Source organism: Arthrobacter sp. BPSS-3 (genome assembly GCF_044628475.1).
Taxonomy (GTDB): Bacteria; Actinomycetota; Actinomycetes; order Actinomycetales; family Micrococcaceae; genus Arthrobacter.
Window position 1 is genome coordinate 1 of the sequence record NZ_JBIMMV010000008.1, and the last position, 56,166, is coordinate 56,166.

The 56,166-nt window shown below is 70.0% G+C and carries 53 protein-coding genes and 1 tRNA gene (1 of these 54 only partly in view); 38 read left to right on the forward strand and 16 right to left on the reverse strand.

All coding sequences use genetic code 11. From position 1 onward, the window contains the following. Positions 1-159: 159 nt before the first annotated feature. Entirely contained in the window at positions 160-1,005 is an 846-nt protein-coding gene (locus tag ACFVY3_RS12780; protein ID WP_400160000.1) for an HAD family hydrolase, read from the forward strand. Here the strand turns inward: ACFVY3_RS12780 and ACFVY3_RS12785 are convergent. The 4 genes from ACFVY3_RS12785 to ACFVY3_RS12800 form a co-directional block, all read right to left on the reverse strand. After that, positions 1,002-1,601: a hypothetical protein gene (locus ACFVY3_RS12785; RefSeq protein WP_400160001.1), complete on the reverse strand. Its 600-nt coding sequence runs from the start codon at positions 1,599-1,601 to the stop codon at positions 1,002-1,004. The two genes, ACFVY3_RS12780 and ACFVY3_RS12785, sit on opposite strands and share 4 nt — an antisense overlap. Before the next feature lie 66 nt (positions 1,602-1,667). Continuing rightward, positions 1,668-2,426 carry a DUF429 domain-containing protein gene (locus ACFVY3_RS12790; protein WP_400160002.1) on the reverse strand — a complete coding sequence of 253 codons (759 nt, stop codon included), beginning with the start codon at positions 2,424-2,426 and terminating at the stop codon, positions 1,668-1,670. A 3-nt stretch (positions 2,427-2,429) separates the two neighbouring features. Next, positions 2,430-3,755: a carboxylesterase family protein gene (locus ACFVY3_RS12795; protein WP_400160003.1), complete on the reverse strand. Its 1,326-nt coding sequence runs from the start codon at positions 3,753-3,755 to the stop codon at positions 2,430-2,432. 162 nt (positions 3,756-3,917) lie between these two features. Next, the gene (locus ACFVY3_RS12800; RefSeq protein WP_290257022.1) at positions 3,918-4,406 is read right to left on the reverse strand and encodes an inorganic diphosphatase; all 489 of its coding nucleotides are present in this window, start codon (positions 4,404-4,406) and stop codon (positions 3,918-3,920) included. Between the two features lie 153 nt (positions 4,407-4,559). On the opposite strand from ACFVY3_RS12800, the gene dacB reads away from it, so the two are divergent. The 15 genes from dacB to ACFVY3_RS12875 all read left to right on the forward strand — a co-directional run bounded on the left by dacB (position 4,560) and on the right by ACFVY3_RS12875 (position 20,040). Continuing rightward, complete coding sequence (gene dacB, locus ACFVY3_RS12805; RefSeq protein ID WP_400160004.1) at positions 4,560-6,131, forward strand: D-alanyl-D-alanine carboxypeptidase/D-alanyl-D-alanine-endopeptidase; 1,572 nt, start codon at positions 4,560-4,562, stop codon at positions 6,129-6,131. A 74-nt stretch (positions 6,132-6,205) separates the two neighbouring features. Continuing rightward, complete coding sequence (locus ACFVY3_RS12810) at positions 6,206-7,345, forward strand: zinc-dependent metalloprotease (protein ID WP_400160005.1); 1,140 nt, start codon at positions 6,206-6,208, stop codon at positions 7,343-7,345. A 140-nt stretch (positions 7,346-7,485) separates the two neighbouring features. Beyond that, entirely contained in the window at positions 7,486-8,574 is a 1,089-nt protein-coding gene (gene tilS, locus ACFVY3_RS12815; RefSeq protein WP_400160148.1) for a tRNA lysidine(34) synthetase TilS, read from the forward strand. A gap of 29 nt (positions 8,575-8,603) precedes the next feature. After that, positions 8,604-9,155 (forward strand): hypoxanthine phosphoribosyltransferase, encoded by a 552-nt coding sequence (gene hpt / locus ACFVY3_RS12820; RefSeq protein WP_290257019.1) that lies wholly within the window; start codon positions 8,604-8,606, stop codon positions 9,153-9,155. Positions 9,156-9,356: 201 nt separating this feature from the next. Further along, positions 9,357-11,423, forward strand: a complete 2,067-nt coding sequence (gene ftsH, locus ACFVY3_RS12825) for an ATP-dependent zinc metalloprotease FtsH (RefSeq protein ID WP_400160006.1) — start codon at positions 9,357-9,359, stop codon at positions 11,421-11,423. A 9-nt stretch (positions 11,424-11,432) separates the two neighbouring features. Beyond that, positions 11,433-12,095, forward strand: coding sequence for a GTP cyclohydrolase I FolE (gene folE / locus ACFVY3_RS12830; RefSeq protein ID WP_400160007.1), 663 nt, complete (start codon positions 11,433-11,435; stop codon positions 12,093-12,095). Between the two features lie 12 nt (positions 12,096-12,107). Continuing rightward, positions 12,108-13,025: a dihydropteroate synthase gene (gene folP / locus ACFVY3_RS12835; RefSeq protein ID WP_400160008.1), complete on the forward strand. Its 918-nt coding sequence runs from the start codon at positions 12,108-12,110 to the stop codon at positions 13,023-13,025. Positions 13,026-13,037: 12 nt separating this feature from the next. Then, positions 13,038-13,397, forward strand: coding sequence for a dihydroneopterin aldolase (gene folB, locus ACFVY3_RS12840; RefSeq protein WP_290257016.1), 360 nt, complete (start codon positions 13,038-13,040; stop codon positions 13,395-13,397). Then, positions 13,394-13,966 (forward strand): 2-amino-4-hydroxy-6-hydroxymethyldihydropteridine diphosphokinase, encoded by a 573-nt coding sequence (gene folK, locus ACFVY3_RS12845; protein WP_400160009.1) that lies wholly within the window; start codon positions 13,394-13,396, stop codon positions 13,964-13,966. Before folB ends, folK begins: the two co-directional genes overlap by 4 nt. Further along, positions 13,963-14,487: a DUF3180 domain-containing protein gene (locus ACFVY3_RS12850; protein WP_364135908.1), complete on the forward strand. Its 525-nt coding sequence runs from the start codon at positions 13,963-13,965 to the stop codon at positions 14,485-14,487. The genes folK and ACFVY3_RS12850 overlap by 4 nt, the downstream gene beginning before the upstream one ends. Next, complete coding sequence (locus ACFVY3_RS12855; RefSeq protein ID WP_400160010.1) at positions 14,468-14,980, forward strand: PH domain-containing protein; 513 nt, start codon at positions 14,468-14,470, stop codon at positions 14,978-14,980. Before ACFVY3_RS12850 ends, ACFVY3_RS12855 begins: the two co-directional genes overlap by 20 nt. Beyond that, positions 14,977-16,584 carry a PH domain-containing protein gene (locus tag ACFVY3_RS12860; protein WP_400160011.1) on the forward strand — a complete coding sequence of 536 codons (1,608 nt, stop codon included), beginning with the start codon at positions 14,977-14,979 and terminating at the stop codon, positions 16,582-16,584. Before ACFVY3_RS12855 ends, ACFVY3_RS12860 begins: the two co-directional genes overlap by 4 nt. Continuing rightward, positions 16,577-17,473, forward strand: a complete 897-nt coding sequence (locus ACFVY3_RS12865) for a Rossmann-like and DUF2520 domain-containing protein (protein ID WP_290257011.1) — start codon at positions 16,577-16,579, stop codon at positions 17,471-17,473. Before ACFVY3_RS12860 ends, ACFVY3_RS12865 begins: the two co-directional genes overlap by 8 nt. A 25-nt stretch (positions 17,474-17,498) precedes the next feature. Beyond that, entirely contained in the window at positions 17,499-18,386 is an 888-nt protein-coding gene (gene panC, locus ACFVY3_RS12870) for a pantoate--beta-alanine ligase (RefSeq protein ID WP_400160012.1), read from the forward strand. Positions 18,387-18,492: 106 nt separating this feature from the next. Beyond that, positions 18,493-20,040: an MDR family MFS transporter gene (locus ACFVY3_RS12875; RefSeq protein WP_400160013.1), complete on the forward strand. Its 1,548-nt coding sequence runs from the start codon at positions 18,493-18,495 to the stop codon at positions 20,038-20,040. Positions 20,041-20,094: 54 nt separating this feature from the next. Here the strand turns inward: ACFVY3_RS12875 and ACFVY3_RS12880 are convergent, their stop codons facing one another. Beyond that, entirely contained in the window at positions 20,095-20,928 is an 834-nt protein-coding gene (locus ACFVY3_RS12880; RefSeq protein ID WP_290257008.1) for an alpha/beta fold hydrolase, read from the reverse strand. A 9-nt stretch (positions 20,929-20,937) separates the two neighbouring features. After that, the gene (locus tag ACFVY3_RS12885; RefSeq protein WP_290257006.1) at positions 20,938-21,561 is read right to left on the reverse strand and encodes a thymidine kinase; all 624 of its coding nucleotides are present in this window, start codon (positions 21,559-21,561) and stop codon (positions 20,938-20,940) included. A gap of 89 nt (positions 21,562-21,650) precedes the next feature. Here ACFVY3_RS12885 and lysS point away from each other — a divergent pair, with 89 nt between their 5' ends. From lysS to ACFVY3_RS12905, 4 genes are all read left to right on the forward strand, one after another. Continuing rightward, a complete protein-coding gene (lysS, locus tag ACFVY3_RS12890) occupies positions 21,651-23,180 on the forward strand; it encodes a lysine--tRNA ligase (protein WP_400160014.1) in 1,530 nt (509 codons plus the stop codon). 2 nt (positions 23,181-23,182) lie between these two features. Beyond that, entirely contained in the window at positions 23,183-23,377 is a 195-nt protein-coding gene (locus ACFVY3_RS12895) for a hypothetical protein (protein ID WP_290257004.1), read from the forward strand. A gap of 129 nt (positions 23,378-23,506) precedes the next feature. Continuing rightward, on the forward strand, positions 23,507-23,833 hold the full coding sequence (locus ACFVY3_RS12900) for an Lsr2 family protein (protein ID WP_290257003.1): 327 nt from the start codon (positions 23,507-23,509) through the stop codon (positions 23,831-23,833). A 348-nt stretch (positions 23,834-24,181) separates the two neighbouring features. Continuing rightward, the gene (locus ACFVY3_RS12905) at positions 24,182-26,674 is read left to right on the forward strand and encodes an ATP-dependent Clp protease ATP-binding subunit (RefSeq protein ID WP_290257002.1); all 2,493 of its coding nucleotides are present in this window, start codon (positions 24,182-24,184) and stop codon (positions 26,672-26,674) included. 127 nt (positions 26,675-26,801) lie between these two features. On the opposite strand, the gene ACFVY3_RS12910 is transcribed toward ACFVY3_RS12905, so the two are convergent. Further along, on the reverse strand, positions 26,802-27,248 hold the full coding sequence (locus tag ACFVY3_RS12910) for a Rieske (2Fe-2S) protein (RefSeq protein ID WP_377971161.1): 447 nt from the start codon (positions 27,246-27,248) through the stop codon (positions 26,802-26,804). A gap of 124 nt (positions 27,249-27,372) precedes the next feature. Here ACFVY3_RS12910 and ACFVY3_RS12915 point away from each other — a divergent pair, with 124 nt between their 5' ends. The 5 genes from ACFVY3_RS12915 to dhaM all read left to right on the forward strand — a co-directional run bounded on the left by ACFVY3_RS12915 (position 27,373) and on the right by dhaM (position 32,767). After that, positions 27,373-29,493 carry an alpha/beta fold hydrolase gene (locus ACFVY3_RS12915; protein ID WP_400160015.1) on the forward strand — a complete coding sequence of 707 codons (2,121 nt, stop codon included), beginning with the start codon at positions 27,373-27,375 and terminating at the stop codon, positions 29,491-29,493. Between the two features lie 58 nt (positions 29,494-29,551). After that, positions 29,552-30,061, forward strand: a complete 510-nt coding sequence (locus ACFVY3_RS12920; RefSeq protein WP_400160016.1) for an amino-acid N-acetyltransferase — start codon at positions 29,552-29,554, stop codon at positions 30,059-30,061. 392 nt (positions 30,062-30,453) lie between these two features. Then, entirely contained in the window at positions 30,454-31,455 is a 1,002-nt protein-coding gene (gene dhaK, locus ACFVY3_RS12925) for a dihydroxyacetone kinase subunit DhaK (RefSeq protein ID WP_400160017.1), read from the forward strand. A 2-nt stretch (positions 31,456-31,457) separates the two neighbouring features. Beyond that, entirely contained in the window at positions 31,458-32,099 is a 642-nt protein-coding gene (dhaL, locus tag ACFVY3_RS12930) for a dihydroxyacetone kinase subunit DhaL (protein ID WP_400160018.1), read from the forward strand. Next, complete coding sequence (dhaM, locus tag ACFVY3_RS12935) at positions 32,096-32,767, forward strand: dihydroxyacetone kinase phosphoryl donor subunit DhaM (RefSeq protein ID WP_400160019.1); 672 nt, start codon at positions 32,096-32,098, stop codon at positions 32,765-32,767. The genes dhaL and dhaM overlap by 4 nt, the downstream gene beginning before the upstream one ends. 24 nt (positions 32,768-32,791) lie before the next feature. On the opposite strand, the gene ACFVY3_RS12940 is transcribed toward dhaM, so the two are convergent. After that, entirely contained in the window at positions 32,792-33,814 is a 1,023-nt protein-coding gene (locus ACFVY3_RS12940) for an A/G-specific adenine glycosylase (RefSeq protein WP_290256995.1), read from the reverse strand. Between the two features lie 96 nt (positions 33,815-33,910). On the opposite strand from ACFVY3_RS12940, the gene ACFVY3_RS12945 reads away from it, so the two are divergent. Continuing rightward, positions 33,911-34,591: a hypothetical protein gene (locus ACFVY3_RS12945; RefSeq protein ID WP_290256994.1), complete on the forward strand. Its 681-nt coding sequence runs from the start codon at positions 33,911-33,913 to the stop codon at positions 34,589-34,591. 66 nt (positions 34,592-34,657) lie between these two features. On the opposite strand, the gene disA is transcribed toward ACFVY3_RS12945, so the two are convergent. Beyond that, positions 34,658-35,734 (reverse strand): DNA integrity scanning diadenylate cyclase DisA, encoded by a 1,077-nt coding sequence (disA, locus tag ACFVY3_RS12950; RefSeq protein ID WP_290256993.1) that lies wholly within the window; start codon positions 35,732-35,734, stop codon positions 34,658-34,660. A gap of 328 nt (positions 35,735-36,062) precedes the next feature. Between disA and ACFVY3_RS12955 the strand changes: the two genes are divergently transcribed. Both ACFVY3_RS12955 and ACFVY3_RS12960 read left to right on the forward strand, forming a co-directional pair. Continuing rightward, the gene (locus tag ACFVY3_RS12955; protein WP_290256992.1) at positions 36,063-37,676 is read left to right on the forward strand and encodes a peptide chain release factor 3; all 1,614 of its coding nucleotides are present in this window, start codon (positions 36,063-36,065) and stop codon (positions 37,674-37,676) included. Between the two features lie 186 nt (positions 37,677-37,862). After that, positions 37,863-39,230 (forward strand): GAF domain-containing serine/threonine-protein kinase, encoded by a 1,368-nt coding sequence (locus ACFVY3_RS12960; RefSeq protein WP_400160020.1) that lies wholly within the window; start codon positions 37,863-37,865, stop codon positions 39,228-39,230. 86 nt (positions 39,231-39,316) lie between these two features. On the opposite strand, the gene ACFVY3_RS12965 is transcribed toward ACFVY3_RS12960, so the two are convergent. Next, positions 39,317-40,519, reverse strand: a complete 1,203-nt coding sequence (locus tag ACFVY3_RS12965) for a PucR family transcriptional regulator (protein ID WP_400160021.1) — start codon at positions 40,517-40,519, stop codon at positions 39,317-39,319. A gap of 96 nt (positions 40,520-40,615) precedes the next feature. Here ACFVY3_RS12965 and ACFVY3_RS12970 point away from each other — a divergent pair, with 96 nt between their 5' ends. Together ACFVY3_RS12970 and ACFVY3_RS12975 are read left to right on the forward strand one after the other, a co-directional pair. After that, on the forward strand, positions 40,616-41,683 hold the full coding sequence (locus tag ACFVY3_RS12970; protein ID WP_400160022.1) for a ferredoxin reductase: 1,068 nt from the start codon (positions 40,616-40,618) through the stop codon (positions 41,681-41,683). 13 nt (positions 41,684-41,696) lie between these two features. After that, positions 41,697-42,881, forward strand: a complete 1,185-nt coding sequence (locus ACFVY3_RS12975; RefSeq protein WP_400160023.1) for a fatty acid desaturase family protein — start codon at positions 41,697-41,699, stop codon at positions 42,879-42,881. Positions 42,882-42,959: 78 nt separating this feature from the next. Here ACFVY3_RS12975 and ACFVY3_RS12980 read toward each other — a convergent pair whose 3' ends face one another. After that, positions 42,960-45,017 carry a copper-translocating P-type ATPase gene (locus tag ACFVY3_RS12980; protein ID WP_400160149.1) on the reverse strand — a complete coding sequence of 686 codons (2,058 nt, stop codon included), beginning with the start codon at positions 45,015-45,017 and terminating at the stop codon, positions 42,960-42,962. Here ACFVY3_RS12980 and ACFVY3_RS12985 point away from each other — a divergent pair. Continuing rightward, entirely contained in the window at positions 44,928-45,137 is a 210-nt protein-coding gene (locus ACFVY3_RS12985; protein ID WP_400160152.1) for a hypothetical protein, read from the forward strand. The genes ACFVY3_RS12980 and ACFVY3_RS12985 overlap by 90 nt on opposite strands. Positions 45,138-45,255: 118 nt before the next feature. Here ACFVY3_RS12985 and radA read toward each other — a convergent pair whose 3' ends face one another. Next, complete coding sequence (gene radA / locus ACFVY3_RS12990) at positions 45,256-46,629, reverse strand: DNA repair protein RadA (protein WP_290256987.1); 1,374 nt, start codon at positions 46,627-46,629, stop codon at positions 45,256-45,258. A gap of 30 nt (positions 46,630-46,659) precedes the next feature. Then, positions 46,660-47,787, reverse strand: a complete 1,128-nt coding sequence (locus ACFVY3_RS12995) for an aromatic acid exporter family protein (protein ID WP_377971181.1) — start codon at positions 47,785-47,787, stop codon at positions 46,660-46,662. Between the two features lie 271 nt (positions 47,788-48,058). Between ACFVY3_RS12995 and pstS the strand changes: the two genes are divergently transcribed. The 4 genes from pstS (at position 48,059) to pstB (ending at position 52,240) form a co-directional block, all read left to right on the forward strand. After that, a complete protein-coding gene (gene pstS, locus ACFVY3_RS13000) occupies positions 48,059-49,177 on the forward strand; it encodes a phosphate ABC transporter substrate-binding protein PstS (RefSeq protein WP_400160024.1) in 1,119 nt (372 codons plus the stop codon). A gap of 193 nt (positions 49,178-49,370) precedes the next feature. Continuing rightward, positions 49,371-50,303, forward strand: coding sequence for a phosphate ABC transporter permease subunit PstC (pstC, locus tag ACFVY3_RS13005; protein ID WP_290256984.1), 933 nt, complete (start codon positions 49,371-49,373; stop codon positions 50,301-50,303). Beyond that, positions 50,304-51,413 (forward strand): phosphate ABC transporter permease PstA, encoded by a 1,110-nt coding sequence (gene pstA / locus ACFVY3_RS13010; protein WP_400160025.1) that lies wholly within the window; start codon positions 50,304-50,306, stop codon positions 51,411-51,413. Positions 51,414-51,460: 47 nt separating this feature from the next. Then, entirely contained in the window at positions 51,461-52,240 is a 780-nt protein-coding gene (gene pstB, locus ACFVY3_RS13015; RefSeq protein ID WP_290256982.1) for a phosphate ABC transporter ATP-binding protein PstB, read from the forward strand. A 31-nt stretch (positions 52,241-52,271) separates the two neighbouring features. Here the strand turns inward: pstB and ACFVY3_RS13020 are convergent, their stop codons facing one another. The 3 genes from ACFVY3_RS13020 to ACFVY3_RS13030 all read right to left on the reverse strand — a co-directional run bounded on the left by ACFVY3_RS13020 (position 52,272) and on the right by ACFVY3_RS13030 (position 54,888). Further along, complete coding sequence (locus tag ACFVY3_RS13020) at positions 52,272-53,288, reverse strand: inorganic phosphate transporter (protein WP_290256981.1); 1,017 nt, start codon at positions 53,286-53,288, stop codon at positions 52,272-52,274. A gap of 1 nt (position 53,289) precedes the next feature. Continuing rightward, positions 53,290-53,907 carry a DUF47 domain-containing protein gene (locus ACFVY3_RS13025; protein WP_400160026.1) on the reverse strand — a complete coding sequence of 206 codons (618 nt, stop codon included), beginning with the start codon at positions 53,905-53,907 and terminating at the stop codon, positions 53,290-53,292. A gap of 324 nt (positions 53,908-54,231) precedes the next feature. After that, positions 54,232-54,888: a hypothetical protein gene (locus tag ACFVY3_RS13030; RefSeq protein ID WP_400160027.1), complete on the reverse strand. Its 657-nt coding sequence runs from the start codon at positions 54,886-54,888 to the stop codon at positions 54,232-54,234. A gap of 247 nt (positions 54,889-55,135) precedes the next feature. Between ACFVY3_RS13030 and ACFVY3_RS13035 the strand changes: the two genes are divergently transcribed. The 3 genes from ACFVY3_RS13035 to ACFVY3_RS13045 all read left to right on the forward strand — a co-directional run. Continuing rightward, a tRNA-Lys gene (locus ACFVY3_RS13035) sits at positions 55,136-55,208 on the forward strand. A 128-nt stretch (positions 55,209-55,336) separates the two neighbouring features. Then, entirely contained in the window at positions 55,337-55,840 is a 504-nt protein-coding gene (locus ACFVY3_RS13040; RefSeq protein ID WP_290256978.1) for a MarR family winged helix-turn-helix transcriptional regulator, read from the forward strand. Positions 55,841-55,903: 63 nt separating this feature from the next. Then, on the forward strand, positions 55,904-56,166 hold the 5' portion of the coding sequence (locus tag ACFVY3_RS13045; RefSeq protein WP_400160028.1) for a hypothetical protein. 64 nt of this gene lie beyond the right edge of the window; only the first 263 of its 327 coding nucleotides appear in the window; its start codon is at positions 55,904-55,906; its stop codon lies beyond the right edge, outside the window.

The window sequence follows — 56,166 nt, forward strand, 5'->3', positions numbered from 1 at the left end:
GGAGTCAGGCGGGCATTACGGTGGGACATGAGGACCTCTTAGTCGTTGGCTGTGTGTGGTAACCACCAACCTAAGAGGTCCTCACCTATTCACGATGTAACCAACGTCCTGACTCAGTACACCTAGCTGGTTGTCGGGGGTGTCTGCTCTACTTGTTGGATGACTACATTGACTGAAACCTCAGTCGCTGGCAACGACGACCAGCGCAACGCCAACGACAAAATGATGATCGCCCTCGACGTCGACGGAACCCTCGTCGACCACGACGGCCACATGTCCGTTCCCGTCCGGGAAGCCGCGCAGGCCGTGGTGGCCGCGGGGCATGAGGTGATGATCGCGACCGGCCGCTCCCTCGGCGCCACGCTGCCCATCATCGAGCACATCGGCATCGAGAACGGCTACGCCGTCTGCTCCAACGGCGGCGTCACCCTCCGCGTCGACTCCGGCCTCGCCGACGGCTACGAGGTGCTGCACAGGGCCACCTTCGATCCCGGACCCGCGCTGCGGGCGCTCCGGAAGCGGCTGCCCTCCGCCAAATACGCCCTCGAGGACGCCGACGGCAACTTCCTCTCCACCGAGCGCTTCCAGGACGCCAGCTTCGGCGTCGAGGCGATCGGCGTGGACTTCCAGACCATGCTCGAGGCCACCGCCGTGCGCGTCGTGGTGTTCAGCTCGGAGAACACCCCGGAGGAATTCAACGCCGCGATCCGGCACGTCGGGCTCGCCGGTGTCACCTACTCGGTGGGCTGGACCGCCTGGCTGGACATCGCCGCGGCCGGCGTCACCAAGGCCAGCGCGCTGGAGCAGCTCCGCGGCCGGCTTAGCATCGGGGCGCACCGCACCGTGGCGGTCGGCGACGGACGGAACGACATCGAGATGCTGACCTGGGCCCGGCGCGGGGTGGCCATGGGCCAGGCTCCCGCCGAGGTCATTGCCGCCGCGGACGAGGTCACCCACTCGGTGTTCGAGGACGGCGCGGCCCACGTGCTGCGCAGTCTGCTCTAGCGCACCTCGAGGATCAGGGACAGCAACCGGGCGGCCGCAGGCCGTGCGGCGTGCTCCTCGTTCCACTGGGCGCGCGCCACGGCCTTGCTCACCGCCTGCGTGGTGATGCCGAGCTCCTCGGCCACGACCTTCTGCTGGCCGCGGACGCCGGGCGTCAGCAGGTCCAGGACCCGCCATTCCGCCGCGCTCCGGTCGTGCACAATCTGGCCCAGCAGGCGCAGCACCGCTTCCGCCTCCGCGGCCAGCTCGGCCAGGGGGCCCTCGACGGCCACCGGGATCCGTTCCTTGCCGTTGCGCAGCCGGTCCACGGCCCGCCGGGCGTAGACCAGCCCATGGCCGGAAGCGTCCTTGATCTGGTTGGGCAGCGGTTCGTTGACCGGCCCGACGCCGATCCCGACGTACCAGGCGCCGGTGCGCAGGGCGATCAGCGCCGCGTCCACAGCCTGTCGCGGGCAATCCACGATGCCCTGGACCTCATCCTCGACGGACCGGTCGAAATCGAGGCGCGCCGGAATGTGCCGCAGGTCCTTGAGGAGCTGCGGCACGCGGTCGCCGTCGTGACGGCTGTCGGTCTGATTGATCGTCAGGGTGAACATTCTGGATGCCACACTACCCGGTGGCCGTGCCGCCGCAAACGGACGACGTCGGCCGTCATCCGGCGTCTATCCGGCGGCCACGAGGGCGTCCAGGCCGCCCGTTGGCACGTGGATCCAGCCCTCGGTCCGGGCCGCCGCGGCGTGCGTTTCATCCGGCCCGACGGTTGCCCCCACCGCCACGGCCCGGGCCGTGAGGGCGGCGATCACGGCGTCGAACAGGTCATCGGACCCGGCCAGCCGTTCTTCGTTCCCGGCGAGGTCAAGCCACGGCGCGGCGTCGCGCAGCGCGGCCAGCAGCCCGCCCAGCCGCTCCGCCTCGGGGCCGCCCCGGCCCTTGTACCCGCGGGCCAGGAGCCCCCAGGTCTTCAGCGACCCCGCCGGGTACACCTCGGCCAGTCGGCCGCTGCCATCCCGCGGCTGGAGCCCGTGCTCCCGGGCGATCTTGGCCTGGATCACCGCGCAGCGCATCGCCGGGTGCGCCAGCCGGTCTGCGGAGACACTCAGCGGGATCAGGCCGGTCAGCCCGGTGGTGAAGCGGTCCGTTTCCCGGTATGCGAGCAGCCGGCGGCCCTCGATGCCGTCATAGTCCAGCACCGGGTATGGCTCGCCGGCCAGGTGCGCGGCGATGAAGGGCAGGAACGCGTCGGGCCAGCCCACCGGGCAGTCGATGCCTGTCATGGCGCAGCCGCCGAAGAGCCGGACGATGTCGGCGTCGTCAACGTCGAGGGCCAGGTGCACCAGCCGGGCGGTCCCGCCCTCCCACTCGAGGACGGCGGCCGCGGTCTTCTTCGTCGCCGCGGCCAGGTCCACCCCGAGGGTCCGCACGGCTCAGACCGCCCGGTAGCGGAGGGCGCCGGGGATCCCGCCGTCGTCGTCGAGCCCCTCGCCGGAGGCGAAGCGGGCCCAGAGCGCCCGCATCGCCTTGCCCGGGACGTTGACGTCCTCCCAGCTGACGCCCGCGAGCAGGCCTACCCCGGCCCAGGTCTGCTCGTCGCCGAAGAGCAGCGGCAGGTCCACGGTGTGGGCGGCCCCGTAGATGTTCCCCGGGGCGTGCCAGGAGAGCAGGTAGCGGTGCGCGCGGCCGCCCGCGCGGACATGGCGGCGGGCGAACTTCCGCGTCGCCCGGCCGTAGACGGCCTCCGTGACGGCCCAGTTGACGGCCTTGACGACGGCGTTCCCCAGCACCGGGACCCGGCCGATCCGGCCCACGACGCGGTTGCGCGGCAGGAACATCCGCGCCTCCTCCGTGGTGTGTCCGATCAGGACCTCGATCCCGGGGGCTGCGGCGTCCCAGGCCTCTTCAATGGCGGCCTCTGGCGGCAGCGGGTCGTGGCCGTACTGGGTGCCGAAGGGCATGGCTGAGGCGAGTCCGAACTTCCGGGCCGTACGCGCCACACTGGCCTCGGCGGCCACGACATCCAGTGCCGGGGTGTCTTCCGTGATGTGTTGGGCCGCGGCACCCATGGCGGCGCTCATCTTGTCGCGTCCGCGGGTGATGCCTAGCGGGGCGCTCTGGATGATGGCGCGGCGGAACAGCGACGGCGCCTCCGGCACGGCCATCAGGTGGGCGACGGCATCCCCGCCCGCGGACTGGCCGAAGGCGGTCACGTTCTCCGGGTCGCCCCCGAACGCTGCGATGTTGCGGCGGACCCAGCGGAAGGCCTCCAGCTGGTCCAGCAGCCCCAGGTTCGCCGGGCGGCCGTCGCCGGCGGCGAGGTAGCCGAAGAGGCCAAGCCGGTAGGTGACCGAGACGACGATGACCCGGTTCTCCGCGACCAGGGCCTTGGGGTCGAAGATTGCCAGGTCGCCCGAGCCGGAGGTGTAGGAGCCGCCGTGCAGCCACACCATCACCGGGACCCGCTCGTCCGGGCCCAGGCCCGCCGGGATGGTGATGGAGAGGCGCTGGCAGTCCTCGCTGCCGGGCAGTTCGCCGTACCGGGTGCCCAGGATGTCATCCAGGAACGGCACGGGAGCCTGCGGGCAGGCGGGGGAGAGGGTGGTCGCTGCGAAGGGCGCGGTCCATCCCGGCGCCGGTGCCGGCGGCTGGAACCGGGCGGCCGAGGCATAGGGGATGCCGGTGGCGCGCAGCACCTCGCCGTCGTGCCAGCCGGTCACGGGGCCGCAGGGCGGGTTAAACGCGGGCTCTGTGGTCATGAACCAACGATTTCACATCTTCCTGATTCACGGCTGGCAGTGTCCGCCGCTGATCAAGACTCCCTCGTTAAACGCCGAAGGCCACCCGGCGCCGCCGCCCCAGATGGGCGGTCGGCGCGGGTGGCCCCGGCAGGGAAGAATCGGTCGGTTGCCGACGCGGCCTTAGTGAGCGTGCGGAACGAAGCGCTTGATCGAGGCTTCCAGCTCGGCTTCGGCGGCGGCGCGGTCGCCCCAGCCCTCGGCCTTGACCCACTTGCCCGGCTCCAGGTCCTTGTAACGGGTGAAGAAGTGCTCGATTTCCTTGATCAGGAACTCGCTTACGTCGCTGATCTCGTTGATGTGGTCGAAGCGGGCGTCGGCCGGCACGCAGAGGACCTTGGCGTCCCCGCCGCCGTCGTCGGTCATGTTGAACACGCCGATCGGGCGGGCCTCGACGATCACGCCGGGGTGCAGGTCGAAGTCCTGCAGCAGGACCAGGGCGTCCAACGGGTCGCCGTCCTCGCCCAGGGTGTTCTCGAAGAAACCGTAGTGCGTGGGGTACTGCATGGAGGTGAACAGGACGCGGTCCAGGCGGACGCGGCCGGTCTCGTGGTCGACTTCGTACTTGACGCGCGATCCCTTGGGGATCTCGATGGTCACGTCATGCTTCATGGAATGCTCCTCGACGGATGTAAGGGGATGCGCGGCACGGGCTGGCGCCCCAAAAAGGCCACCCGGTACCGCCGACTATTATTGAGGATATAGCGACAGGCCCTGGTTTCAGGAACTAGTGGGGACATTTCGGAACTAAGGACCATCAGCACCATGACACGCACAACGGGCCCGCGCGGGCAGGATTCCCCGGCCGCCGGGTGGCGCCGGACCGTCCCGGCCGTTCTGCTGGGGCTGCTGGTCATCGCGCTCTTAATCCCCGCCGGTTTCGCCCTCGGCCCCGGATTCGCCGGCCCGTCCCGTCCCCCGGCAGTGCCCGCGGCGGGCCCGTGGCAGCTCCCGCCGTCGGCCCTCACCGCCGTCCCCGGCGCGGTTAAACCGCTCGACGACGCCGCCCCCGTCGCCAACGCGGCCACCCTCGCGGAGCGGCTCAACGCCACCCTGAAGACCGACGGCGGCGGCACCTTCACCGGCATGGTGCAGGACGCCGCTACCGGCGAGGTCCTCTTCGACCGGGCGGCCGACGAGGGCCGGGCGCCGGCATCGAACATCAAACTGCTCACCGCGGCCGCGGCCTTCCGAACCCTCGGCCCGGACCGCCGCTTCACCACCCGGGTGATCGCCGGCGCCACCCCCGGCACCGTGGTCCTCACCGGCGGCGGGGATGTGCTGCTGGGCGCCGGGGATTCCGCCCCGGACGCAGTGCTGAGCCACGCCGGCCTTGCGACCCTGGCCAAGTCCACCGTAACGGCCCTCCGGCAGGCAGGCGTGACCGGTCCCGTTACCGTGCAGCTGGACGATTCACTCTTCTCCGGCCCGTCGCTCAGCCCCGCCTGGAGCCCGGATGACGTGGCCGCCGGCGAGGTGGCACCGCTGTTCCCGCTGGCACTGAACGGGGCCCGGTTCGCGCCCGGCAGCACCGCAGGGGCCCGGCCTCAGGACGCGGCCATGACCGCCGCCGAGGCCTTCGCCGCCCGGCTCGGCGAGGCCGGCATCACCGTGGCACCCGGCGTCGTGCGCGCCAAGGCGCCCATGCAGGAAGCGGGCGCCAAGGGCCAGGGGAGCAAGGATCCGGCAGAGAAGGGCGCTGGCGTCGCGTCCGACGGTTCGTCAGATGGTTCGTCCGAAGCGGCGGATGCCGGCCCTCGCGCCGGGGCGGTGCTGGCCGAGGCCGAATCCGCGACCGTCGGCGAACAGGTGGACCTGCTGCTGCGCACCTCGGACAACTACCTCGCCGAGGTCATGGGCCGGATGGTCGCACTGGCCAGTGGGCAGCCGGGCAGCGGCGAAGGCGCCATCGCCGCCGTCTTGAAGCAGCTGCAGGAACTCAAGATCCCCACCGACACCCTGCACGCCGCGGACCTGGCCGGGCTCACCCTGGAGAACCGGGTCACCGCCCGGCAGCTCACGGAACTGGTTCGGGCCATGACCAACGGCCCCGACACCCGGCTCCGCTCCGCCCTGGCCGGCTTCCCGGTGGCCGGTCTGACCGGCACGCTCGGCAGCCGGTACACGGATGCCACCACCGCCGCCGGCGCGGGCCTGGTCCGCGCCAAGACCGGAACGCTGAACTCCGTGATCGCCCTCAGCGGCTACGTGGTGGACGCCGACGGCCGGCTCCTGGTCTTCTCCTTCATCGGCAACGGCCTGACCCCCGGGGCTACCGGGAACAAGGAAGCCCTGGACCGGACCGCCTCCACCCTCGCGGCCTGCGGCTGCCGCTGAGGAATTGCCCGAACCGTCGAAACGGGCCCGGTCCGGGACGGATTCCTGTGCGGTGGCCCGGGCCCTGTGATCTGATGGGGACTATGGAGACCCCCTCGCGCGCCGGATCAGCAGAGACGTCAGCCCAGGCCCAGGCCCTGGTGAATTGGGAGCTCGCGGCGTCCACTGCCGCGCGGCTCACCCCGGCCGGTCCCACGCTCGGGGCCAAGGAAATCGGAACCGCGGTGGAGAACCTCCGCCTGATGGCCGACCTCTCCGTCCCGCACGTCCACGACATCACCGGCCTCGAGGCCGCCCGGGACCTGCGCGACTCCTCCGTCCTGGTGGTGGACCGCGCCTCCTGGGCCAAGGCCAACACCCAGAGCTTCGCCGTCATGCTGCAGCCCGCCATCGAGAAGATGCTGGAGGGCCGCCGCGGCAGCATCAGCCCCGGCAGCGCGAGCGTCGGCGGCGCCATCACCGGCAGCCAGCTCGGCGCCATCCTGGCCTTCCTCTCCAGCAAGGTCCTCGGCCAGTACGACCCGTTCTCCGCCCTGGCCCCCGGCTCCACGGCCCCGGCCGCCGGCCGCCTGCTGCTGGTGGCGCCGAACATCATCTCGGTGGAGCGGGAACTGAACGTCGCTCCCGAGGACTTCCGGCTCTGGGTCTGCCTGCACGAGCAGACCCACCGGGTCCAGTTCGCCGCCGCGCCCTGGCTGCGGCACCACATGCTGGACCAGATCGAGGGCCTCAGCGGGCACCTGCTGGGCAACGTCGACTCGATCATGGAACGCGCCGCCGCGGCGGCCAGGTCGCTCAAGGACCGGTCCGCTCCCGGCGCAGCCCCCGGCCGCGGCGCCATCCTGGACCTGCTGCAGGACCCCGAGGAGAAGGCCGCGATCTCGCACCTGACCGCCGTGATGAGCCTGCTCGAGGGCCACGCCAACGTGGTCATGGATGCGGTGGATGCCAGCATCGTGCCGTCGGTGAAGACCATCAGGCAGCGCTTCAACGCCCGCGGCAAGGACCGCGGCGCGGTGGAGAAGTTCATCCGCAGCCTGCTCGGCCTGGACGCCAAGATGCGTCAGTACAGCGATGGCTCCAAGTTCGTCCGCGAGGTGGTGGACGCCGTCGGCATGGCCGGTTTCAACCGGGTCTGGGAGTCCGCGGACCACCTGCCCACCGAACCCGAAATCCACGACCCCAAGCTCTGGGTCGAACGGATGGGCCTCTAAGCGGCATGAGCCCCACGAACGAACCCGCCACCGCGGACGCCCACGCCGACACCACCCAGCCCGCCAGCGAAAGCGCCGTACGTCCCGCCGGCCGGCGCCGGCCCGGCCGCCTCTCGCCCGTGCTCGGCAAGGCGCGGAAGCTGCTCGAGACGGCCCTCGCCGACGCCGGCTACCCCGAACGCGTACTGGTCGCCTGCAGCGGCGGCCCGGATTCCCTGGCCCTCGCGGCCGCCGCGGCGTACTTCGCCCGCCGCGGCCACGTGCACGGCCACCCGATCAGTGTCGGCGCCGTCGTCGTCGACCATCAGCTGCAGCCCGGCTCCGCGGAAGTCGCCCGGGCCGCCGCGGCGGCGCTGCGGGAGCTGGGACTGGCTCCCGTGGAGATCCGGACCGTCACCGTCGCCGCCACCGGGATGGGGCCGGAGGCCGCCGCCCGGGAGGCCCGGCATGCCGCCCTGGACGCGGCCGCGGATGACGCCGGAGCGCAGGCCATCCTGCTCGGCCACACCCTGGACGACCAGGCCGAGCAGGTCCTGCTGGGCCTGGCCCGGGGCTCCGGCACCCGCTCCCTGGCCGGCATGCGGCCGGCCCGCGGGCGGCTGCTCCGGCCGTTCCTGGGCCTGCGGCGGGCCGAGACGCTGGAAATCTGTGCGGCCGAAGACCTGGACCCCTGGCACGATCCGAGCAACGCAGACCCGGCCTTCGCCCGTTCCCGCACCCGGGTAGAGGTCCTGCCGATGCTGGAGGAGAAACTCGGCCCCGGCGTCGCCGAATCCCTCGCCCGCACCGCGGCCATCCTGCAGGCCGACGCCGACTACCTCGACGCCGTGGCGAACGACACGTACCTCACGCTGAAGACCTACGACGGCGGCGACCTGGGCCTGCCCGAGGACGAGCTCCGCGCCCTGCCGGCCGCGCTCAGGTTCCGGGTGATCGCGAAGGCCGCGGCCGAGGTCGGCGGCCAGCAACCCAGCCACCAGCGCCTGCTCGCCGCGGAGGACCTGCTGCGCCGCCGGGGATCGGCCGGACCCGTTCAGCTGCCCGGGGGCGTCAGCGTCTACCGGCTCTCGCTCGCCCAGCTCCAGGCGGCCGGTCAGGCGGCCGGTCAGCCGTCCGACCAGGCGCCCGGCCACCCCGCGGAGGGCGGCCCGGCCGCCGGCGGCGTTCCCCGCGAGGCGGCCCGCTGTGGGAAGCTAGTATTCCGGCCTCACAAACGGCCCCAAGATTAGTCGCACCCGCATCTACACAGGAGCCATTGGTGGATTCAAACGACGTCCAGGCGGACCTTAAGCACGTTCTCTACTCCAAGGAACAGATCCAGTCCCGCATCACCGAACTCGCCGCAGAGATCGACCGGGACTACGAGGGCCGCGAGCTGCTGATCGTCGGCGTGCTCAAGGGCGCCGTGATGGTCATGGCCGACCTCGCCCGCGCGCTGCACAGCCACGTCTCCATGGACTGGATGGCCGTTTCCTCCTACGGCTCCGGCACCCAGTCCTCCGGTGTCGTCCGGATCCTCAAGGACCTGGACACGGACCTGATGGGCAAGGACGTCCTGATTGTCGAGGACATCATCGACTCCGGCCTGACCCTGTCCTGGCTCAAGACCAACCTGGAATCCCGCGGCACCGCGTCGGTGGAAATCTGCACCGCCTTCCGCAAGCCCACCGCGGCCAAGGTCCAGATCGACGTCAAGTACGTCGGCTACGACATCCCGAACGAATTCGTCGTCGGCTACGGCCTGGACTACGCAGAGAAGTACCGCAACCTGGACTTCGTGGGCACCCTCGCCCCGCACGTCTACGAGTAAGTCCGCCGCGCCGCCGCCGGCGCCCACGGGACCCGGCGGCCGGGCCGGACCCCGCCCTCCGCTACGCCCATAGGGAACTTTTGATCCCGACCGTGCGTGAGGTACAGCGACGGTGTATAGCTAGACTGACGCAGCACCACACGCGCGCCCATGGGACGCCGTGCAGCACTACCAGGAGGGACGGGGCCAGCCCCCGATCAGATGAAAGCTAAGAGTTTCTTCAAGGGCCCCGGCATCTGGATTGTCGTCGTCATCGGCATGCTCCTGCTGGCCTTTGCCACCCTCGCCCCGGGCGGGTCGAGCCGCATCGACACGGACAAGGGCCTGGCGCTCCTGACCGACGGCGGCAAGGTTGAACAGGCCAAGATTTTCGACGCCGAGAACCGAGTGGACCTGGTCCTGAAGGACAACCTGCAGATCGACGGCCAGGACAAGGGCAAGAACGTCCAGTTCTACTTCGTCAACGCCCGCGCGGCCGACGTCGTCAAGGCAGTCACCGACTCCAAGCCGCCGAGCGGCTTCACCGACCAGCCGGTCGAGAGCAACTGGTTCTCCGGCCTGTTCTCCCTGCTGGTTCCGGTCCTGCTGCTGGGTGTGCTCTTCTGGTTCCTGCTCTCCCGGATGCAGGGCGGCGGCTCCAAGGTCATGCAGTTCGGCAAGTCCAAGGCCAAGATGGTCAACAAGGACATGCCGCAGGTGACCTTCAGCGACGTCGCCGGCGCGGACGAGGCCGTCGAGGAACTCCAGGAAATCAAGGAATTCCTCCAGGAACCGGCCAAGTTCCAGGCCGTCGGAGCCAAGATCCCCAAGGGCGTGCTGCTCTACGGCCCTCCCGGCACCGGTAAGACGCTGCTGGCCCGCGCCGTCGCCGGCGAGGCCGGCGTCCCCTTCTTCTCCATCTCCGGCTCGGACTTCGTTGAAATGTTCGTCGGCGTCGGTGCCTCCCGCGTCCGCGACCTCTTCGAACAGGCCAAGTCCAACTCCCCGGCAATCATCTTCGTCGACGAGATCGACGCCGTCGGCCGTCACCGCGGCGCCGGCATCGGCGGCGGCAACGACGAACGCGAGCAGACCCTCAACCAGCTCCTCGTGGAGATGGACGGCTTCGACGTCAAGACCAACGTCATCCTGATTGCCGCCACCAACCGGCCCGACGTGCTGGACCCGGCGCTGCTGCGCCCCGGCCGCTTCGACCGGCAGATCTCCGTCGAGGCCCCGGACCTGATCGGCCGTGACCAGATCCTCAAGGTTCACGCCAAGGGCAAGCCGATGGCTCCCGGCGTCGACCTCAAGGCCGTGGCCAAGAAGACCCCCGGCTACACCGGCGCCGACCTGGCCAACGTGCTCAACGAGGCCGCGCTGCTCACCGCGCGCTCCAACGCGAACCTGATCGACGACCGCGCGCTGGACGAGGCAATCGACCGCGTCATGGCCGGCCCGCAGAAGCGCAGCCGCGTCATGAAGGAACACGAGCGCAAGGTCACCGCCTACCACGAAGGCGGCCATGCCCTCGTCGCCGCGGCCCTGCGGAACTCCGCCCCGGTCACCAAGATCACCATCCTGCCCCGCGGCCGGGCCCTCGGCTACACCATGGTGGTGCCGGAGAACGACAAGTACTCCGTGACCCGCAACGAGCTCCTGGACCAGATGGCCTACGCCATGGGCGGCCGCGTCGCCGAGGAACTGGTCTTCCACGACCCCTCCACCGGCGCCTCCAACGACATCGAGAAGGCCACCGGCATCGCCCGGAAGATGGTCACCGAATATGGCATGAGTGAGCGCGTCGGCGCGGTCCGCCTCGGCCAGGGCGGCGGCGAGCCGTTCCTGGGCCGCGACGCCGGGCACGAGCGCAACTACTCGGACCAGATCGCCTACGTCGTTGACGAGGAGGTCCGCCGCCTGATCGAAAACGCCCACGACGAGGCGTACGAGATCCTGACCGCCAACCGCGACGTCCTGGACCAGCTGGCCCTCGAGCTGCTCGAGCGCGAGACCCTGAACCAGAACGAGATCGCCCAGGTCTTCGCGGATATCCGCAAGCGCGACTTCCGCGAGATCTGGCTCTCCAAGGAGACCCGGCCCATCCACGACGTCGGCCCGGTGGAGTCCCGCCAGGAAAAGGCCGAACGGGAGGCGCAGGAGGAAGCCACCCAGGCCCGCCTGGAGGAACCGCTGGACACCCGCCCGCCGCACGCCCAGGGCGTCCCCGGCCAGGAGCCCTTCCAGGGCGGGACCACGGATCTGGGGCCTGACGGCCTTCCCGGCTAGGCTTTTGCTGTGACTTCCTACTTCGACGACGACGACGTTTCGGCCGCCGCCGCTCCCTTCCGCCCGGAGAATTCCGAGCCGGCAGGGGCCGACGGCGGCACCGCCACCCTGGTGGACCGGCCCCGGATCGAGGCGGCGGTGCGCGAAATCCTGCTCGCCATCGGCGAAGACCCGGACCGCAGCGGCCTGCTGGACACCCCGAAACGGGTGGCCAAGGCCTACGCGGAAATGTTCGCCGGCCTGCACCACGACCCGGCCGAAATCCTCGCCACCACCTTCGACCTGGACCACGAGGAACTGGTCCTGGTCAAGGACATCCCGTTCTACTCCACCTGTGAACACCACCTGGTGCCGTTCCACGGCGTCGCTCACGTCGGGTACATCCCCTCGCACGACGGCAAGGTCACCGGCCTGAGCAAGCTGGCCCGGCTGGTGGACCTGTTCGCCCGCCGCCCGCAAGTGCAGGAACGGCTCACCACCCAGATCGTCGAGGCGCTCACCACCCACCTCAAGCCCCGCGGCGCGATCGTCGTCGTCGAATGCGAGCATCTGTGCATGTCGATGCGCGGCATCCGCAAACCCGGTGCGAAGACCGTCACCAGCGCGGTCCGTGGGCAACTGCATGACCCGGCCACCCGCGCCGAAGCCATGAGCCTCATCCTCGGAAGGTAAGAAAGACACACTATGGACTCCCTCGCCGCAGCCCCCGGAACCGGGCCTGCCACCTCGCCGCTGCCCGTGCTGCGGAAGCCGAGGCCGGCCGCCGCCTTCAAGGACCTGCCCACGAACCGCACCCTGGTCATGGGAATCCTCAACGTCACCCCCGACTCCTTCAGCGACGGCGGCCGCCACGCCACCCCGGAACAGGCCATCTCCGCCGGGCTGCGGATGTACTACGCCGGCGCGGACATCATCGACGTCGGCGGCGAGTCCACCCGCCCCGGCGCCGCCGAGGTCACCCCGGACGAGGAACAGCGCCGCGTGCTGCCCGTGATCGAGGCGCTGGTGAAGGCCGGCGCTTTGGTCAGCATCGACACCACCCACGCCGCCACGGCCGAGGCGGCTCTGGCCGCTGGCGCCGCCATCATCAACGACGTCTCCGGCCTGACCATCGAACCGGAGATGGTGGAACTCGTGGCCCGCAGCAAGGTGCCCTACGTCCTCACCCACCGCCGCGGGGACGCCCGCACCATGGACTCCCTGACCGACTACCGGGACGTCGCCGCCGACGTGGCGGCCGAGCTGGCCGGCGTCCGCGACAAGCTGGTCGCCGCCGGCGCCGCGCCGGAGCAGATCATCGTGGACCCGGGACTGGGCTTCGCCAAGAACGAAGCCCAGAACTGGGAGCTCCTGCAGCACTTGGACGTGCTGCAGGCGATGGGCCACAAGGTGCTGGTGGCCGCATCCCGGAAGCGTTTTCTGGGCAGCCTCCTCACGGTCGCCGGCAAGGCCGCCGCCCCCGGGGACCGCGACGCCGCCACCGCCGCCATCACCGCGATCAGCGCCTTCCGCGGCGCCTGGGCCGTCCGGGTCCACGACGTCGGGCCGAACCTCGACGCGGTCAAGGCCGCCGCCCGGATGACCCCGTCCGGCAACAGCTAGGCCGGCGGAACCATGGACCGGATCACGCTCAGCGGCGTCACCGCCGTCGGGCACCACGGCGTGTTCGACTTCGAACGGCGCGAGGGGCAGCCCTTCGTCGTCGACGCCGTCCTGCACCTGGACTTCACCGCCGCCGCCGCGAGCGACGACGTGCTGGACACGGCGCATTACGGTGAGGTGGCCGAATGCATCCGTGGCTGGATCACCGGTGCGCCGGTGAACCTGATCGAGGCCCTGGCCGTCCGGATCGCCGAGGACCTGCTGGAACGCTTCCCGGTCACCGCCGTGGACATCACCGTGCACAAGCCCAAGGCCCCGATTCAGGTCCACTTCGGCGACGTTGCCGTCAGCGTGCACCGGGAACGCCCATGAGCTCCGCCGCCCACGCCCCGGCTACGCCGGAACCCGCCACGTACACCCGCGCCGTCCTGGCGCTCGGCAGCAACCTCGGCGCCCGGAACGACACCCTCTCCGCCGCCGTCGCCGACCTCGTTGACCCGCCGGAGGTGCGGCTGCTGGCCATCTCGCCGATCGTGCAGACCAAGGCCGTCGGCGGCCCGCCCAACCAACCGGACTTCCTGAACATGGTCATCGCCGTCGAGACCTCCCTGTCCCCGCGCCAGCTCCTGGACCACTGCCACGCCGTGGAACGGAAGCACCACCGGGTCCGGGAGGTCCACTGGGGCCCCCGCACCCTGGACGTGGACATCGTCACCTACGGCGAGCTGGTCAGCGACGACCCGGTCCTGACGCTGCCGCACCCGCGCGCGGCCGAGCGGGCCTTCGTGCTGTACCCGTGGTCCCTGATCGACCCCGCGGCGGAACTGGGCGGCGAACGCGTCGCCGATCTCGCCGTCCGGGCCGCCGATTTCCGGGACCTGGCCCCCTTCGACGGCTTCGAGGAACTCAACGGCGCCAACGGCCCGGCGGTGTCGCCATGAAGCTGACCAACCCGCTGGTGCTACTGGTGATCGGCGTCGGCCTGGCCGCCGCCGGCTGGGCCGCGACCCTGCTGGCGGCCCGCTACAGCCTGGCCACCCCGGTGCTGCCGCTGACCGGCCTGATCACCATGGGCGTGATCGTGGTCCTTACCCTGGTGCTGGGCATCCGGGTGCTGCGCTGGCGCAACGGCAAGAAGAAACAGCTGCTGAACCCCATCCTGGCCGCCTGGACCCTGGTTCTCGCCCAGGCCTGCGCCTACACCGGCGCCATGCTGCTCGGCTGGCATGCCGGGATCTTCATGGACCAGCTCCGGCTCTGGAATGTCCGCAGCGGCCAGGCCATCACCTGGCAGATTGCGGCCATGGCTGGCGGCGGCCTGGTGATGATCGTGGTGGGGCTGATGGTGGAGCGGTTCTGCCGCATCCCGCCGGAGGACGGCGACGCAGGCAAGCCCCCGGGGGTGGCCGGGAAGCGCGGAAAACCGGAAGCCGAAGGCGAATATGCCTACCGAGGCGATTGATCCGCCGGGCATCTCCTGGCTGCGGGTCTCGCCGCGCTACCTGACGGCCCGCCTGCTGGGCTGGGGCGCCGAAACCGTGCTCGTCACCGCCGCCCTGGCCTTGCCGCTGGCTCTGGTGCTCGCCGGAGCGTGGCGGTGGCCGCCGCTGTGGTTCGCCGTCGCGCTGCCGTCCGCCTACCTGCTGCTGGCCCTCTGGCGGCTGGTGCTGATTCCGCGCCAGGTCCGCGCCGTCGGCTACGCCGAACGCCTCGATGATTTGCTGATCCGCCGCGGCATCCTCTTCCAGCGCACCTTGGTGGTTCCCTACGGCCGGATGCAGTACGTGGACATCGCGGCCGGACCCGTGGAGCGGGCGCTGGGGCTCTGCACGCTGAAACTCCACACCGCCTCCGCCGGGACCAGTGCCGTGATCCCGGGCCTGCCCGCCGCGGAGGGCGCCCGGCTCCGGGAGCAGCTGACCGCCCGCGGCGAGGCCCGGCTGGCCGGACTGTGAACGGCGGCACCGACAACTGGCAGCGGGTGCACCCCGCCTCGCCGTTTGTCCGCGGCTGGCTGGCACTCGCGGCGTTGTTCTTCTTCTTCGGCCGCGACGCCGCCGAACGACTGCTGCGCGGCGGCCCGGTCTTCGACGAGCGCTTCGCGGGCCGCGCGCCCTGGCTGCTGCTGGGCGGCGGCACCATGCTGCTGCTGGTGGTGGCCGGCTTCGTCCTGAGCTGGTACTTCACCCGCTATCAGGTGGCAGGCGGCTTCGTCCGGGTCACCACCGGCGTTCTGGTCAAGCAGCACAGGCAGGCGCGGCTGGACCGGGTCCAGGCGATCGACGTCGTCCAGCCGCTGCTGGCCCGCATCTTCGGCCTCGCAGAGTTGCGCTTCGAGGTGGCCGACGCCGGGCAGTCGGCGGTGCACCTGGCCTACCTGCGCGTCGCGGAGGCCCGCCGGCTGCGCGCCGCCATCCTCGACGCCGCCGTTCGCGAGGCCGCCCTGCGGGGCGCTGCGGGACAGGCCGCCGCCGTACCCGTCGCCCAGGGACATGATGCACAGCCCGATGCACAGCTCGCTGCGCGACCTGCGGCGCCGCCCGGACCGGCCGCGCCCGCGGACCCGCCCGAACGGCCGGTGCTGGCCGTCCCGCCCCGACGCCTGGCCGGTTCACTGCTGCTCAGCGAGCAGGCCGTGGCCCTGCTGCTGGGTGCCGCTGCGTCAGTGCTGTTCTCCGCTTTCACGGAGAACCGGAGCTTCTCCTTCTACCTGGTCCCCGCCGGGCTCGGCATCCTGGCCGGCTTCTGGACCTCCTTCAGCAAGGGCTACAACTTCACCGCGGCTGCCTCCCAGGCCGGAATCCGGCTCCAGTACGGGCTGCTGGACACCCTCGCCCAGACGCTCCCGCCGGGCAGGATCCAGGCCCTGCGGATCAGCCAGCCGCCGCTCTGGCGGCCGCTGGGCTGGTACCGCATCCAGGTCAACGTCGCCGGCTACGGGACGCCCGGCCAAGACGGCCAACGATCCGCCCGGACCACCCTGCTGCCGGTCGGCACCCTGCAGGACGTGACCGCGCTGCTGGACCTGGTGCTGCCCGATGGGGCCGCGCGGCCGGGCTCCGATCAATCCTTCGCCGCGGAAGCCGAGGGCCCTGACGCCCACGCCGTCCTCGCCGCCGGGCTGAGCGGGCTGGCGCCCGCAGCCCGCATCCAGGCCCGGCGGGACCCCGCCCACACCATCGGAGATACCGACGGCGGCTTCACCACCACCCCGCGCCGCGCCCGGCTGCTCGCGCCGCTGGGATGGCGTCGCAATGGCTTCGCCGTGACCGGCAGTGCGCTGCTGATCCGCACCGGCCGCTGGTGGCGGCACCTGACCGTGGTGCCGCACGGACGCACCCAGTCCATCGCCCTGCACCAGGGACCCGTGGCTCGGCGCTTCGGCGTCGTGGACCTGGTCCTGCACACCACCTCCGGACCGGTGGCCCCCCGGGTGATCCAGGCGGGTCTGGCCGAAGGCCGCGCCCTGCTCCTGGCCCAAGCTGCACGCCTGAGCCCCAAACCCCAGCCGGCGGGGAACCCCGCCGAAGATCCACAGGAAGGCCCACAGCATGGCTAAGCCAGGACGCCTCGGCGTCGGAATCATCGGCGCCGGAAAGGTCGGAGCCGTCCTCGGGGCGGCCCTGCGCGCCGCCGAACACGCCGTCGTCGGCGTCTCCGCCGTCTCCGAGGCCAGCCGTGAACGGGCGGACACGCTCCTGCCCGGCGTGCCGGTCCTGGAGATCCAGGACATCGTCGAACGCGCCGAACTGGTGCTGCTGGCCGTCCCGGACGACGCCCTCGGCCCGCTGGTGGACGGGCTCGCGAAACTCGGCGCCTGGCAGCCGGGGCAGCTGGTGGCCCACACCTCCGGGCGCTTCGGCGTCGGCATCCTGCATCCGGTCCGTGCCGCCGGCGCCGTGCCGCTGGCCCTGCACCCGGCCATGACCTTCACCGGGATGAGCCTTGACCTGACCCGCCTGCTGGACTGCACCTTCGGCGTGACCGCGGACCCGGCCATGCTGCCCATCGCCCAGGCCCTGGTGGTGGAGATGGGGGCCGAGCCCGTCGCAATCGCCGAGGGGGACCGGCCGCTGTACCACGCCGCCCTGGCCCACGGCTCGAACCACCTGGTCACCCTGGTGGCGCAGGCCGCGGAAATGCTGCGCGAGGTGGGCGTCGAGGAACCCGGCCGCATGCTGGGCCCGCTGCTGCGCGCCAGCCTCGAGAATGCCCTCGCCTCCGGTGAGTCGGCGCTGACCGGCCCGGTGGCCCGCGGGGACGCCGGCACCGTCGCCGCGCACGCGGAGGCGCTGCGCGACCTCGACGGCGGCTCTGGCGGGGATATTCTGGAGGCCTACCTGGCCATGGCGCGGGCGACGGCCCGCCGCGCGGGCAGCCGCGGGCTGCTCAGGCCGGACCAAGTCGACGGCATCCGCCAGGCGCTCGACGGCGCCGCACCGGACTGACCGTTTCCTGAGGAAGGACCCCGATATGCCCATCCAGCTGGTGACCACCGCCGCGCAGCTGCGTGCCGAGAGTGCCCGCCTGCTCACCGAAAAGGGCGGCAGCTCCCAGGGCATCGTCCCCACCATGGGCGCCCTGCACGAGGGCCACGCCGCGCTGGCGCGCACCGCCGTCGCGCAGAACGACGTGGTGGTGGCCACCATCTTCGTTAACCCGCTGCAGTTCGGCGAGGCCGTGGACCTTGAACGCTACCCGCGCACGCTGGAGGCGGACCTGGCGCTGCTGGAGGCGGAGGGCGTGGACCTGGTCTTCGCGCCGTCCGTCGACGAGGTTTACCCCGGCGGGGAGCCGATGGTCCGGATCACCTCGGGCGCGCTGGCCGAGAAGTGGGAGGGCGCCTCCCGCCCCGGGCACTTCGACGGCGCGCTGACCGTGGTGGCGAAGTTGCTGCACTACGGGCTGCCTGGTGCCGGCCGGGCCGACTACCGGGCGTACTTCGGCCAGAAGGACGCCCAGCAGCTGACCCTGGTGCGCCGGATGGTGGCGGACCTGAACTTCCCGGTGGAGATCGTGGCCGTCCCGATCGTGCGGTCGGCGGACGGGCTGGCGCTCTCCAGCCGGAACCGCTTCCTTTCCGACGCCGAACGCGAGGCCGCGCTGGTCCTCTCGCGGGCGCTGCGGCTGGTGGAGGACCGGGCGAACGCGCACGAACCCCTCGACCTGGACTCCGCCCGCGCGCTGGTGGAATCCCAGCCGCTCGTGGAAATGGACTACTTCGACGTCGTCGATCCGCTCACCCTTGAGCCGCTCGCGGAGAACTGCCGCGAGACGCCGTTCCGGGGCGAAGCCCTGGTGCTCATCGCTGCCAAGGTGGGCCCGGTCCGGCTGATCGACAACGTGCCCCTGGACTCCTAGGGAACAAATAGTCCGCCGGGAGGGAATGACCTTTCCGGCCGGAGGGTTGAGAATCGTAGTGGCGGCCATGTCCGCCAATCCGCCATCGCATCCCCGAGGGAACCCCATGCCTGAAGAATCCCGTTCCACCGTCCAGGAGGGCCTGGCCCCGCCCCGGATCGACGCCAAAAGCACCGACGCAGAGAGCACCGGAACCGGAAACCGCGCGGAAATCCCCGCCGGCTCCCCGGCCGCGAACGCCCGCGCGGCCAAACCCGCGCCGGAGAAGCTGTCCCGCGAGTCCGTGACGGTCATCGCCACCCTGCTGGTGGCCACCTTTGTGGTGATCCTGAACGAGACCATCATGAACGTGGCGCTGCAGCGGCTCATGGTGGACCTGCGCGTGGATGCGCCCACGGTCCAGTGGCTGGCCACCGGCTTCATGCTGACCATGGCCGTGGTCATCCCCACCACCGGGTTCATCCTGCAGCGGCTGACCACCCGGGCCGTCTTCATGCTGGCCATGGGACTGTTCTCCGGCGGCACCCTGCTGGCCGCCCTCGCCCCGGGCTTCCCGGTGCTCCTGCTGGCCCGGATCGTCCAGGCCGCCGGCACCGCCATCATGCTGCCGCTGCTGATGACCACCATCCTGACCCTGGTGCCGATCTCCCGGCGCGGCGCGGTCATGGGCAACGTCAGCATCGCGATCTCGGTGGCCCCGGCCATGGGTCCCACCGTCTCCGGCCTGATCCTGCAGAACTTTTCCTGGCGCTTCATGTTCGTCTTCGTCCTGCCGATCGCCCTGCTGGCCCTCGCGATCGGCGCCAAGTACCTGCGCAACATCGGCGAGAACGAGAAGACCCGCCTGGACGCCCTCTCCGTGGTCCTGACCATCCCGGCCTTCGGCGGCGTGGTCTACGGGCTGAGCCAGATCGGCGGCGGCACCTCCGGGCCGCCCGCCCCCGCCGTCGCCGCGCTCGCCGTCGGCGTCGTGGCCCTGGCCGCGTTCGTGTTCCGGCAGCTGCGGCTGCAGAAGCGGGACGAGCCGCTGCTGGACCTGCGGGCCTTCAACTTCCGGATGTTCACCGTCTCCGTGCTGCTGCTGGTGGTGGCAATGGTCGCGCTCTTCGGCGCAGTCATCCTGCTGCCGCTCTACCTGCAGGAAATCCGCGGCCTCAAGTCGCTGGAGACCGGCCTGGTGCTGCTCCCGGGCGGCCTCGCGATGGGGCTGCTGGGCCCGGTGATCGGCCGGCTGTTCGACAAGGTGGGCCCGCTGCCGCTGACCGTGACCGGTTCCGTGCTGATGGTGCTCTCGCTCTGGCAGCTGGCCGGACTGGACGCACAGTCCCCGGTGGGTTGGATCATCGGCCTGCACGTGACCCTCAGCCTCGGCCTGGCGCTGCTGTTCACCCCCGCCTTCACCACCGGGCTGAACCCGCTGCCGCCGCACCTGTACTCCCACGGCTCGGCCATCCTGAGCACGCTGCAGCAGGTGGCCGGCGCGGCCGGCACCGCGCTGCTGGTCTCGATCTTCGCGGTGGTCTCCGTCTCGTCCGGTCCGGCAGCGGGCATGCACGCGGCATTCCTGACCGCAGCGGCGATCGCCGTCGCCGCGCTCGTGCTCTCACTGCTGATGCGCAAGACCGAAGGGGCGGCAGGGCCCGCGGGCCACTGAGAGAACCGGCCACTGAGAACCGGGCCACTGGCTGTCGCCGCTGGGGGAGCGGCGTCAGCCGGCGAAGAAGGCGCTCAGCTCGGTGATGAGCTTCTCCGGGGCCTTATTCACGCCGTCGTGGCCCATGCCCGGCAGGATTGTGTAGCTCGAACCGGAGAGCACGTCGTGGATCTGGGCGCAGGCCACGCCGAAGTACGCCGGGCTCTTCTCGCCCACCACGATCAGGGTCTCCAGCGGCAGGGCCAGGAACGGTTCGGCGGGCATGTCGGCGGCGATGATCGCCTTGATCTCGCGGACGCCGGTCTTCATCAGCTCCCGCAGCTGCTTGCCCACGGGGGTCCCGGCGGTCAGCTTGTTGGCCAGGGTCAGCATGGACAGCGGCATCCGGGAAACGGCGCTTCCGGTCTCCAGCCCGCGGACCAGCACGGCCAGAGCCCGGTCGTCGTCGCCGGCGGCGGTGAGGCGCTCATACTCGGGGATCCAGTCGGCGGTGACGCTGTGGTTGACCGAGACGGCCGGGTCGTAGACCGCCAGCCGCTCCACCGGCAGGGTGCGGGCGGCGTGCAGGGCGACGGCACCGCCGAAGCTGTGCCCGAACACGTCCGTGCTGTTGGTGTGTTTCATCACGGCGTCGAGGTCGTGGATGTCCACGTCCAGCGTGTAGTCCTCCGGCTGCGGGGAGGAGCCACCGCGGCCGCGGCGGTTGAAGGTGTGGACCGGCCGGCCGAGGGAGGCGCTGAGCTTCTGCGCAAACTTGGTGTAGTCGGCGGCGGTCACCATCGAGGCGGACACGACGACGACGCCGGAGCCGGCCGCGGACAGTTCCGCCCCCGTGCTGAACAACTCGAGGGTTCCGCCGTCGGGGGTGTGGATGTTCTCGCGCGTCATGGCTTGAGCCTAGCCCAGCCGGCCGCCGGATACCTCGAGATAGCAGGAGCCGCAGAGGGATTCGTACCAGGCGTCCTGGCCGTCGATGGCGACCTGTTCGCCGTCGAACACCACCCGGTCGCCGATCCGGCGGGTGTTGAAGATCGCCTTGCGACCGCAGCGGCAGATCGTCTTCAGCTCCTCCAGGGTGTGCGCGATCTCCAGCAGACGGAGCGACCCCGGGAAGGCGCGCGTCCGGAAGTCCGTGCGGATGCCGTAGGCCAGCACCGGGACGTTGTCCAGGACGGCGATCCGGAACAGGTCATCCACCTGCTCCGGCGTCAGGAACTGCGCCTCATCCACCAGCAGGCAGGCCACCGGCGGGGTGTCCACGTGCTGCAGCAGCGCGTCCGGATCATCCCCGTGCGCCAGGGCGGAGAACAGTTCCCGCGCGGATGCGCCCGCCGGGATCAGGAAATCGACGTCGCGGGTCATGCCCAGGCGGGAGACGACGGCGGTGTCGCCCTTGGTGTCGATGTCCGGCTTGGCCAGCAGCACCCGCTGGCCGCGTTCCTCGTAGTTGAAGGCCGCCTGCAGCAGGCCCGTGGACTTGCCGGAGTTCATCGCGCCGTAGCGGAAGTAGAGCTTGGCCAAGGGGGTCCTTTCAGGAGCGGTCGCCCCCGATTCTAGTGCCACCGCCCCCGATCCCGGGCGCTCAGGAATCCCCGGTAAACTTAGGGATTGTGACTTCCCATAACACCCCTGCCCCGAACACGCCCGAGCACTCCGAGGCCAGCGAACAGACCCTGGTCCGGATGGAAAAGCGCGCGAAGCTGATCGAGCGCGGGATCGAGGCCTACCCCGTGGGCGTCGAGCGGACCCACTCGCTGACGGATATCCGGGAGAAGTACGCCCACCTCGTCGCCGACGAGACCACCGGCGACGTCGTCGGTGTCACCGGCCGCATCGTCTTCATCCGCAACACCGGCAAGCTCTGCTTCGCCACCTTGCAGGAGGGCGGCCTCGACGGCAAGGCGGTCCGCCTCCAGGTCATGCTCAGCCTGGCCAACGTCGGTGAGGAGGCGCTCGCCGACTGGAAGTCCCTCGTGGACCTCGGCGATCACGTCTTCATCAAGGGTGAGGTCATCTCCTCCCGCCGCGGCGAGCTCTCCGTCATGGCCGAGTCCTGGTCCATGGCGTCCAAGGCCCTGCGCCCGCTGCCCGTGCTGCACGCTGAACTGAACGAGGAAACCCGCGTCCGCCAGCGCTACGTGGACCTGATCGTCCGCGACGAGGCCCGCGAGATGGTCTACACCCGCGCCGCAATCACCCGCTCCATCCGCGAGACCCTGCACCGCCAGGGCTACGTGGAGGTGGAGACCCCCATGCTGCAGCTAGTCCACGGCGGCGCCACCGCCCGCCCGTTCGAGACGCACATGAACGCGTTCGACCAGAAGATGACCCTGCGCATCGCCACCGAGCTCTACCTCAAGCGCACGGTCGTCGGCGGCATCGACCGGGTCTACGACATGGGCCGCGTCTTCCGGAACGAGGGCGTCGACTCCACGCACAGCCCCGAATTCACCACCCTGGAGAGCTACGAGGCCTGGGCCGACCAGTTCGTCATGGCGGACCGGATCAAGGAGATCATCCTCGACGCCGCGGACGCCGCCGGCGTGGGCCGGGTGCTGCAGACCGAGGCCGGCGAGATCAACCTCGACGGCGACTGGGCCTGGATGGCCGTCTACCCGGGCCTCTCCGACTTCGTCGGCCAGGAGATCACCCCGGACACCCCCGCCGCCGAGCTGCTGGCCCTCGCGGAAAAGCACGAGGTCAAGGTGGACGCCGCCTGGGACGCGGAGAAGCTCGTCGTCGAACTTTTCGGCGAACTGGTCGAGCCCACCCTGCTGAACCCGACCTTCGTGTACGACTACCCGCCGTCCGCGCAGCCGCTGGCCCGCCAGCACCGTGAGGACGGCCGCCTGATCGAGGCCTGGGACCTGATCATCGGCGGCATGGAGCGCGGCACCGCGTTCTCCGAGCTGATCGACCCCGTCATCCAGCGCGAACGCCTCACCGAACAGTCGCTGCGCTCCGCCGCCGGCGACGTCGAGGCCATGCAGCTGGACGAGGACTTCCTCCGGGCCCTCGAATACGGCGCCCCGCCGATGGGCGGCATCGGCCTCGGCATCGACCGGCTGGTGATGCTGTTCACCGGTGCGGGCATCCGCGAGACCATCCTGTTCCCGCTGCTCAAGCCCGAAGGCAACTGATCATGGATTACATTGCCGTGCTGCTGCCCTCCGTGGTGGTGGGCCTCATTTTCTGGTTCGTGATGAAGGCAATATTCAACGCCGATAAATCCGAACGCCAGGCCGAGGCCCGCGCCCAGGCGGAAGCCGACGCAGCAGTAAACGCCCCGGCCGCGAATTCCGCGCCGGATCAGGGGCATTCCCCGGAACAGCCCTAGAAAGTCATTAGCCGACGCTGTTTTCCCACAGCGTAGTTTTCGCTTTGACTCGGTGCCATAAAGCGATGGATACTTTTTACAGTTACATCCTGCTTTTCTAAATGCTCCTCCTTCGAAAAGAGAGTCTTTATGGCACAGAAAGTTGAAATCATCCTCGTGGATGATCTGGATGGGGGATCCGCGGACGAAACCGTCCGGTTTGGGCTGGACGGCGTCAGTTACGAAATTGACCTGTCGGCCAACAATGCTTCAGAACTGCGCTCGTCGCTCGAACGTTATGTGGGCCAGGCCCGCAAAACGTCCGCCGGCCGGCCCACCCGCACGAAGGCCGCCAGCGGCCGAAATCAGGATTCGGCCCAGATTCGCCAGTGGGCCCGTGACAATGGCTACGCGGTCAACAGCCGCGGCCGAATCCAGGCCGAAATTCAGGAAGCCTACCAAAAGGCCAATTCCTAAGATTGGCGCCGTTTCCGGCCCCTAGGGCCGGAACGAATTGCCTACAGCGAAGCCCCCGCCATCCGGTGGGGGCTTCGCTGCGTCCGGGGTCCGTACGTTCCTCCCCGGTTACCGTCCGGAGGCTGGCCCGGCGTGCCGACGCCGGAGCCCGGCCGGGCAGTGTTTGGGCCGTTTCCGGGGACCACCCGGCCTGGTGCGGCGGAGGTAACCGGGGAGGAGCGCATACACGGGCCGTGCACGCCGCCCGGGTCCCCGCAACCGCCCCGGTTTCCCCTGTGGCGAACAAGCCACAAATTACGAAGACCGCCACGTAGCATCAAAGTACGTCGTAGCTAGGAGTGTGGCGAAATGTTTGAGCGATTTACGGACCGTGCCCGTCGCGTAGTTGTGCTTGCCCAAGAAGAGGCACGCATGCTGAACCACAATTACATCGGTACCGAACACATCCTCTTGGGTCTGATCCATGAGGGTGAAGGTGTTGCCGCCAAAGCCCTCGAGTCCTTGAGCATTTCGCTCGACGGCGTCCGCGAGCAGGTGCAGGAGATCATCGGACAGGGCCAGCAGGCGCCGTCCGGTCACATCCCCTTCACGCCGCGGGCCAAGAAGGTGCTGGAACTCTCCCTGCGCGAGGCCCTGCAGCTCGGCCACAACTACATCGGCACCGAGCACATCCTGCTCGGCCTCATCCGCGAGGGTGAAGGCGTTGCCGCCCAGGTGCTGGTCAAGCTCGGAGCAGACCTCAACCGGGTCCGCCAGCAGGTCATCCAGCTGCTCTCCGGCTACCAGGGCAAGGAATCCGCAGGAGCCGGTGTCGGCGCCGGCCAGGCCGAGGGTACCCCCGCCGGCTCGGTCGTCCTCGACCAGTTCGGCCGGAACCTGACCCAGGCCGCCCGGGAGAACAAGCTTGACCCCGTGATCGGCCGCGAGCAGGAAATGGAACGCGTCATGCAGGTCCTTTCCCGCCGCACCAAGAACAACCCCGTCCTGATCGGTGAACCCGGTGTCGGTAAGACCGCCGTCGTCGAGGGCCTGGCCCAGGCGATCGTCCGCGGCGACGTCCCGGAAACCATCAAGGACAAGCAGCTCTACACCCTGGACCTCGGTTCCCTGGTGGCAGGCTCCCGTTACCGCGGTGACTTCGAAGAGCGCCTGAAGAAGGTCCTCAAGGAGATCCGCACCCGCGGCGACATCATTCTGTTCATCGACGAGATCCACACCCTGGTGGGTGCGGGCGCGGCCGAGGGCGCCATCGATGCGGCCTCGATCCTGAAGCCCATGCTGGCCCGCGGCGAGCTGCAGACCATCGGCGCCACCACGCTGGACGAGTACCGCAAGCACATCGAGAAGGACGCCGCCCTGGAGCGCCGCTTCCAGCCGATCCAGGTCAAGGAGCCCTCCGTCGCGGACGCGATCGAGATCCTCAAGGGCCTGCGTGACCGCTACGAGGCGCACCACCGCGTGACCATCACCGACGGCGCCCTCGCCTCGGCCGCGAGCCTGTCCGAGCGCTACATCTCGGACCGCTTCCTGCCGGACAAGGCCATCGACCTGATCGATGAAGCCGGCGCCCGGCTGCGCATCCGCCGGATGACCGCTCCGCCGGAGCTGAAGCTGATGGACGAGAAGATTGCGGCCATGAAGCTGGAGAAGGAATCGGCGATCGACGCCCAGGACTTCGAAGGAGCCGCCTCGCTGCGCGACAAGGAGCAGAAGCTCATTGCCGAACGCGCCGAGAAGGAACGCCAGTGGAAGACCGGCGGCATGGACGACATCTCCGAGGTGGATGAGGACATCATCGCCGAGGTGCTCGCGAACTCCACCGGCATCCCGGTCTTCAAGCTGACCGAGGAAGAGTCCTCGCGCCTGCTGAAGATGGAAGAGGAACTGCACAAGCGCGTCGTCGGCCAGGACGAGGCCATCAAGGCCCTGTCCCAGGCGATCCGCCGCACCCGTGCAGGCCTCAAGGACCCGAAGCGTCCCGGCGGCTCATTCATCTTCGCCGGCCCCACCGGCGTCGGCAAGACCGAGCTGGCCAAGGCCCTCGCGGAGTTCCTGTTCGGCGAGGAAGACGCGCTGATCACCCTGGACATGTCCGAGTACTCCGAGAAGCACACCGTTTCGCGGCTCTTCGGTGCCCCTCCGGGCTACGTGGGCTACGAGGAAGGCGGCCAGCTGACCGAGAAGGTCCGGCGTCGTCCGTTCTCCGTGGTGCTCTTCGACGAGGTGGAGAAGGCCCACGCGGACCTGTTCAACTCGCTGCTGCAGATCCTGGAAGACGGCCGCCTGACCGACTCCCAGGGCCGCGTGGTGGACTTCAAGAACACCGTGATCATCATGACCACCAACCTCGGTACCCGGGACATCTCCAAGAGCGTCGCCACCGGCTTCCAGTCCGGCACGGACACGCAGACCGGCTACAACCGGATGCGCGCCCGGGTCACGGAGGAGCTCAAGCAGCACTTCCGCCCCGAGTTCCTGAACCGTGTTGACGACGTCGTGGTCTTCCCGCAGCTGACCCAGGACGAGATCATCGAGATTGTCGACCTGTTCGTCACCCGCCTGGAGCGCCGCCTCAAGGACAAGGACATGGGCATCGAGCTCACGCCCGCGGCCAAGGTGCTCCTGGCCACCCGCGGCTACGACCCCGCGATGGGTGCCCGGCCGCTGCGCCGCACCATCCAGCGCGAGATCGAGGACCAGCTCTCCGAGAAGATCCTCTTCGGTGAGTTGCACTCCGGCGACATCGTGGTGGTCGACGTCGAGGGCGAGGGCGACGACGCGAAGTTCACCTTCGCCGGCAATGCCAAGCCGAGCATCCCGGAGATCGCGCCGACCCACTAGGGCCGGTGAGCCGCTCCGCACGGCACCAGACGCAACGGCCCCGGCCGCTTCCCTCGAGGGAGCGGCCGGGGCCGTCGTCGTTAAGCCTTAAAGCGTTGAGGCCCGCGCCCAGGGCCGCGACGGGTCATCAGGCGGTGACGGTGATCCATTCGCCGTCGATCGCGGCCTTCAGCTTGGCCAGCGGCGCGCGGGCCGGGCCCTGGATGACGCTGCCGTCGCTGCCCTTGAAGGAGGAGCCGTGGCAGGGGCATTCGAAGTCGCCGCCGGCCGGGGCCACCGGGCAGCCCGCGTGGGTGCAGGCCGCGTCGTAGGCCAGGACGGTCTTCTCGTCCGGGCGGAAGATCACCACGGCCTTGCCGTTGACCTTGCCGGTGGCGGTCCCGCCCACCTTGACCTCGCTGACCTTCCCCACCTGCACGGGGGTGCCCGCGGGGACGGAAGACGCCGCGGCGTCGCTGGTGGCGGCCGCGTCGGAGTCCGGCCCGGAGCAGGCGGAGAGCGTCAGGGCGGTGCCGCCGGCCGCTCCGGCGCCAAGCAGCAGGGAACGTCGGGGGAGCATCTGTTCAGGATTCATGGCCCCATTCTGCCAACCGGCGCTGGGAATTGGCTGCGGGCCTACACACCGGAATCTTGAAAGCATTGTTTCACTCTTAGTGAACCCGGTGTGATCGGGGGCACATCGGGTGTTGAATCGGACCATGCCTTCAACCGAAACGCCTTCGACCGGCGGGTTCCCACAGACACCCTTCCACGACCTGGACCACTACCTGGCCATCCCGCGCCTCAGCGGCCTCGCCATGAGCCCGGACGGCCGGCGCCTGGTCACCGCCGTCGCCACCCTGAACGACAAGGGCACCGACTACCGCACCGCGCTCTGGGAGATCGACCCGGCCGGAACGCGCCCGGCCCGGCGGCTGACCCGCAGCGCCAAGGGCGAGGCCGGGGCCGCCTTCGCCGCCGACGGCACCCTCTACTTCACCTCCGAGCGCCCCGACCCGGAGAACCCGGACGCCGACGCGGTCAAGGCCCTCTGGGCGCTGCCGGCCGACGGCGGAGAGGCGCGCCTGGCTCTCTCCCGCGCCGGCGGGGTCAGCGGCGTGCTGGCCGCCCGGGACGCCGACGCCGTGTTCGTCACCGCCCCGGTGCTGGCCGGTTCCACGGACGAGGCCGACGACGAGGAGCGCCGGAAGGCCCGCAAGGACAAGAAGGTAGCCGCCATCCTGCACACCGGCTATCCGGTGCGGTACTGGGATGCCGACCTCGGTCCCGGCCAGCCGCGGATCTTCGCCGTCGAACCCGGGACGGAACCGGAGAACGGCACCCCGGGAACGGTCGACGCCGCCACCCCCGCCACCCTGCGCAACCTCACCCCGGAGGCGGGCGGCGGGCTCCGCGAGGCCGACATGTCGGTCAGCCCGGACGGGAAGACCGTCTACAGCAGCTTTACCCGGCCGCTGGCAAACGCCGACTCCCGGATCGTGCTGGTAGCCGTGGACGTCGCCACCGGCTCCACCCGCGTCCTGCTCGACACCCCGGGCGTGAGCTACTTCCCCGGCCCCGTCAGCCCGGACGGCCGCACCCTGGCCGTGCTCAGCGAAACCGACACCACCCCGCAGCAGGCGCCGCAGGTCCGGCTGCACCTGCTTGACGTCACCGGCCCGGACGCGACGCTCAGCCCGCTGGCGGAAGGCTGGGACCGCTGGCCGCGCCCGGCCGCCTGGTTGCCGGACGGATCGGCCCTGCTGGTCACCGCGGACGAGGACGGGGCCACCCCGGTGTTCCGGGTGGACGTGGCGGACTCCGGCACCGGCGCCCCGTCCGCTTCACCGCGCCGGCTGACCGACGACGCCGCGGCCTACACCGACGTCGTCGTCTCACCGGACGGGCAGCATGCCTACGCGCTCCGCAGCTCCTACGAATTCCCCGCCGAGGCGGTCCGGATCGACCTCGCCTCAGGCGACGTCACCCGGCTGCCCGCCCCCGCCGGGCGCCCTGCGCACCCGGGCCGGCTGGAGCGGGTGGAAACCACCGCCGCGGATGGCCGGCGGGTCCCCGCCTACCTGGCCCTGCCCGACGACGCCTCGGCGGAGAGCCCTGCTCCGCTGTTGCTCTGGATCCACGGCGGCCCGCTGGGCTCCTGGAACGCCTGGACCTGGCGCTGGAACCCGTGGCTGCTGGTGGCCCGGGGCTATGCCGTCCTGCTCCCGGACCCGGCCCTGTCCACCGGCTACGGCCAAGACCACATCCAGAGCGGCTGGGGCGAGTGGGGCAAGGCCCCCTTCACGGACCTGATGGCCATCACCGACGCGGTCGTGGACCGGCCGGACATCGACCAGACCCGCACCGCGGCGATGGGCGGCTCCTTTGGCGGCTACATGGCCAACTGGGTGGCGGGCCAGACGGACCGGTTCAAGGCGATCGTCACCCACGCCAGCCTCTGGGCACTGGACCAGTTCGGCCCCACCACCGACGCGGCCCAGTACTGGCTGAAGGAAATGACCGAGGAGATGGCCGCGGCTAACTCCCCGCACCTGTTCGTGGAGAACATCCGCACCCCCATGCTGGTGATCCACGGCGACAAGGACTATCGGGTGCCGATCGGCGAGGGCCTGCGGCTCTGGTACGAGCTGCTCGCCAAGTCCCAGCTCGCCGCGGACGGGGATGGCCGCACCGACCACCGGTTCCTCTACTTCCCGGACGAAAACCACTGGATCCTGCAGCCGCAGCACGCCAAGGTCTGGTACGGCGTCGTCGAGCACTTCCTCGCCCGGCACCTGCTGGAGGAGGACATCGCGGTGCCCGCGGAGCTGGGCGTCTAGCCCGGCGGGGAGGCGGGAGAAGCACGGGGGCGGCGGGGCGGAGCCGTAGGATGGGGCTGTGACTGAGCCCATCCGGATCCGCCCTGCCCGCACCCATGACGTCGCCGCGATCAAGACCCTCGTGGCGCCCCTGGCGGACCAGCGGATCCTGATGGCGAAGGAGACGGTCGCCTACTACGAGAGCCTGCAGGAGTTCCGGCTCGCCGAATCGCCCGACGGCGAGGTCATCGGCTGCGGCGCGCTGCACGTGATGTGGGAGGATCTGGCCGAGGTCCGTACCCTGGCCACCTCCGACGCGTGGCGCGGCAAGGGCGTGGGCCACCAGCTGGTGGAGCACCTGCTGGACGACGCCCGCGCGCTGGGCGTCTCCCGGGTCTTCTGCCTCACCTTCGAGGTGGAGTTCTTCAAGCGCCACGGTTTCGCCGTCATGGCGGACCAGACGGCGGTGGACCCGGTGGTCTACTCCGAGCTGCTGCGCTCCCACGACGAGGGCGTCGCCGAGTTCCTGGACCTTGCCCGGGTCAAGCCCAACACCCTCGGTAACACCCGGATGATCCGCGCCCTGTAAGGGCCGCCCGGCCTCTTCCGCCACCTCCACTCGGTGGATAAACTGATGCCGGCCCGGCGGGGAAGGGCCGCCGTCGTCCGGAGGCAGACTGTGCAACACCGCGTGATCTTTCCTGACTTTTCCGCGTTCCAGATGTCCGTGGACGCCCCTCCGCTGCCGCCGTGCGACGCTCCGGCCTACGACGGCGGAGCAACGGACGGCGCCGGTGGTGGCGGTGAAGCCGGCGGCGGCTTGCGCCCCGGCCGGCGGCTGCCCCCGCAGGAGGGACTGGGGCCGGACGCGTGGCCGGAATTCCCCTCCGCAGTCCCGCCCGGCCCCGGAGCCTACCGCGGGCCGGACGCCGGTAGTAGGGTTCAACCAAAGCAGCCAGGACACCATCCAGGAGCGCAGCCATGAAGAAACTCATCAACGATCCCAAGGCCGTGGTCGACGAATCAGTGGAGGGCTTCGGGCTCGCCCACGCGGACCTCGTCACCGTCCACCCCGACCCGAAATACATCGTCCGCAAGGACGCCCCGATGGCCGGGAAAGTGGGCCTCGTCACCGGCGGCGGCAGCGGCCACGAACCCCTGCACGGCGGCTACGTCGGGAAGGGCATGCTGGACGCCGCGGTCCCCGGCGCCGTCTTCACCTCGCCCACGCCGGATCAGATCCTGCCTGCCACCCTCGCCTCCAACTCCGGGGCCGGCGTCGTCCACATCGTGAAGAACTACACCGGCGACGTGCTGAACTTCGAGACCGCCGCCGAACTCGCCCAGGCCGAGGGGGTTGAGGTCCGCACCGTGCTGGTCAACGACGACGTCGCCGTGCAGGACTCGCTCTACACCGCCGGGCGGCGGGGCGTGGGCGGCACCGTCCTGGTCGAGAAGATCGCCGGCGCCGCGGCCGAACGCGGCGATGACCTGGATGCCGTCGCCGCGATAGGGGACAGGGTCAACCAGAACGTGCGCAGCATGGGCGTGGCGCTGACCGCCTGCACGGTCCCGCACGCGGGTGTCCCCAGCTTCGAGCTGGAGGACAACGAGATCGAGATCGGCATTGGCATCCACGGCGAACCCGGCCGGCAGAAGATTCCCATGGAGCCCGCGGACGGCATCACCGACCGCCTCCTGGACCCGGTGGTCAGCGACCTGGGCCTGGCGTCCGGGGACAAGGTCCTCCTGTTCGTCAACGGCATGGGCGGCACCCCGCAAAGCGAGCTCTACATCGTCTACCGCCGCGCGGTGCACCGGCTCGAGGAGCAGGGCGTGAGCGTGGAGCGCTCGCTGGTGGGCAACTACATCACCTCCCTCGAGATGCAGGGCTGCTCCATCACCGTTCTGAAGCTCGACGACGAGATGACAGCCCTCTGGGATGCACCCGTGCACACCGCGGCCCTGCGCTGGGGCGCCTGACCGTGGGGCTGGACGTCGGCTGGGCCGTCCGCTGGCTGACCTTGTCGGCCGAGGCCATGGCCGAGCACCGGGTGGAACTGATCGAACTGGACCGGCCCATCGGGGACTCTGACCACGGCGAGAACATGGACCGCGGCTTCAAGGCCGTGATGGACAAGCTCGCCGAGGCGCCCCCGGAAACCGCCGGCGCCGCGCTGAAGCTGACCGCCATGACGCTGATGTCCAAGGTGGGCGGAGCCGCGGGACCGCTGTACGGCACCGCATTCCTGCGGGCGGCGACCGCCCTCGGCGACGCCGCGGACATCGACGCCGGCACGCTCGCCACGGCGCTGACGGCAGCCCGGGACGGGATCGTGGCCCGCGGCAAGGCCGAATCGGGGGACAAGACCATGGTGGATGCCTGGACCCCTGCCGTCGACGCGGGCTCGGCGGCTGCCGGGGCCGACGGCGGAAGCCCGGGCCGTGTGCTGGCCGCGGCGGCTGACGCTGCGGAGGCCGGGGCCGTCTCCACCGACCCGATGCAGGCGCGGAAGGGCCGCGCGAGCTACCTGGGGGAGCGCAGCATCGGCCACCGCGACCCGGGGGCCGTGTCTACCGCCCTGATCCTGCGCGCCGCCGCCGACGCCGCGGAGGGCGCCGCATGACGGTGCGGCTGGTGGTGGTCTCTCACAGCGCGAAAATCGCCGAGGGCGCCGTCGAACTCGCCGCCCAGATGGCGCCGGACGTGCCCATCATCGCGGCGGGCGGCACCGACGACGGGCGGATCGGTACCAGCCTGGAGAAGGTCATGGCCGCGCTGGAACAGGCCGACGGCGGCGAGGGCGTGGTGGTCCTCACGGACCTGGGCTCCGCCGTGATGACTGCCGAATCTGCCGTGGAGTTTGCCACGGACTCCGGTTCCATCCACCTGGCCGATGCTCCGCTGATCGAGGGCCTGGTGGCGGCCGCGGTGTCCGCGCAGACCGGAGCCGACGCGGAGACCGTGAAGGAGGCGGCCGAGGCCGTCTACCGGCCGCCGGAGCACCACCACGCCCATGCGGAGAGCGCCGCGGCTCCGGACGCGCAAGGAGACTTCGAACTGGTCAACAAGGCCGGCATGCACGCCCGGCCGGCCGCCAAGATCGCCGGGAGCCTTGCCGGAATGGACGCCACGGTCACCATCAACGGCGTCGACGGGGAGTCCATGACGGAGCTGATGATGCTGGGTGCCGGGCAGGGTACCGTGTTGCACATCGAGGCCAGCGGTCCGGACGCGGTCAAGGCCGTCGACTACCTGGGCGGACTCATCAGCGACGGGTTTGGTGAGCCCTAGGCTTCACCTAGTTCGTCTTGGCGCTCAGGCCGGCAGCTGCAGCCCTGCCGGATGCTGTTCTGCCAGGCCGTCGGCCAGCAGCCCGGCCACGGCACGCTCCAGCTGTTCCGGCGGGGCATTCAGCCGGTGCAGGGCGGCCAGCGGGATACCGATCCCAACAGGCATGAACCCCAGGTCGGCGGGCGCGCGGTCCAGCAGCTCCCGGGGCACCGGCGCCTCGGCAACACGCAGCACCGCGACCACAGCCCCGCGGACCTGGCGGTCCGTGCCGTGCCAGGCCTGGCCCTTGGGGGTGTAAGTGGGCGCGGGTTCCCCGGCGGCCAGCCAGGCGCACGCACCCCGGACCGGGCACTGCCCGCACTTGGGTGAGCGGGCGGTGCAGACCAGGGCGCCGAGTTCCATCACGGCGGCATTCCAGCGCACCGATTCCGACCCGCCCTCGGGCAGCAGCTCCGCCGCGAGGCGCATCTCCGCGGCGGTGAGGGCCGGGGCGGGCAGCGCGGCGCCGCCGATCAGCCGGGCGTGCACCCGGCGGATGTTGGTATCCACCACCGTTTCACGGCGGCCGAAGGCGAAGGCGGCGACGGCAGCCGCGGTGTAGGTTCCGACGCCGGGCAGCGCCAGCAGCTCCGGGTAGGTGCCGGGCACGTCGCCGTCGTGGTCATTGACGATCGCCGCCGCGGCAGCGTGCAGCCGCAGGGCGCGCCGCGGATAGCCCAACCGGCCCCAGGCGCGGACGGCCTCGCCGGGGGCTTCCTTGGCCAGGTCGGCCGGTTCGGGCCAGCGCCGCAGCCACTCCTCCCACACCGGAAGCACCCGCACTACCGGGGTCTGCTGCAGCATGATCTCGCTGACCAGGACGCCCCAGGGGGTGCGGTCCGCCTCGCGCCACGGCAGGTCCCGGGCCGTGTCCGCGAACCAGGAGTCCAGGGCAGCGTGGAGCTCCGCCAGCCGGCCGGCGGGCGGAGCGGCGGGGGCGCCCACTGCCTGCGCGGCGGGTGAGCCGGGCGCGGTGGGGGCGGCCGTTGTTTCGGGGGAGGGAGTCATTGTTTTGATCGGACCAGCTTAATAGAGACGCGCACCATAGCCGGACCAGCGGCGTGGTGGTGCGTGATCGGAGGCGCGGTTCTCTAGCCTAGAAGAATGGTCAGGCAAGGCAACGCTCGCGGTACGGCCCGGAAACCGGGTAAAGCCGTCTACCGCCGTCGACGCCTCCTTGCCGGCGCCGTCCTGCTCCTGGTCCTGGCGCTCGCCGTGGCCGGTGTCGTGGCCGTCTCCAATGCCCTTTCCGGCGGCTCTTCCGACGACGCAGGGCAGGCAGGCAGCGCCAACGTTAGCGGCGCCACCGCGTCTGCCGCCGCGTCCGGGACGGCCTCCGCCGGCGCCTCAGCGTCCGCTAGCCCGACTGCCTCCGCGACGCCCAGCCCGACGTCGGCCTGCGACGACAAGCTGATCACCGTCACCGCCGCCACGGACAAGGCCGTCTACGGTCCTGGCGAGAACCCGCTACTGACGCTCAAGGTCACGAACGGCAACCAGGTCCCCTGTGAGGTCAATATCGGCACCTCGCAGATGGAGTACGTCGTCACCAGCGGCGCGGACCGGATCTTCTCCTCGGCGGACTGCCAGGCCGAGAGCGGCGACCTAGTGAAGTCGATCGGACCCGGCCAGAGCGAGACGGCCAACTTCCCGTGGGCCCGGAACCGGTCCGTCGACGGGTGCAAGGCAGTCGCGGCGCAGCCCGGCGGCGGCGGCGCGTACTACGTCTTCACGGCGCGGCTGGGAAACAAGACCAGCCCCAAGGCCGTTTTCCAGCTCGGCTAAGCCTGCCGGTCCTCAAGGAGAAAACCCGGCGGAGCCGATTGAGGGAGCCGGTTTAGAGGAACCGGTTTAGAGGAACCGGTCCAGCAGGCTCGCCTCCGCCATCCGGCTCAGGCCCTCGCGGACGGTCCGGGCGCGCTGGTCGCCGATCCCGTCCACGGTCATCAGGTCATCGATGGTCGCCGCCATCAGGAACTGCAGGCCGCCGAAGTGGTCCACCAGCCGGTCGGCCACGGCCTTCGGCACCGCCTTCAGGCCGGACAGCAGCCGGTAGCCGCGCGGCTGGACGACGGCGTCGAGGTTGGCCTCCCCGCCGGCGAACCCCACGATCCCGGCGATCTTGCCCAGGTCGATCAGCTCCGTCGAATCCAGGCTGACGAGCGCCTTGACCGCCTTGTCGATGTCCTCGACCGAGGCGTGCGGGCCCGAGTAGTCCCGGATGATCACGTCGCTGCCCGGGCCGCGGCCCACGGTGAGCTCGTCCAGCTGCAGCGACAGCAGGCGGCCGTCCTCGCCGAGTTCCAGCACGTACTGGGAAATCTCCTCGGAGATCCGGCGCACCATCTCCTGGCGCTGCAGGGTGACGGCGACGTCGCGGACCGTCACCATCGCCTCGATCTCCAGGGCGGACAGGGAGCTGGTGACCTGGTCCAGCCGCGACCGGTACCGCTCAAGGGTGGCGAGGGCCTGGTTGGCGCGGGCCAGGACCTTCTCGGAGCCCTCCAGCACGTGCCGCAGGCCGTTGACGTACAGGGCGATGATCTGCATCGACTGGCTCACGGAGATGACCGGCACGCCGGTCTGGATGGCGACGCGCTCGGCGGTCCGGTGCCGGGTGCCGGTCTCCTGGGTCTCGATGCTGGAATCGGGCACCAGCTGCACGCCGGCGCGCAGGATGTTGCTGGCGTCCTTGTCACAGACGATCGCGCCGTCCATTTTCGCCAGTTCCCGCAACCGGGTGGGGGAGAAGTCGATGCCGATCTCGAACCCGCCGGAGCAGATGGATTCGATCGTCCGGTCCATGCCCAGCACGATCAGCGCGCCGGTGCGGCCGCGCAGGATCCGTTCGAGCCCGTCCCGAAGGGCGGTGCCGGGGGCCACCCTGGCCAGCGTCGCCTTGAGTGCGTCTTCGGGGCTCCGAGCCATGGGTGTTTCCCTTCAAAGGTGCAGGCCGCTGCCTGCTGTGCGCCGGATCCGCGGATTCCACGCAGTGGCCGGTCAGAACAAAAATGCCCGGTCGCCCGGTAGCACCATCATAGGGGTACGGTGCCCCGTTTTCCGCACGGACAAGCCCCAAAGTGGTCCATGGGAGCACTCCGGCGGGGCCCGGAAAGTGCTCTTCCCGCGGACCCCGGCGGAGCGCATTTTGGGCTTCGCCGGGGCTGTCCCGCCGCCTGCGATAAACTGGAGTCCTGGGTGTATCGCGGGCTCTCCGCGCAGTGAACCCGCCCCAAGCCGCAGCGAAAGTAGCACCGTGTCCCAAGATGTCCACAGCCCCGCCCGAGTCCAGGAGATTCACAAGCAGGCGGGCCGGCGCCGGACCTTCGCAGTCATTTCCCACCCCGACGCCGGTAAGTCCACGCTGACCGAGGCGCTGGCGCTGCACGCGAAGGTGATCGGCACCGCCGGTGCGTCCAGCGGCAAGGCCAACCGCAAGGAAACGGTCTCCGACTGGATGCAGATGGAAAAGGACCGCGGCATCTCCATCAGCTCCGCGGCGCTCCAGTTCGCCTACCGGGACACCGTCATCAACCTGCTGGACACCCCCGGCCACGCCGACTTCTCCGAGGACACCTACCGCGTGCTCGCGGCCGTTGACTGCGCCGTCATGCTGGTGGACGCGGCCAAGGGCCTGGAAACCCAGACCATGAAGCTCTTTGAGGTCTGCAAGCAGCGGAACCTGCCCATCATCACCGTGATCAACAAGTGGGACCGCCCCGGCCTGGACGCGCTGGCGCTGATGGACGAGATCACCGAGCGCACCGGCCTGCAGCCCATGCCGCTTACGTGGGCCGTGGGCATCTCCGGCGACTTCCGCGGCGTCTGGGACCTGCGCAACGACCGCTTCGCCCGGTTCCAGCGCAACAACGCCGGCGCCAACATCGCCCTGACCGACTACTTCACCCCGGAAGAGGCCGCCGAGAGCCAGGGCGATGACTGGTCCAACGCGGTGGACGAGGCCGGGTTGGTCATCGAGTCCAACCTCGCGTTCGACGTCGAGGCCTTCCACGCCGGCAAGGCCACACCCATCCTCTTCAGCTCCGCGGCGCTCAACTTCGGCGTCAAGGAGATCCTGGATGCGCTGGTGGACTTCGCCCCGCCCGCCGCACCCCGCCCCGACGTCGACGGCGACCCGCGGCCGGTGGATGCCCCGTTCGCCGGTTTCGTCTTCAAGGTCCAGGCCGGCATGAACAAGGCCCACCGCGACCACGTCGCCTTCATCCGGGTCTGCTCCGGCGTCTTCGAACGCGGCATGGTGGTCACCCAGGGCCGCACCGGTAAGTCCTTCGCCACCAAGTACGCCCAGCAGGTCTTCGGCCGCGAACGAGAGGTGATCGACGAGGCCTTCCCGGGCGACGTCGTGGGCCTGGTCAACGCTTCCGCGCTGCGGGTGGGTGACAGCCTGTTCCTGGAGCAGCCGGTGGAATTCCCCGCGATCCCGCTGTTCGCTCCGGAACACTTCCAGGTGGCCCGCTCCAAGGACCCCAGCCGCTTCAAGCAGTTCCGCCGCGGCATCGAACAGCTCGAGCACGAGGGCGTCATCCAGGTGCTCCGCTCGGACATCCGCGGCGACCAGGCGCCCGTGCTCGCCGCCGTCGGCCCCATGCAGTTCGAAGTGGTCGAGGACCGGATGGCGCACGACTTCAGCGCCCCGATGCGGCTGGAGCGGCTGCCCTACTCGCTGGCCCGGATCACGACGGCGGACGCCATGCCCGCGCTGGCCAACGTCACCGGCGCGGAGGTGCTGCTGCGCTCCGACGGCGAGTACCTGGCCCTCTTCAACGACGTGTGGGCGCTGCGGCGGATCGAGAAGAACCTGCCGGACCTGACGCTGGTCCCGATCGGCACCCACAACCCCGCGAAGTAGCCACCGCATCACCTGGCCCGGACGCCCGGGGACCGCGGCGAAATAAACGCCGCGGCCCCTATCATTCCGGCGATTCCGCGTTATCATAAGTAACCTTGCTAATTTGCGGGCGCCGGCCCCAGGCCAGCTCACAGCACCGATCCGCCGAGGTTCAGCGGACCCCGAACGAGGGAACACCTAAAGGCGTTGACCATCACCATCGAATCCGGAGCCCTGTTTGGCGGGCGCTACCGGATTGAGTCCCTGATCGGCAGGGGAAGCCAGTCCACCGTGTATCGGTGCTACGACCAGCAGTTGCGCCGTGAGGTTGCCGTGAAACTCTTCCGCGCCGACCCGGACGGCCCCGGTGCCGTCCGGCTGCAGCGGCAGGAAGCCCGCATCCTCGCCGGGATGAGCCATCATGCCCTGGTGATGCTGCTGGACGCCGGTTCGGACCGCGACGACGAGGGCCAGGAGCTCAGCTACCTGGTCATGGAGTACGTCCCGGGCCAGGACCTGCGGCACCGAACCGTCCGCGGACCGCTCTCCGCCGCGCATATGGCACACATCGGCTACGACCTCGCCGAGGGCCTGTCCTACATCCACCACCACGGCGTGGTGCACCGGGACGTCAAGCCCGGGAACGTCCTGCTGGTGGACTACAGCAATGAGGACCGCAGGCCCCGGGCCAAGCTCACCGACTTCGGCGTCGCCTGCTTCGCGGACGCCCCGGAGGACGACCAGGAGGACGGCGGCACCTCCGGAACGCCCGCCTATCTCAGCCCCGAGCAGGCTGCCGGCGGCCCGGCCGGTCCCGCCAGCGACGTCTACTCCCTGGGGCTTGTCCTGCTGGAGGGGCTAACCGGAAACATGGCCTACCCCGGGGCGCCGATCCAGTCCGCCGTCGCCCGGCTCCTCCATGACCCGAAGATCCCCGACGAGCTGGCGCCCAAGTGGGCGGAGCTGCTCGCCTCCATGCTCTCCCGCGACCCGGCCGGCCGGCCGGCCGCCAGGGAGGTGGCCCTGGCCCTCCGGCAGGAGATCATCAGCTCATCCGGCCGCCGACGCCGCGGCGGCTCGGTACCCGACGAGGCCGGGCGGATGCGGGCCGTTGAGCGCTACGGCATCCTGGATACGCCAGCGGACGGCTCCTTCGACCGCATCGCGGCGTTGGCGGCCCGGATGTTCTCGGTGCCGGTGGCGATCGTCAGCATCGTGGACCACGACCGGATCTGGTTCAAGGCCCACCATGGCACCGACGTGAGCGAGATCGGCCGTGACCCCGGGCTCTGTGCCTCGGCCATCCTGCAGGAGGGGCCCTGGATTATCAACGACGCCGCCAATGACCCGCGGACGCTGGCCAACCCCTTGGTGGCGGGCGAGTTTGGCCTGCAGTTCTACGCCGGGATTCCGCTGCGGACCCCCGACGGCTACAACCTGGGCACCTTCTGCATCCTGGACCGGGAGCCCAGGGAGTTCGGCGCGGAGGACACCCGCACGCTCGAGGACCTGGCCGCCCTGGTAATGAACGACCTCGAGCTAAGGCTCCGCGGCAGGGAGCTGGCCGCGGGCTGAGCCGGCCCGGCCACGGGATGGCGCCGCAAGCGCCTGCCGATCCAGCGCCTGCCTACCAGCGCCTCCGTGACCGCGCACCTGCCGTCCTAGCGCCTGCCGGCGTTGAGGGCCAGTTCCAGCTCGAAGCGAGCCACCGGGTCCTCCAGCGCGTCGCCGAACAGCTCCCGCAGCTGCGCCGCGCGGTACCCCACGGTCTGCGGATGGATCCCGAGCTCCTCGGCCACCGGGCCCCGCTGGCCCCAGTGCCGGAGCCAGGACAGCAGCGTCTCGGCCAGCCGTTCGCGCTGCGCCGGCCGGAGCCCCTCCAGCGGTGCCAGCCGCCGGCTGGCCAACTCGGCGATGGCCGACGGCTCGGCGCCCAGCACCACGGCGGCCAGGTGCTCGTCCGCCCAGATGGGCGGATCCTCCGGGCCGTCACGGTGCGGCAGGACTGACGCGGCCAGCACGGCCAGACGCAGCGAGTCGGGCACTTTTTCCCAGCCCCCGGCCGGCCCAACCGCGGCACCGCGGCCGCGCAGCGCGTTGTCCACGTCCCGCCGCGCGGCCGCGGAACGGGGTGCGGGAACCAGGACGACGGCGTCGGTCTCCCGCTCGATCACCAGGGTCCCGGGGCCCAGCCTCAGTCGCAGGCCCGCTGCCCGGTCCAGCGGCAGCGTCACCACGCACATTCGCTGCGGCAGCGCCCAGTCGGCCATCGCGGCGGTCTGGCGGAGGGCCGCCTCGTCCGCCTGGCCGAGCAGCAGCAGGTCCAGCAGTTCAGTCCGGCGGCGGTCCACCGCGCCCGCCCGCTCCGACTGTTCGAACGCGTAGGCCTCGGCGCTGACAGCGGACAGTTCGTCGATGTAGGCCAGGATCGACTCACCCAGGTCCACTACCACGTTCTGGCCCAGGTGCTGCTCCATCGAGACCTTGGACATCTCCCGGAACGTCACCCGGGCACCCATCCGGTAGGCGCTCAGCAGCGCGTCCATGCTCCTGCCCTGACGAAACTCGCCGCTGCCCAGCCCGGCCACCAGCTCCCGGCTTTCCTCCGAAAGGGCGGGGAGCGTCGTGCCGGGCAGCTGCAGGAAACGGTCCAGGGCCGCGGCTACCCCGCGCCGCAGCCCCCGGCCGAAGCGGCCCTCGATGGGACGGGCGTAGGCCGGCACCAGCTGCGGCACTGCGTCGATGATGGCCTCCACGATGCCCGGCATCCGGGGCCGGAGCACGTCGCTGACCTCCGTGGGCAGGGCCAGCCAGGGCGGGTCATAGGCGGGGTAGCCGGTGCCGGAGGTGGTTGCCGCATCCATCGTGGACTCCAAAACTGTTGTGGAGAGATAGTTTCTACGACTCGATCGTATGCCTTGAGTGAAGAATTATGACTCCCGCCGACATAGAATTGATGAATGATCCGGCTCCGTAAGCTGGCGCGTGCCGCATCTCTGCTGACCACCCCGCTAGCCCCAGAAGACATTCTGTCGCTATTCAACCCCGTGTTTTCCGCCCGCCAATTGCGCGGCGTGGTCACCAGGGTGGTCCCGGAAACGGCCGACTCCGCCACCATCTTTTTCCATCCCGGCCGCGGCTGGCAGGCGCACCGCGCCGGCCAGTGGGCCCGCATCGGCGTCGAACTCAACGGCGTCCGCCAGTGGCGTTCCTACTCCCTCAGCGCACCCGCCGGCGAGGATCCCGCCATCACCGTCACGGACATGGGCGCCGTCTCCGGCGCGCTGGTCCGCAACACCAAGCCCGGTGACGTGCTGTTCCTGGCCCCGCCGCAGGGCCACTTCGTCCTCCCGGAGCACCCGCGGCCCCTGCTGATGCTCACCGCCGGCAGCGGCATCACCCCGGTGATGTCCATGATCCGCACGCTGGTCCCGCACCGGCCTGATGCCGACGTCGTCCTCATCCACACCGCCCGGACCCGGGAGGACTCCATCTTCCTGGAGGAGCTCGCCGAGCTCGCCGACCAGTTCCCCAACTTCACGGTGACCCACTGGTTCACCGGCGAACGCGGCCGGGCCGACTTCAGCTCCGGTGCCGAACTGGACCGGCTGTGCCCGGACTGGCGGGACCGGGCCGCCTACGCCTGCGGGCCGGAGGGTTTCCTGGACGACGCCGAATCGCTCTGGGCGATCGAATCCGGCACCAACGAGCCCGAAACCGACCTCACGATTGAACGCTTCAGCACCAACCTGGGCGGCGGCGAGGGCCACGACGGCGGCCTGGTCACCTTCGAGGCCTCCGACCGCGAGGTCGAGGCCGACGGCGCCACGCCGCTGCTCGACGTCGGCGAGGACGCCGGCGTGCTGATGCCCAGCGGCTGCCGCATGGGCATCTGCCACAGCTGCCTGACCCCCCTCCGGGCCGGCCAGGTCCGTGACCTTCGCAGCGGCGAAGTGCACGGCGAGCCCGGCCAACTTATCCAGACGTGTGTCTCGGCAGCCGCCGGGCCCGTGAACCTCGACCTCTGAGGAGAGCCACCCTATGACCACGCTTGCAGAAAACCCCACCCTCGACGGCGAAGACGCCGCCCCCGCAGCCGCCGTCGCCAAGCCCCGCAAGGGCGCCTTGGCCGAAACCGGCAGCCCGCTGGTCCGGCCGCCGGCCGCCGCGCACCTCTCCGACGAACAGGTCGCGGAACTCGGCCGGGAACTGGACGCCATCCGGGACGCGGTGCTGGCCAAGCGCGGCGCCGAGGACGCGGCGTACATCCGCCGGATGATCAAGATCCAGCGCGGGCTCGAGATCTCCGGCCGCGCGGCCCTGCTGGTGAGCAAGAACAAGGCGGCCTGGGCCACCGGCACCACCCTGCTGAGCCTTGCCAAGATCCTCGAGAACATGGAACTGGGCCACAACATCCTGCACGGCCAGTGGGACTGGATGCGCGATCCGGACATCCACTCCACCACTTGGGAATGGGACTTCGTCACTCCGTCCCGGTCCTGGCAGCACACCCACAACGACCTCCACCACCGCTGGACCAACGTGGTCGGCAAGGACAACGACATCGGATACAACCTGCTCCGGATGGATCCGCAACAGGAATGGAAGCCCTTCAACCTGGGCAACCCGGTCTACAACGCCCTGCTGGCGCCGGTCTTCGAATGGGGCATCGCCGTCTACGACCTGGAGCTCGTGGAATACCGCGAGGGCAAGAAGAGCAAGGAGGCCCTGCTCAAGGACCTCAAGGCCCTCGGCATCAAGGCGGTCAAGCAGTTCACCAAGGACTACGCCGCCACCCCCGCCGTCGCCATGCTCAGCGGCTCCGGCAAGCAGGCCCTCTACGGCACCCTGGCCGCCAATGCCATCCGCAACGTCTGGGCCCACGCGGTCATCTTCTGCGGACACTTCCCGGACGGCACGGACACCTTCACGGAGGAAATGGTCGACGGCGAGACCCGCGGCGACTGGTACGTGCGCCAGATGATCGGCTCGGCCAACATCTCCGGCTCCCCGTTCATGCACCTGATGACCGGCAACCTCTCGCACCAGATCGAGCACCACCTCTTCCCGGACCTGCCGTCCAACCGGTACGCCGAGGTTGCGCCCAAGGTCAGGGACATCTGCCGCCGGTACAACCTGCCCTACAACACCGGCCCCATGTGGAAGCAGGTCGGCTCCACCTGGGCCAAGATCTTCAAGCTCGCCCTGCCGCCGAAGAAGGCCTAGCGGCTTCGTGGTTCCCGTTTGACCCGAAAAGGGGCGCCCGCCAGTCCGGCGGACGCCCCTTTTTCGTGTCTGTTCGGCCTAGCGGACCTGGGCCGGGTTGAGCGTCAGCCGCCGCAGCCACTGGGCGTTCAGGGCCACCACCACCGTCGAGGCGGACATCAGGATGGCGCCGGCGGCGGGGGAGAGGACGAACCCGGCGAAGGCCAGGACACCGGCGGCGAGGGGCACGGCGAGGACGTTGTAGCCGGTGGCCCAGATGAGGTTCTGCCACATCTTCCGGTAGCTCGCCCGGGACAGGTCCACCATGGACAGCACCGCCCGCGGATCGTTGCCGGCCAGCACCACCCCGGCGGACTCCACCGCCACGTCCGTGCCGCCGCCGATCGCGATGCCCACCTCGGCCCGGGCCAGGGCGGGGGAGTCGTTCACGCCGTCGCCCACCATGGCCACCTTCAATCCCCGGGCCTGCAGTTCGGCAACCTTCTTGTCCTTGTCCGCCGGCAGGACCTCGGCGAAGACGTCATCGATGCCGAGTTCTTCCGCCACGGCATCCGCCACCTGCCGGGCATCGCCGGTGATCATGGCCACCCGGATGCCGCGGCGCTGCAGGGCCTCGACCGCCTGCCGGGATTCCTCCCGCACGGCGTCCTCGAGCCCGACTGCGCCCAGCACCCGGTCGCCCTCCACCAGGTGCAGGACGGCCGCGCCGCGGCGGACCCACCCGGAGGTGGCTGCCGCCAGGTCCGCAGGCTCCGCCAGGCCCAGTTCCTTCAGCAGCGCCGGTCCGCCGACGTGGAGCCGGCGGCCGCCGACGTCGGCCCGGACGCCGCGGCCGGTCAGGGAGGTGAAGTCCCTGGCCGCCGGAACATCGAGCCCGCGTCCGCGGGCGGCGGTGACGATTGCACGGGCCACCGGGTGCTCGCTGTCGGCCTCCACCGCGGCCGCCAACGCCAGGACCTCGTCCCGGTCCGAACCCTCCGCAGCGGCCACATCCCGGACTTCCGGGGCGCCCTTGGTGAGCGTTCCGGTCTTGTCGAAGAGGACCACGTCGACGGTGCGCATCCGCTCCAGGGCCATCCGGTTTTTAATCAGGACGCCGGCACGCGCGGCCCGCTCCGTGGAGATGGCGATCACCAGCGGGATGGCCAGGCCCAGGGCGTGCGGGCAGGCGATGACCAGGACGGTGACGGTGCGTTCGACGGCGTCGGCCAGGCTGCCCAGCAGCGTCCAGGCGATGAAGGTCACGACGCCCGCGCCTGCGGCGAAGTAGAACAGGAACGCCGCCGCCCGGTCCGCGAGGGCCTGGGCCTTCGAGGAGGAGGACTGTGCCTCGGCCACCAGCCGCTGGATCCCGGCCAGCGCGGTGTCCTCGCCGGTGGCCGAGACCCTTACCCGGACGCTGTTGTCCGTCGCGATGGTCCCGGCCACGACGGCGTCGCCGGGGGAGCGCAGGACGGTGCGGGACTCGCCGGTGATCATCGATTCGTCGAACTCGGCCTGGCCCTCGGTCACCTCGCCGTCGGCGGGCATCCGGCCGCCGGGGCGGACCAGGATCGTGTCCCCTTCGGCCAGGTCGGAGACCTTCACCGTCTCGGTGCCGGCGTCCGTGACCCGTTCCGCCTCGTCGGGCAGCAGGGCGGCCAGGGCATCGAGGGCCCCCTGCGCCGAGCCCAGGGCGCGCATTTCGATCCAGTGCCCCAGCAGCATGATGACCACCAGGAGCGCCAGCTCCCACCAGAAGTCGAGGTCGAAGCCGCCGAGGTCCAGGCTGGTCGCCCAGGACGCGAGGAAGGCGACCGTGATGGCCATAGCGATCAGGAGCATCATGCCGGGCTTGCGGGACTTCAGCTCGCTGACGCCGCCCTTGAGGAACGGCTGGCCGCCGTACAGGAAGACCACCGTGCCCAGCACCGGCGGAATCCAGGCGGAGCCGGGAAACTGCGGGGGTTCGTAGCCCAGCAGGTGGCCGAACATCGGGCTGAACAGGACCACGGGGACGGACAGAACCAGCGTCAGCCAGAACTTGTTCCGGAACATCGCCACGCTGTGCCCGGCATGCTGGCCGTGCTGGTGGACGGCATGGTCGTCATCCTGGGCCGGGTGCTGGCCGTGATGGGCGGCGTCCCCGGCCGGCATCCCGGCATGGCCGTGTACGCCGTGGCCTCGGGCACTGTCGTGCTGGTCCGGGTGGGGGTGCTGGCTCCGGAGATGGTCCGTGTGGCCGCCGTGCTGGTGTTCCATGGTGCTGCCTCCTGAAAACTCATCGGCATCGTGCACCACTCAACATACCCCTAGGGGGTATGCATGGCAAGGGCCTCACGGCCGGGCGCCCATCGTCAGGCAGTTGCCGGGGGCGGTGCAGCGCCGGAGAGGCTTAGGCGATCAGCAGGCTCAGCGCCTCCGTCAGGTGGCCCACCTCGCGGACCGAGAAACCCTCCGGGACCGGACCGTGCCCGGCCGGGCTCGCGGGAACCACGGCGTGGGTGAAACCCAGCCGGTGCGCCTCCTGGATCCGCTGGTTGATCCCGGGGACGGGCCGGACCTCGCCGGCCAGGCCCACCTCGCCGAAGGCGATCAGCCGTTGCGGCAGCGGCTTCCTGGCCTTGGCGCTCGCCACCGCCAGGGCGACGGCGAGGTCGGTGGCGGGCTCGCTGAGCTTCACCCCGCCCACCGTCGCCACGTAGGAGTCATCCTTGTGCAGCTGGCAGCCGGCACGTTGCTGCAGCACCGCCAGCAGCATAGCGACCCTTGAGCTGTCCAGGCCGCTGGTGGCGCGGCGGGGCTGGGCATTGGCGCTCTCTGCCAGCAGCGACTGCACCTCCGCCAGCAGCGGCCGGCGGCCCTCAAGGGTGACCGTGATGCAGGTGCCGGACACCGGATCCTTGGTGCGGGAGACGAACAGCCCGCTCGGATCGGCCAGGCCGGTGATGCCGTCCTCGTTCAGGTCGAAGCACCCGACGTCGTCCGTGGGCCCATAGCGGTTCTTGACCGCCCGCAGCAGCCGGAGCCGGGAGTGCCGCTCACCCTCGAACTGACAGACCACGTCCACCAGGTGCTCCAGCAGCCGGGGCCCGGCGATGGAGCCGTCCTTGGTTACGTGGCCCACCAGCAGGGTGGTCATGTTGCGGCGCTTCGCCGCCGCGATCAGGGACGCGGCCACCTCGCGCACCTGGGAGACGCCGCCGGCGCTGCCGTCGACGTCGGCGCTGCTGAGCGTCTGCACCGAGTCCACCACCAGCAGCCTCGGCTCAAGTTTTTCCACCTGGCCCAGCGCCTGGCCCAGGTCCGTCTCCGCGGAGAGGTACAGCGACTCGGCGACGGCGTCGATCCGGTCCGCGCGCAGCTTCACCTGGGCGGCGGACTCCTCGCCGGTGACGTAGAGAACGTCCTGGGCGGTCCGGGCGAACTTGGCCGCGACGTCCAGCAGCAGGGTGGACTTGCCGACGCCGGGTTCACCGGCGAGCAGGATCACGGCGCCGGGAACCAGGCCACCGCCGAGCACCCGGTCCAGTTCGTCCACGCCGGTGGGCAGGAAGGCCGCGGTGGTGGCGTCGACGTCGGCGATCCGGCGGGCCGGTTCCAGCACGGTGGTGGCGGCGGTGGTCCGGGCCACCGCGGCGCCGGTTTCCTCCACGGTGCCCCACGCCTGGCACTCACCGCAGCGGCCCACCCACTTGGCAGTGGTCCAGCCGCATTCCGCGCATTTATAGCCCGGCGCCTTGGCGGCCCGGGAAGTCTTTGTAGCCATTGCTCCACCCTAACCTCGGGCACCGACAGGCTAGAGCGCAGGCAGGATGTCCCGGGCCTCATCCGAGTTCACGCCGGAGGCCTCCAGCAGGTCCACCATCAGCGGACGGAAGAGCATCACCACGGTCTCGCCCTCCAGCCGTTGCACGTCCAGCAGGCGCGGGTGCAACCGGCCGGCGATCTCGCTGAGCTCCACCCGGGCGGTGCGCAGGTGGGCGCGGCGGACGCCGTCGTGCACCTCCGCCAGGCCCAGCCCCAGCTCGTCGATCGCCGCCGCCGTTTCCATCAGCACCTCGGCGATGTTCTCGGTGGCGTCGTCGGAGAGCGCGGCGTGGTTGATGGCGCTGGTCAGGCGGCGGGCGAAGACGCGGCTATTGCGCAGGGCAAGGTCGATGTAGTCCAGCGACTGGGACAGCTGGTCCAGTTCGTCGCGGTAGCGCCGGTAGGCCGGCGCCAGGGCGGCCACCTCGCCGGAGGAGCGCAGGCTCTGCCGCATCGCGTCCACCAGCGGCTGGCAGTTCCGGCCGCGAATCAGCGCGTGCCAGGCCTGGGTGGCGTCGCTGCGGGTCAGCGCTTCCGAGCATTCCCGGAGCACCTCGGCGAGTTCGTGCAGCAGCTTCTTGACGTCGTTGCGCGGTTCGCGGCGCGGGTCCCGCGGGATCAGGAACGTCACCAGCAGGGCGCAGACCCCGCCTACGACGGCGTCGATGCTGCGGGTGAACGGACCGCCGGCCGGGGCCGGCAGCAGCACCACCAGCAGCGACTGCAGGCCCAACTGGGTGGTGAAAATCGTTCCGCTGTCCAGGAACCGCGCCAGTAGAATCGAGAAGAGAAGCACGACGGCGGCCTGCCAGATTCCCGCGCCCAGCCAGTGCAGCAGCAGGTCACCCACCACAATGCCGATGGTGCAGCCCAGGCCCACCTCCACGACGCGGCGCAGCCGCGGATCACGGGAGAAGCCCAGGGCGATCAGGGAGGAGGTGGCGGCAAACAGTGGCCCCGTGTGGCCCAGGACGTACTCGGCGAATGCGTAGGCCCCGACGGCGCACGCCGTCATCTGGACCGCCGGCAGCAAAGAGTTCCGGCTCCGGACGAAGCCGGTACGAATCCGCCCACGCAGGAACCGTGCGCTTGCGGAAATCCCTGTAGCGGCGGCCATGGGGTCCAGTCTATTTGCTGGCCCCGGCGCCCGCTCCGCGCGGCGCGGCTCTTACGGCCGGTCCGCCCGCAACGCAACCATCAACGGTCGAAATCGGTGCAGATGTCAGCCGATAGCCGGGATTCGTTAACCCGCCGTTCACTTTGGACCCCAATTCTCTTCACTTGGGGCACTTAGCGTCGGTAAAGGTACAAAACGTACCCACCGTCTTTTCTGTACGGACGTCTCCGGTCCGGCACGCATCTGTTTATCCCTGGAAGGGGTACATCTAGTGAAGGCATCACGCTTCGGCCGCAACGCGGCCATCGCTGTTATCGCAGCCGGCGCCCTGGCGCTCACCGCTTGCGGCTCCGACAACGCGACCAACTCCACCGCGGGCACCCCGGCCGCCTCCGGCGCCAAGGTCACCGGCACGCTGACCGGCATCGGTTCCTCCGCGCAGGGTGCGGCCATGGACGTGTGGAAGACCAACTTCGCCTCCGCCAACCAGGGCGCCCAGGTGCAGTACTCTCCGGACGGCTCCGGCGCAGGCCGCAAGGCCATCCTCGACGGCTCGGCCCAGTTCGCCGGCTCCGACGCGTACCTCAAGGACGACGAGTACGCCTCCTCCAAGGCCAAGTGCGGCCCCGACGGCGCCCTGAACATCCCGGTCTACATCTCCCCGATCGCCGTGGCCTTCAACCTGCCCGACGTCAAGGACCTGAAGCTGGACGCCGCCACCGTCGCCAAGATCTTCCGCGGCCAGATCGCCAAATGGAACGACCCGGCCATCGCCGCCCTGAACCCGGACGCCAAGCTTCCGGACCTCAAGGTCACCCCGGTCAACCGTTCCGATGACTCCGGCACCACGCAGAACTTCACCGACTACCTGTCCGCCGCCGCGTCCGACGTCTGGACCGACAAGTCCTCCGGCGTCTGGCCGGCCTCGCTCAAGGGCGAGAACGCCAAGGGCACCTCCGGCGTCGTCAAGACCGTCACCGACACCCCCGGTGCCGTGACCTACGCCGACGACTCCGCCGTCAGCGGCAAGCTGGGCGTTGCCCAGATCAAGGTGGGCAACGGCTTCACCACGATCTCCGCCGACGCTGCCGCCAAGGCCGTCGACGCCGGCAAGCCGGTCGAGGGCCGCGCCGCCAACGACCTCTCCATCAAGCTGGACCGCAAGACCACCATCGAGGGTGCCTACCCGATCGTCCTGGTCTCCTTCCACGTCGTCTGCAGCACCTACGACAGCAAGGAAACCGCGGACCTGGTCAAGGCCTTCGAGAACTACGTCGTCTCCGACGCCGGCCAGAAGGCTGCCGCCGAGTCCGCGAAGTCCGCACCGCTGTCCAAGGCCCTGCAGGACAAGGCCGCGAAGTCGATCGAATCGATCAAGGCAAAGTCCTAGGGAATCCCTTTCCCCGCAAGGCATAGTGGAAACACCAGCCTGAGCCAGGTTCCCTGTCCCGGCCGGGCGGTCATTGACCGCCTGACCGGGGCAGGGAACCTAGCCGTTTGTCCGCCGTACCCCAGATTGACCGCCGCGCAGCGGGCGTGACCCGTCCGCCGCGCAGCGCAGATCGAAGCTGAAGGATCGTGAAGTGACCACCACCTCCCTGACCACGTCCCGGGGCGCAGGCCGCGCCGGTGACAAAGTCTTCTCCGCAGCCACCCTGGCCGCCGGGTGCCTGATCCTTGCCGTCCTCTTCGGCGTGGCGCTCTTCCTGGTGATCCAGGCCGTCCCGGCGCTCGTCGCCCCGCCGGACAAGATCCAAGGCGGAGCGGGCTTCTTCGCCTACATCTGGCCGATCGTGATCGGTACCCTGATCGCCGCCGTGATCGCCCTCGTCATCGCCACCCCCGTGGCGATCGGCGTCGCGCTCTTCATCTCGCACTTCGCCCCCCGCCGGCTCGCCTCGGGCCTGGGCTACGTGATCGACCTGCTCGCCGCCATCCCCTCGGTGGTCTACGGCGCCTGGGGCGCGGCCTTCCTGGCCCGCGAAATCTCCCCGGCCTACGGCTGGCTCGCCTCCAACCTCGGCTGGCTGCCGATCTTCCAGGGCCCGGCGTCGGCCACCGGCAAGACCATCCTGACCGCGGGAATCGTCCTGGCCGTCATGGTGCTGCCCATCATCACCTCGCTCTCGCGCGAAATCTTCCTGCAGACCCCCAAGCTGCACGAGGAGGCCGCGCTGGCCCTGGGCGCCACCCGCTGGGAGATGATCCGGATGGCGGTACTGCCGTTTGGCCGCCCCGGCATCATCAGCGCCATCATGCTGGGCCTGGGCCGCGCGCTCGGAGAGACCATGGCCGTGGCGCTGGTGCTCTCCTCCGGCGCCCTGACCGCCAGCCTGATCCAGTCCGGCAACCAGACCATCGCCGCCGAGATCGCCCTGAACTTCCCGGAGGCCAGCGGCCTGAAGGTCAGCACCCTGATCGCGGCCGGCCTGGTCCTGTTCATCATCACCCTCGGCGTGAACATGCTCGCCCGGTGGATCATCACCCGGCACAAAGAATTCTCGGGAGCCAACTAAATGACTGCCACCCTGACCCCCGTCAAGAAGCGCTCGGCCCTGACCAAGGGCCAGCTGCCCAAGGCCGCGCCGTACATCGTCCTGGCCCTCGCCCTGATCCTCGGCGCCGCCATCCTGGCCCTGATCGGCTTCAACCCCTTCGGCTGGGGAATCGTCTCGGCCATCCTCTTCACCGCGGGCCTGGTCGGCTGGAGCGCCGCCGTCGAGGGCTCCCGCCGGGCCAAGGACAAGCTGGCTACCTGCCTGGTGGTGGGCGCGTTCCTGATCTCCCTGCTTCCCCTGGTCTCCGTGATCTGGACCGTGCTGGTCAAGGGCCTTCCCGGCCTGCTGGATCCCGGGTTCCTCGGCACCTCCATGAACGGGGTGACCGGCGCGTTCGACAACAAGAGCGTCGAGAACGGCGCCCCCGTGGTCGGCGGCATCTACCACGCCCTCATCGGCACCGTGCAAATTACCCTGCTGGCCACGGTCATCTCCGTGCCGGTGGGCCTGCTGACCTCGATCTACCTGGTTGAATACGGCGATGACCGCCCACTGGCCCGCGCCATTACCTTCTTCGTCGACGTGATGACCGGCATCCCCTCGATCGTGGCCGGTCTCTTTGCCGCGGCGTTCTTCTTCGCCGTCGCCGGCCCGGGTACCAAGACCGGCGCCGTCGCCGCCGTCGCCCTCTCCGTGCTGATGATCCCGGTGGTGGTCCGCTCCAGCGAGGAAATGCTGAAGATCGTCCCGAATGAACTGCGCGAGGCGTCCTACGCCCTGGGCGTGCGGAAGTGGCGCACCATCCTCAAGGTGGTCATTCCGACGGCGATCTCCGGTATCGCCTCCGGCGTCACCCTCGCGATCGCCCGCGTGATCGGCGAGACCGCCCCCATCCTGGTCACCGCCGGCTTCGCCACCTCGATCAACAACAACGTCTTCGGCGGCTGGATGGCCTCGCTCCCGACGTTCATTTACACCCAGATCCTGAACCCGACCTCGCCGTCGAACCCGGGACCGTCGGACCAGCGCGCCTGGGGCGCGGCCCTGGTCCTGATCATCCTGGTGATGCTGCTCAACCTCGCCGCCCGCCTGGTGGCCCGCATCTTCGCCCCGAAAGCCGGCCGCTAGGCCCGCGCCGGCTCCGGACCCTCAATCTCTCCCAGTGAAGGAACAGCATGTCTAAGCGCATCGACGTCAAAGACCTCAACGTCTACTACAGCAAATTCCTGGCCGTCGAGGACGTCAACATCAACATCGACGCCAAGTCCGTCACGGCCTTCATCGGCCCGTCCGGCTGCGGCAAGTCCACCTTCCTGCGCACCCTGAACCGGATGCACGAGGTGATCCCGGGCGCCCGCGTGGAGGGCGAGGTGCTGCTCGACGGCGACAACCTCTACGGCCCCGGCGTGGACCCGGTGACGGTGCGCTCGCAGATCGGCATGGTCTTCCAGCGGCCCAACCCGTTCCCCACCATGTCCATTCGCGACAACGTCCTGGCTGGCGTGAAGCTGAACAACAAGAAGATCTCCAAGGGCGACGCCGACGCGCTGGTGGAGCGCTCCCTGCGCGGCGCGAACCTCTGGAACGAGGTCAAGGACCGCCTGGCCAAGCCCGGCTCCGGCCTCTCCGGCGGCCAGCAGCAGCGCCTCTGCATCGCCCGCGCGATCGCCGTGGAACCGCAGGTCATCCTGATGGACGAGCCCTGCTCCGCGCTGGACCCGATCTCCACCCTCGCCATCGAGGACCTCATCAACGAACTCAAGGATGAGTACACCGTGGTGATCGTGACCCACAACATGCAGCAGGCGGCCCGCGTCTCGGACAAGACGGCGTTCTTCAACATCGCCGGCACCGGCAAGCCTGGCAAGCTGATCGAGTACGGGGACACCCACACCATCTTCAGCAACCCCACCGTCAAGGCCACCGAGGACTACGTCTCCGGCCGCTTCGGATAAAGCCAGGGGGCTGGCTGGCCTTTGCCGGGTGCTACAGGTTTGAGAGCGGCGAGAGCGCCAGCTCCAGCACGAAGGCCACGGCGGCGGTCACCAGCGGCGTGAGCGTCCAGAACGCCAGGATCCGCAGCACCAGCCGCCGGTTCGTGGCGGCGTAGCCCTGGTTCGCCCCGGCGCCGAGCACCGCCGCGGTGACGGTGTGCGTGGTGGATACCGGCCAGTGCAGCCCGATCGCGCCCACCAGCAGGATCAGGCTGCTGTAGAGCTGCGCCACGGACCCGCGCAGCGGATCGATCCGGACCAGGCGGTGGCCCAGGGTGTAGGAAATCCGCCACCCGCCCGCCAGCGTCCCGGCGGTCAGCATGGCGGCCGTCAACAGGGCCACCCACACCGGCATGGAGCCGCCGTCGGCCAGGCCCGCCGCGATCATCGCCAGGATCAGCACGGCGCTGGTGCGCTGGCCGTCCTGCAGCCCGTGCCCGAACGCGACGGCGCCCGCGGCCACGGCCTGTGCACGCCGGGCCCTGCTGTTGACGACGCCGGGGGGCGTGTAGCGCGCGGCCCACGTGGCCGGCCAGACCAGCAGGTAGGACCCGGCGAAGGCGATGGCGGGGGAGATCAGCAGCGGCAGCACCACCTGTACCATCAGCGACTGGTCCACTCCCAGCACCGAATGTCCGCCCACCGCCACGCTGGCGAGGCCGGCGCCGGCAAGGCCGCCGACCAGCGCATGCGTGGACGACGACGGGATGCCCCGCCACCAGTTGTAGACGCCCCACAGCACCGCACTGAGCAATCCGGCCATCAGGATGGTCAGGCCGTTGCCGCCGGCCGGCAGCACCACCCAGGTGCGGCTGACCTCCAGGGCCAGGGCCGCGCTGAGGGCCGCCCCGACGAAGTTGAACAGCCCGGCCAGCAGGACCGCGATGGTGGGGGTCAGCGCCCGGGTGCGGACGGCCAGCGCCACCGAGGAGGAGGCGTCCCGGAAACCGTTCAGGAAGGCGAAGGCCGCGGCGAACAGCACCACCGCGGCGAAGAAGACCAGGGACACGTCAGGATTCCTTGACGATGATGCTGCCTACCTGGGTGGCGATCCGGCGCATGTCCTTGGTGACATCCACCAGCTGGTCGGCGATGTCCCGGTTGCGGGCGTACTGGGCGTGCTTCATGTCCTTGAGCATGTCCGCCACCCAGACCCGGTGGGTGCGTTCGGCGCATTTGGTCAGCCGCAGCACCTCGATCCAGTAGTCCTCCAGCTCGTCCAGGTTGTTCAGCTGGCGCATCGCCTCGACGGTCAGTTCCGCCTGCCGGCTGATGATTTCCAACTGGTCCGCGGCGCGGCGGGGCAGCCGGTCCAGCTTGTAGAGGAAGACCAGGTCCGCGGCGGCGTCCAGCTTCTCCATCGCCTCGTTCAGATAGCGGGAGAGGGCGTACATGTCGTCGCGGGGGACCGGGTTGAGGAAGCTGCTGCGCATGTGGGTCAGCAGCGCGAAGTGCAGCTCGGCCGCCTTCGCCTCGTGGTTGTGCATGTCCTCGACCAGGCGGGAGTGTTCGGCCGCGGGCGCGCCGAGGATCTCCGAGAGCGTGCCGGTGGCCAGCAGGATCTGCCGGGCCATCTGGGACAGGAGGTTCAGTCCCGCAGGTTCCTGGGGAAAAAGTCGCAGCTTCACGTGGGGTTACCGGTCTCCGAATGAGGCGTACACGGGCGTGGTCCGCCGGCCTTGATTCGAATTGATCGGCCCGCGCATGAAGATCACTTTACCGTCCGGTGGACGGCGGCCCTGCGGGGGCGGAACAGAGGGGGAAGAGTAGATGGTGCCGAGCCGGATACGCCTCTCGGCGGTAGGCCGCTCTAGGCGGCTAATTGTTGAAGCCCGGGGGTTTCGCAGCTCGGCACCGGTTTTAGTTTTCTACGCCCGACGGACCAAGTCAAGATTGACAGCGGGGCCCCGGCGGGCGTATCCGGACCCCGCCATGGCCGGTCCGGTGGGTCTCTAGTCGAGCTCGCCGAGGCGCCACGCGTTGGCCGCGTGCTCCAGGTCCTCCGCGGTTTTGACCAGCAGGTGCGAGTTCCGCGTGAGCTTGGTGGCGTGCCCGGCGTCGCTGTGCTCGGCGCCGTCGGCGAGGGTGGCCTGCCCCAGGGCAACTACCCGGCAAAACGCCGCGGACCGTTCCAGCGCGACGTCGAACTCGCCGTCGAACGCCCCGGAGAGGATGGCATCCGCCATGGTGCGCATCTCCTCGGCGCCCGGCGGCTCGGCCGCCCCGGCGACGGCGTGGGACACCTGCGCGGTGTCCTTGCCTGCCCGGAAGTACACCGAGATCCGCTCCGGATCCTGCACCGTCGCGGCGCGCAGGGCATACAAGCGCCACAGGGCGCCGGGCAGGGACCGGGCCGGGCTCTCGGCCCACATCTCGGCGATCGCCTCCAGGCCCTGTTCGTCGGCGAGCTTCACCAGGCGTTTGGTGACCTTGGGGTCGTCACTGTCGCGGCCGCGGCGGACCAGCGCCTGGGCGGCCAGGTGGGCCGCCTCTGACACGCGGGCCGGATCGGCGCCGCCGGCGAACGGCTCGAAGTCGATCGGCGCTAAGGGCTTCGGCTTGTGGTGACGGACGGGGCCGGGATTGCCGGTACCTGCTTGCTCGCTCATGCCACCACGCTACTCCTGTGCCATCGGGGAATCGAGCGTCCGGCGGGGCCCGGCAGCCCGCACCGGGAAGGTACCGGGAACCGGTCCGGGGCGCCCGCGCCGCCGCGGGATCGGCCCGTTACGGCGCGTCGGCGGTGAAAAGCGCGGCGTGGTCTGCGGTACAGTGTTAACGTCCAGAAATGGATGGCGCTGCCACTGCGCCCGGAGCCGGTTTCTGCCGCGTTTCCCGTGCAGCGGCCGCTTGAGGGGGCCTTTAGCTCAGTTGGTAGAGCATCGGACTTTTAATCCGTGGGTCGTGGGTTCGATCCCCACAGGGCCCACTCTTTTAGCGAAGAGTGGAAATTCCCCCGGCATCCTGGCGACAGGACGCCGGGGGTTTTTTGCGTCCCGCACCCGACAGGCCACGTTAGGAAGCCTGTCTAGTTATCAGCTCGGCTAGGATTGATCTATGGACTCCCATGTAACGGCAGACTCAGGCTACTGGTACGGCTTGGAGGGGCAGGTTGATGCCCCCACCGCCGTGCTGCAGGCGCTCCGCGGCTACCGCTCCGCCGAGGTCGCCACCCGGCGTTCCACCAGGGACTCCATGGGCATGGGCGAGACCGACCTGCTGGCGCTGCGCTACCTGCTCCGCGCCCAGTCCTCCGGAGAGCGGGTGGGGCCCAAGGACCTCAGCCGCATGCTGGGAATCACGACGGCGTCCACCACCTCCCTGATCGACCGGCTGGTGCTCAGCGGGCATGTCCGCCGCGAGCCGCACCCCACCGACCGGCGCTCCCTGGTGATCGTCCCGACGACGGAGACCGATACCGAGGTCCGGGAAACCCTGGGGCAGATGCACCGCCGGATGCTCGAGGTTGCCGAGGGCCTCACGCCCGACGAGAGCCGCGTGATCGTGTCCTTCCTGCGCAAGATGACCGAGGCCCTGGACGAGCACACCGCCAGCCACTGACCGGAGCAAAGTTCCGCTCCCCAAAACTAGCTAGTTCAGCTAGCGATATGTATGCTTATCAATGTGTTGGATAACCTATCGCGCAAAAATGATGAGTCGCGGCTGCTGACCATCGACCACGGCTTCGGGCCTGAGGCGGGCTCCCTGGATGTGGAGCTGGAAAACCAGGCCCAGACCGCGGACCGGACCTCCGCTGCCATCCGCGCCCTGGCCCCCAGCCACTGCGGCACCCCAATGCAGTGGGAGGCCCCGGCGCTCGCCACCATGGCCGACTACTCCTATGAGTCCGACGGCGGGCCGGCCTCGCTGCCGCCGGTCTGGCGCTG

What these genes read in the sequence shown, in the direction of transcription:
- ACFVY3_RS12995 (WP_377971181.1), bottom strand. Translation starts at nt 47,787, where the DNA reads ATGGCCGCCGCTACAGGGATTTCCGCAAGCGCACGGTTCCTGCGTGGG.
- pstA (WP_400160025.1), top strand. Translation starts at nt 50,304, where the DNA reads ATGACTGCCACCCTGACCCCCGTCAAGAAGCGCTCGGCCCTGACCAAG.
- ftsH (WP_400160006.1), top strand. Translation starts at nt 9,357, where the DNA reads ATGAAAGCTAAGAGTTTCTTCAAGGGCCCCGGCATCTGGATTGTCGTC.
- ACFVY3_RS12780 (WP_400160000.1), top strand. Translation starts at nt 160, where the DNA reads ATGACTACATTGACTGAAACCTCAGTCGCTGGCAACGACGACCAGCGC.
- disA (WP_290256993.1), bottom strand. Translation starts at nt 35,734, where the DNA reads ATGGCTCGGAGCCCCGAAGACGCACTCAAGGCGACGCTGGCCAGGGTG.
- ACFVY3_RS12895 (WP_290257004.1), top strand. Translation starts at nt 23,183, where the DNA reads ATGGATTACATTGCCGTGCTGCTGCCCTCCGTGGTGGTGGGCCTCATT.
- ACFVY3_RS12850 (WP_364135908.1), top strand. Translation starts at nt 13,963, where the DNA reads ATGAAGCTGACCAACCCGCTGGTGCTACTGGTGATCGGCGTCGGCCTG.
- ACFVY3_RS12905 (WP_290257002.1), top strand. Translation starts at nt 24,182, where the DNA reads ATGTTTGAGCGATTTACGGACCGTGCCCGTCGCGTAGTTGTGCTTGCC.
- ACFVY3_RS13040 (WP_290256978.1), top strand. Translation starts at nt 55,337, where the DNA reads ATGGACTCCCATGTAACGGCAGACTCAGGCTACTGGTACGGCTTGGAG.
- ACFVY3_RS12980 (WP_400160149.1), bottom strand. Translation starts at nt 45,017, where the DNA reads ATGCCGGCCGGGGACGCCGCCCATCACGGCCAGCACCCGGCCCAGGAT.
- folK (WP_400160009.1), top strand. Translation starts at nt 13,394, where the DNA reads ATGAGCTCCGCCGCCCACGCCCCGGCTACGCCGGAACCCGCCACGTAC.
- ACFVY3_RS12965 (WP_400160021.1), bottom strand. Translation starts at nt 40,519, where the DNA reads ATGGATGCGGCAACCACCTCCGGCACCGGCTACCCCGCCTATGACCCG.
- ACFVY3_RS12910 (WP_377971161.1), bottom strand. Translation starts at nt 27,248, where the DNA reads ATGAATCCTGAACAGATGCTCCCCCGACGTTCCCTGCTGCTTGGCGCC.
- panC (WP_400160012.1), top strand. Translation starts at nt 17,499, where the DNA reads ATGCCCATCCAGCTGGTGACCACCGCCGCGCAGCTGCGTGCCGAGAGT.
- ACFVY3_RS12875 (WP_400160013.1), top strand. Translation starts at nt 18,493, where the DNA reads ATGCCTGAAGAATCCCGTTCCACCGTCCAGGAGGGCCTGGCCCCGCCC.
- pstB (WP_290256982.1), top strand. Translation starts at nt 51,461, where the DNA reads ATGTCTAAGCGCATCGACGTCAAAGACCTCAACGTCTACTACAGCAAA.
- ACFVY3_RS12945 (WP_290256994.1), top strand. Translation starts at nt 33,911, where the DNA reads ATGGTCAGGCAAGGCAACGCTCGCGGTACGGCCCGGAAACCGGGTAAA.
- ACFVY3_RS13030 (WP_400160027.1), bottom strand. Translation starts at nt 54,888, where the DNA reads ATGAGCGAGCAAGCAGGTACCGGCAATCCCGGCCCCGTCCGTCACCAC.
- ACFVY3_RS12940 (WP_290256995.1), bottom strand. Translation starts at nt 33,814, where the DNA reads ATGACTCCCTCCCCCGAAACAACGGCCGCCCCCACCGCGCCCGGCTCA.
- dhaK (WP_400160017.1), top strand. Translation starts at nt 30,454, where the DNA reads ATGAAGAAACTCATCAACGATCCCAAGGCCGTGGTCGACGAATCAGTG.
- ACFVY3_RS12970 (WP_400160022.1), top strand. Translation starts at nt 40,616, where the DNA reads ATGATCCGGCTCCGTAAGCTGGCGCGTGCCGCATCTCTGCTGACCACC.
- ACFVY3_RS12800 (WP_290257022.1), bottom strand. Translation starts at nt 4,406, where the DNA reads ATGAAGCATGACGTGACCATCGAGATCCCCAAGGGATCGCGCGTCAAG.
- dacB (WP_400160004.1), top strand. Translation starts at nt 4,560, where the DNA reads ATGACACGCACAACGGGCCCGCGCGGGCAGGATTCCCCGGCCGCCGGG.
- ACFVY3_RS12900 (WP_290257003.1), top strand. Translation starts at nt 23,507, where the DNA reads ATGGCACAGAAAGTTGAAATCATCCTCGTGGATGATCTGGATGGGGGA.
- ACFVY3_RS12880 (WP_290257008.1), bottom strand. Translation starts at nt 20,928, where the DNA reads ATGACGCGCGAGAACATCCACACCCCCGACGGCGGAACCCTCGAGTTG.
- ACFVY3_RS12975 (WP_400160023.1), top strand. Translation starts at nt 41,697, where the DNA reads ATGACCACGCTTGCAGAAAACCCCACCCTCGACGGCGAAGACGCCGCC.
- dhaM (WP_400160019.1), top strand. Translation starts at nt 32,096, where the DNA reads ATGACGGTGCGGCTGGTGGTGGTCTCTCACAGCGCGAAAATCGCCGAG.
- folB (WP_290257016.1), top strand. Translation starts at nt 13,038, where the DNA reads ATGGACCGGATCACGCTCAGCGGCGTCACCGCCGTCGGGCACCACGGC.
- folP (WP_400160008.1), top strand. Translation starts at nt 12,108, where the DNA reads ATGGACTCCCTCGCCGCAGCCCCCGGAACCGGGCCTGCCACCTCGCCG.
- ACFVY3_RS12855 (WP_400160010.1), top strand. Translation starts at nt 14,468, where the DNA reads ATGCCTACCGAGGCGATTGATCCGCCGGGCATCTCCTGGCTGCGGGTC.
- ACFVY3_RS12915 (WP_400160015.1), top strand. Translation starts at nt 27,373, where the DNA reads ATGCCTTCAACCGAAACGCCTTCGACCGGCGGGTTCCCACAGACACCC.
- ACFVY3_RS12795 (WP_400160003.1), bottom strand. Translation starts at nt 3,755, where the DNA reads ATGACCACAGAGCCCGCGTTTAACCCGCCCTGCGGCCCCGTGACCGGC.
- radA (WP_290256987.1), bottom strand. Translation starts at nt 46,629, where the DNA reads ATGGCTACAAAGACTTCCCGGGCCGCCAAGGCGCCGGGCTATAAATGC.
- ACFVY3_RS12785 (WP_400160001.1), bottom strand. Translation starts at nt 1,601, where the DNA reads ATGTTCACCCTGACGATCAATCAGACCGACAGCCGTCACGACGGCGAC.
- ACFVY3_RS12810 (WP_400160005.1), top strand. Translation starts at nt 6,206, where the DNA reads ATGGGGACTATGGAGACCCCCTCGCGCGCCGGATCAGCAGAGACGTCA.
- ACFVY3_RS12865 (WP_290257011.1), top strand. Translation starts at nt 16,577, where the DNA reads ATGGCTAAGCCAGGACGCCTCGGCGTCGGAATCATCGGCGCCGGAAAG.